This window comes from Dawidia soli, from assembly GCF_018598185.1.
GTDB classification, from domain to species: Bacteria; Bacteroidota; Bacteroidia; order Cytophagales; family Cyclobacteriaceae; genus Ohtaekwangia; species Ohtaekwangia soli.
This window is the reverse complement of record NZ_JAHESC010000057.1, coordinates 1-41,813: the sequence shown is the minus strand read 5'-3', so window position 1 is coordinate 41,813 and position 41,813 is coordinate 1. Positions and strand designations below refer to the sequence as shown.

The 41,813-nt window shown below is 54.7% G+C and carries 33 protein-coding genes and 2 pseudogenes; 11 read left to right on the top strand and 24 right to left on the bottom strand.

Going from position 1 to position 41,813, the window contains the following annotated elements:
- From KK078_RS26705 to KK078_RS26635, 15 genes and pseudogenes are all read right to left on the bottom strand, one after another.
- A partial coding sequence (locus KK078_RS26705; RefSeq protein WP_254093400.1) for a sigma-70 family RNA polymerase sigma factor occupies nucleotides 1-518 on the bottom strand: 518 nt, incomplete at its 3' end.
- Nucleotides 519-852: 334 nt separating this feature from the next.
- Entirely contained in the window at nucleotides 853-4,083 is a 3,231-nt protein-coding gene (locus KK078_RS26700; RefSeq protein ID WP_254093399.1) for an Ig-like domain-containing protein, read from the bottom strand.
- A 76-nt stretch (nucleotides 4,084-4,159) separates the two neighbouring features.
- Nucleotides 4,160-8,368: a glycosyl hydrolase family 18 protein gene (locus tag KK078_RS26695; protein ID WP_254093398.1), complete on the bottom strand. Its 4,209-nt coding sequence runs from the start codon at nucleotides 8,366-8,368 to the stop codon at nucleotides 4,160-4,162.
- Nucleotides 8,369-8,545: 177 nt separating this feature from the next.
- On the bottom strand, nucleotides 8,546-9,295 hold the full coding sequence (locus tag KK078_RS26690; protein ID WP_254093397.1) for a LytR/AlgR family response regulator transcription factor: 750 nt from the start codon (nucleotides 9,293-9,295) through the stop codon (nucleotides 8,546-8,548).
- A gap of 297 nt (nucleotides 9,296-9,592) precedes the next feature.
- Entirely contained in the window at nucleotides 9,593-12,775 is a 3,183-nt protein-coding gene (locus KK078_RS26685; protein WP_254093396.1) for a ligand-binding sensor domain-containing protein, read from the bottom strand.
- A gap of 114 nt (nucleotides 12,776-12,889) precedes the next feature.
- Nucleotides 12,890-13,618 carry an SDR family NAD(P)-dependent oxidoreductase gene (locus KK078_RS26680; protein WP_254093395.1) on the bottom strand — a complete coding sequence of 243 codons (729 nt, stop codon included), beginning with the start codon at nucleotides 13,616-13,618 and terminating at the stop codon, nucleotides 12,890-12,892.
- Nucleotides 13,619-13,646: 28 nt separating this feature from the next.
- Nucleotides 13,647-14,015 carry a tellurite resistance TerB family protein gene (locus tag KK078_RS26675; RefSeq protein WP_254093394.1) on the bottom strand — a complete coding sequence of 123 codons (369 nt, stop codon included), beginning with the start codon at nucleotides 14,013-14,015 and terminating at the stop codon, nucleotides 13,647-13,649.
- Between the two features lie 92 nt (nucleotides 14,016-14,107).
- A complete protein-coding gene (locus KK078_RS30715; protein WP_317196000.1) occupies nucleotides 14,108-14,449 on the bottom strand; it encodes a helix-turn-helix domain-containing protein in 342 nt (113 codons plus the stop codon).
- A 52-nt stretch (nucleotides 14,450-14,501) separates the two neighbouring features.
- Nucleotides 14,502-14,648: pseudogene (locus KK078_RS26665) on the bottom strand (sigma 54-interacting transcriptional regulator); the annotation flags it as partial.
- Nucleotides 14,649-14,710: 62 nt separating this feature from the next.
- A pseudogene (locus tag KK078_RS26660) lies at nucleotides 14,711-14,914 on the bottom strand (response regulator); the annotation flags it as partial.
- Nucleotides 14,915-14,967: 53 nt separating this feature from the next.
- Nucleotides 14,968-15,624 carry a hypothetical protein gene (locus tag KK078_RS26655; protein ID WP_254093393.1) on the bottom strand — a complete coding sequence of 219 codons (657 nt, stop codon included), beginning with the start codon at nucleotides 15,622-15,624 and terminating at the stop codon, nucleotides 14,968-14,970.
- Between the two features lie 3 nt (nucleotides 15,625-15,627).
- Nucleotides 15,628-16,122 carry an RNA polymerase sigma factor gene (locus KK078_RS26650; protein WP_254093392.1) on the bottom strand — a complete coding sequence of 165 codons (495 nt, stop codon included), beginning with the start codon at nucleotides 16,120-16,122 and terminating at the stop codon, nucleotides 15,628-15,630.
- 51 nt (nucleotides 16,123-16,173) lie between these two features.
- On the bottom strand, nucleotides 16,174-17,376 hold the full coding sequence (purT, locus tag KK078_RS26645; RefSeq protein WP_254093391.1) for a formate-dependent phosphoribosylglycinamide formyltransferase: 1,203 nt from the start codon (nucleotides 17,374-17,376) through the stop codon (nucleotides 16,174-16,176).
- A gap of 63 nt (nucleotides 17,377-17,439) precedes the next feature.
- A complete protein-coding gene (locus KK078_RS26640; protein WP_254093390.1) occupies nucleotides 17,440-18,531 on the bottom strand; it encodes a sensor histidine kinase in 1,092 nt (363 codons plus the stop codon).
- Between the two features lie 12 nt (nucleotides 18,532-18,543).
- Nucleotides 18,544-19,221 carry a response regulator gene (locus KK078_RS26635; RefSeq protein WP_254093389.1) on the bottom strand — a complete coding sequence of 226 codons (678 nt, stop codon included), beginning with the start codon at nucleotides 19,219-19,221 and terminating at the stop codon, nucleotides 18,544-18,546.
- A gap of 282 nt (nucleotides 19,222-19,503) precedes the next feature.
- On the opposite strand from KK078_RS26635, the gene KK078_RS26630 reads away from it, so the two are divergent.
- On the top strand, nucleotides 19,504-19,926 hold the full coding sequence (locus KK078_RS26630; protein WP_254093388.1) for a response regulator: 423 nt from the start codon (nucleotides 19,504-19,506) through the stop codon (nucleotides 19,924-19,926).
- Between the two features lie 3 nt (nucleotides 19,927-19,929).
- Here KK078_RS26630 and KK078_RS26625 read toward each other — a convergent pair whose 3' ends face one another.
- Genes KK078_RS26625 through KK078_RS26610 form a run of 4 tightly spaced genes read right to left on the bottom strand, consistent with a single transcriptional unit; the run spans nucleotide 19,930 to nucleotide 24,249 of the window.
- Nucleotides 19,930-20,874 carry a phosphatase domain-containing protein gene (locus KK078_RS26625; protein WP_254093387.1) on the bottom strand — a complete coding sequence of 315 codons (945 nt, stop codon included), beginning with the start codon at nucleotides 20,872-20,874 and terminating at the stop codon, nucleotides 19,930-19,932.
- Entirely contained in the window at nucleotides 20,871-21,746 is an 876-nt protein-coding gene (locus tag KK078_RS26620; protein WP_254093386.1) for a diacylglycerol/lipid kinase family protein, read from the bottom strand. Before KK078_RS26620 ends, KK078_RS26625 begins: the two co-directional genes overlap by 4 nt.
- A gap of 45 nt (nucleotides 21,747-21,791) precedes the next feature.
- Nucleotides 21,792-23,660 (bottom strand): N-6 DNA methylase, encoded by a 1,869-nt coding sequence (locus KK078_RS26615; protein WP_254093385.1) that lies wholly within the window; start codon nucleotides 23,658-23,660, stop codon nucleotides 21,792-21,794.
- Nucleotides 23,644-24,249: a restriction endonuclease subunit S gene (locus KK078_RS26610; protein WP_254093384.1), complete on the bottom strand. Its 606-nt coding sequence runs from the start codon at nucleotides 24,247-24,249 to the stop codon at nucleotides 23,644-23,646. The genes KK078_RS26615 and KK078_RS26610 overlap by 17 nt, the downstream gene beginning before the upstream one ends.
- A gap of 183 nt (nucleotides 24,250-24,432) precedes the next feature.
- Here KK078_RS26610 and KK078_RS26605 point away from each other — a divergent pair, with 183 nt between their 5' ends.
- From KK078_RS26605 to KK078_RS26575, 7 genes are all read left to right on the top strand, one after another.
- A complete protein-coding gene (locus KK078_RS26605; protein WP_254093383.1) occupies nucleotides 24,433-24,912 on the top strand; it encodes a helix-turn-helix domain-containing protein in 480 nt (159 codons plus the stop codon).
- Nucleotides 24,913-25,050: 138 nt separating this feature from the next.
- Entirely contained in the window at nucleotides 25,051-25,533 is a 483-nt protein-coding gene (locus KK078_RS26600; RefSeq protein WP_254093382.1) for a universal stress protein, read from the top strand.
- A gap of 23 nt (nucleotides 25,534-25,556) precedes the next feature.
- A complete protein-coding gene (locus KK078_RS26595) occupies nucleotides 25,557-26,483 on the top strand; it encodes a bestrophin family protein (protein ID WP_254093381.1) in 927 nt (308 codons plus the stop codon).
- Between the two features lie 65 nt (nucleotides 26,484-26,548).
- Nucleotides 26,549-27,241: a response regulator transcription factor gene (locus KK078_RS26590; protein WP_254093380.1), complete on the top strand. Its 693-nt coding sequence runs from the start codon at nucleotides 26,549-26,551 to the stop codon at nucleotides 27,239-27,241.
- Nucleotides 27,225-28,619: a HAMP domain-containing sensor histidine kinase gene (locus KK078_RS26585; RefSeq protein ID WP_254093379.1), complete on the top strand. Its 1,395-nt coding sequence runs from the start codon at nucleotides 27,225-27,227 to the stop codon at nucleotides 28,617-28,619. Before KK078_RS26590 ends, KK078_RS26585 begins: the two co-directional genes overlap by 17 nt.
- A gap of 91 nt (nucleotides 28,620-28,710) precedes the next feature.
- Nucleotides 28,711-29,040 carry a helix-turn-helix transcriptional regulator gene (locus KK078_RS26580; protein ID WP_254093378.1) on the top strand — a complete coding sequence of 110 codons (330 nt, stop codon included), beginning with the start codon at nucleotides 28,711-28,713 and terminating at the stop codon, nucleotides 29,038-29,040.
- Nucleotides 29,037-31,679 (top strand): ABC transporter permease, encoded by a 2,643-nt coding sequence (locus KK078_RS26575; protein WP_254093377.1) that lies wholly within the window; start codon nucleotides 29,037-29,039, stop codon nucleotides 31,677-31,679. Before KK078_RS26580 ends, KK078_RS26575 begins: the two co-directional genes overlap by 4 nt.
- A 7-nt stretch (nucleotides 31,680-31,686) precedes the next feature.
- Here the strand turns inward: KK078_RS26575 and KK078_RS26570 are convergent, their stop codons facing one another.
- The 5 genes from KK078_RS26570 to KK078_RS26550 form a co-directional block, all read right to left on the bottom strand.
- A complete protein-coding gene (locus KK078_RS26570; RefSeq protein WP_254093376.1) occupies nucleotides 31,687-35,364 on the bottom strand; it encodes an ATP-binding protein in 3,678 nt (1,225 codons plus the stop codon).
- Nucleotides 35,342-35,893 carry a condensin complex protein MksE gene (locus KK078_RS26565; protein WP_254093375.1) on the bottom strand — a complete coding sequence of 184 codons (552 nt, stop codon included), beginning with the start codon at nucleotides 35,891-35,893 and terminating at the stop codon, nucleotides 35,342-35,344. Before KK078_RS26565 ends, KK078_RS26570 begins: the two co-directional genes overlap by 23 nt.
- Nucleotides 35,890-37,143, bottom strand: a complete 1,254-nt coding sequence (locus tag KK078_RS26560; RefSeq protein WP_254093374.1) for a hypothetical protein — start codon at nucleotides 37,141-37,143, stop codon at nucleotides 35,890-35,892. The genes KK078_RS26565 and KK078_RS26560 overlap by 4 nt, the downstream gene beginning before the upstream one ends.
- A 180-nt stretch (nucleotides 37,144-37,323) precedes the next feature.
- Entirely contained in the window at nucleotides 37,324-39,300 is a 1,977-nt protein-coding gene (locus tag KK078_RS26555) for a sensor histidine kinase (RefSeq protein WP_254093373.1), read from the bottom strand.
- 184 nt (nucleotides 39,301-39,484) lie between these two features.
- Nucleotides 39,485-39,907: a hypothetical protein gene (locus KK078_RS26550; protein WP_254093372.1), complete on the bottom strand. Its 423-nt coding sequence runs from the start codon at nucleotides 39,905-39,907 to the stop codon at nucleotides 39,485-39,487.
- Between the two features lie 199 nt (nucleotides 39,908-40,106).
- Here KK078_RS26550 and KK078_RS26545 point away from each other — a divergent pair, with 199 nt between their 5' ends.
- From KK078_RS26545 to KK078_RS26535, 3 genes are read left to right on the top strand one after another with little or no spacing between them, the layout of a single operon-like run.
- Entirely contained in the window at nucleotides 40,107-40,679 is a 573-nt protein-coding gene (locus KK078_RS26545) for an RNA polymerase sigma factor (protein ID WP_254093371.1), read from the top strand.
- Entirely contained in the window at nucleotides 40,645-40,911 is a 267-nt protein-coding gene (locus KK078_RS26540) for an anti-sigma factor (RefSeq protein WP_254093370.1), read from the top strand. Before KK078_RS26545 ends, KK078_RS26540 begins: the two co-directional genes overlap by 35 nt.
- A gap of 6 nt (nucleotides 40,912-40,917) precedes the next feature.
- Nucleotides 40,918-41,580 (top strand): ClpP family protease, encoded by a 663-nt coding sequence (locus KK078_RS26535; protein ID WP_254093369.1) that lies wholly within the window; start codon nucleotides 40,918-40,920, stop codon nucleotides 41,578-41,580.
- Nucleotides 41,581-41,813 lie beyond the last annotated feature (233 nt).

The window sequence follows — 41,813 nt, the reverse complement described above, 5'->3', positions numbered from 1 at the left end:
GGGGGGGCCGAAAGCTCTTCCGAGGCGACTTCCCGCACCTCGGCCATATCTTCCGGTGACGGCTCGCGGTGGAACGTCGGCTCCAGATCGGAGAAGGTCTTGGAGATCTTGTTCAGCGATCCCACGCGGTTCAGCGGCAAACGCACGATACGCGACTGCTCCGCCAACGCTTGCATGATCGACTGGCGGATCCACCATACGGCATAGGAAATGAACTTAAAACCACGGGTTTCATCAAAACGCTGTGCGGCTTTGATCAGGCCCAGGTTGCCTTCGTTGATCAGGTCACCCAGGGTCAATCCGTTGTTCTGATATTGTTTGGCTACGGACACCACAAACCGGAGGTTTGCTTTGGTCAGCTTTTCCAGCGCCAACGGATCGCCTTCGCGAATTCTTTTGGCAAGCTCTACCTCCATGTCTGATGTGATCAGATCTACCTTCCCAATTTCCTGTAAATACTTGTCGAGCGACTGGCTTTCGCGGTTCGTGATTTGCTTGCTGATCTTTAATTGTCTCATTGCAGCCTGTGTGGTATGTTATTTTATTTCGTTGAAGTCAATGAAAAATGATTCGTCTCTAAGAACGATGGTTTAATAAAAAGGTTTACTCCGTGGATTGTCGACACTTGTCGAATAGTTCGCGGCCGTAGCGGTAAAGGTGGGCAGTATGACAATGGATAAAATGGCCAAGAAGTTCCGAGTATTGCAAATTTTTCCCAGCAAAGGTACGACTTTTTCTTAACTAATGCACAGCTTGTAAACTTGGTCGGCTGGGTGGATCAAAAATGAAGGCAAACGGCTTGTATCCTTGATAAGGTTACCGCCGTTTGCCCTTTTTCAGGCGCAAAACCTGTTATTCCTTCACCAGATACTTCTTCAGCCAGGTTTTCTGCTCGCCTTGAACACGCACTAGGTACATGCCCGCCGGCAATGCCGGCAGTTCAACGGTTTGCACGGTCTGGCGTACAACGCCCAGGTCGACGTCAGCCACCGCGCGACCATTCATGTCTTTCAGCATTACGCGTGTGCGGCCCGGCGCAGCATCAAAGCTGAGCGTCAACGATTGCCGTTCTCCTTCCGCCACCGGATTCGGTGCCAGCATAAGCCCGGTGGCATCCGCGTCGGAAATAGAGACCGATGTTTCAGGAGAAGCCGCGCGTGCGCTGGCGCCACAGCTCCCCTTCAGGATCCAGGCGTCGCTCCAGTAAGCGCCGGTACCCGGAGCGTAGGCCCAGGCGGCACCGTTACACCATCCGGAGAATGGGTATTCCTTACACTCATACTGCGCACCGGCATTCTTTACTTTGCTGCCAGCAACATAACCACCGTTTTCCGTGTATTGCGCAATGGACGCACAGTTATCCGTACCGCCCGTTACCGTAACGGTGACAGACGACGATGTGCCACTGGCACCACTGTTGTCAAAAGCCCGGGTCGAAAGCGTATACGAACCTGCAGCAACGTTTGTCCACGTAACGCTGTATGGGCTGCTGGTGTCGGCACCCAACAAGGTAGTGCCTTGATAGAATTCCACGCGGTTAATGGTACCGTCGCTGTCCGTAGCGGTGGCCGTGATCGTGATCGATGCCGGGGTGGTGAACGAGGCACCTTGTGCCGGAGCCGTCACGGCCGTCACGGGCGGGGTATTGGTCTGGGTGCCATTGACGGTAATGTTGATAGCTGCCGAGGTCGTTACGCCGCCGGCATTGTCGGTAGCGCGTGCCGTAAGGGCATACGTTCCTGCAGCCACATTTGCCCAGGAGAATGTATAGGGAGCACTGTTGTCCTCGCCCAGCTTTACCGATCCCTGGAAAAACTCTACGTTCGCGACAGTACCGTCCGCATCGCTGGCCGAAGCCGCGATCGAGACGGTGGCCGGCGCGGTAAAGGTAGCGTTGGCTGCCGGCGCGGTAATCGCCACCGTCGGGTTGACGTTGGTCGAGCCACACGGGCCAAGCAGTTTCCATACATCGTCCGGGCCGCTCTTCACCGCCGGGTCCTCCCCTTGTGTCCACCAACGGGCCTGGTACCGGTTGCCGTTACGCGATACCTCGGCGCCGCTGGTGTACGTGCCCGTCGCCGTCCATGCCGGGGCGGTACACGTGTTGACTGCGGAAACCGTGATGGCAACGTCCGTGGAAGTTCCTACTCCCCCCGCGTTATCGTACGCCTTTGCCGTGAGCGTATAGCTTCCGGCGGCGACGTTCGTCCAGGTATACGAATACGGCGCTGTGTCATCTTCACCCAACAACGTCGTGCCGTGGTGGAACGCTACTTTGCTGATCGTGCCGTCGGCGTCCGTCGCCGTGGCGGTGATCGTTACCGATGCCGGCGCGGTAAACGTAGCGTTCGCGGCCGGCGCCGTGATGCTGACAACGGGGTTGGCATTGCCCACACCGATCAGTACTCCGGCCGATGTACCGACACCGCCTTTTTCGTCGGTGGCTTTGGCCGTCAGTGTATACGAACCTTGCGGCACGTTGTTCCAGGTATACGAATACGGCGCCGAGGCATCCTCTCCCAGCAGCGTAGTGCCCTGGAAGAATTGAACCTTTGTGACGGTACCGTTATCAGACGCGGTAGCCGTGATGGTAATGTTCGCGCCGGGAGCAAACGTGGCATTGTTCGCAGGACTTGTCATGCTGACCGTCGGTGCCGGGTCGACCACAACACCCCCCGCATCATTTATGGCTTTCAGCAAGCTTGAGCCGCTGTTGTAGCCGGTGTCTCCCGTGAGCTCCCAGATAATAACTCCCTGGTGACCAAAGCGCTTGGTATATTTGATCTTCTCGGCGGCGCCTTTCGGAGTTTCATAATAGATCTTTTTGCCGTTGGCACCGATGTAGCCACCCAGTTGACGCGAATCCTGCGGATCGAAGCTGGTGGCCGCATTCGGATAAGCCGCTACGATCTCTTTCCACTTCGGTGCCACAAAGCCGTTGGCGTTGTCAGGCTTGCGGGTAGAAAGGTCGTAACCGTAGAAAGGCACGCCGATGCACAGCTTGGCCTTTTGTACATTAAAGCCGCCGTCGTGGTTCCAGGCGGCAGGTGCCATACCCATCCAGTATTCGAGGGCGTCTTCTGCAGAATAGATCGGGTTGTCGGCCGTCTGACCCTGGTATGTTCCCAGGGGCACTTTGTACAGTGCGGCATGCGGACCGACGGGTGATGTATTCCATGAACCGGTGAAGTCGTATGTCATAAGGCCGACCCAGTCAAGGTGTTGGGCCAGTGCATCGTCATAGTTGTTGCCATAGTAGGAAGTGCCGAACACCGCCGCCGACAGCAGTTTGTTCGGCATCTTTTGGCGCAGCTTCTGCGCCAGACGCGTCAGGCCGACAGCCGCCGGGTGTGGTCCCTGGTCGGGGCCTCCCCACTTGTCGCCACGTACACGGCCGCCTTGCTCGGTCGTGCCGGAGATCGTCGCATCGGGCCACCAGCACTCCAGGTCGAGGTCGACTCCGTCGATGCCCTTGGCGTTGACATAGCTGGCAATAAAGCTTGCCATCTCTTCCAGCTTCGCATCGTTGTTATAGTATTGGGTCAGCAGCCACAGAAAGGCAAAGTCGGTAGCGCCACCGATGGCGACGGATACTGTCGTACCTTTTGCATGCGCCCGGGCCAGCACACCGTTGTCGAACAGGATCGAGTCCACCTTGCGGTTGTGAAACGAACCCCATGCAATGGACGCGAAGTTGCTGCTGTTGTAGTTGTTGTTGTTCTGCTGAAACAGGTTAAAGGCAATATTGATGTGATTGACAGTGCCCGGGTCAAAGGTCTTGAAATCAAAGTCGGGCACCCAGTACGGCAGATAGCCGATGATACGTTGCGGACCGGTATAATCACCGCCGATGCCACCGTCGCCACACTTGCTCACTAAAGTCCAATCGCCCGTTGTACCGGGCTCGGTAATGGTTGACCATTTTGCTTCGTAGTTTCCGTTCTTGTACGACACCTTCGTACCGCCGGGATACCCCGCGGCGTTGGGCGTCCACGGTGTCCAGCAGCTCGGGAACGAGTACTGCCCGTAGGCCAGCACCGTCACCAGCAGGCACCAGCATACCAGTAAAAGTTTACGTTTCATAGATGTTATAGGGTTATGTGTTTATAGGAAAAAAAAGAAGAGGGATTGCTCCGCTCTTCTTTTTTTATAGTGAATGTTATTCGATGATGTATTTCTTCGTCCAGACCCGCTGGCTTGTCTTCACGTGGAAGATGTAGAGGCCTCTTGGTAACGGCGGCAACGTCACCGTTACCTGGCTTTTGCCGGTGTCACCAAAGTGCTGGCGGTGCACGTCGGTGCCATTTACATTCTTCAGCGTAACCTGCACGGCGCCGGGAGCCGATTCGAACGTGAACGACGCCGTGGCACTTTCACCCGCTTTGCCCGGGTTCGGATAGAGCGTCACTCCTTTCTCTTCTGTTACCGTCAGGGTTGCTGCAGAAGCTTCTGCGGTGCGGGCTGCCGCGCCACAGCTTCCTTTCAGCACCCATGCATCGGTCCAGTACGTACCGGTGCCCGGAGCATACGCCCACGACGCGCCGTTACACCAGCCCGAGAACGGGTAAGGCTTACATTCATACTGGCTGCCTTGGTTTTGTACAATGCTGCCGGCGACATAACCCCCGTTCTCTACATACTGCGGCACACCGCCGCAACCCGACGTGCCGCCGGTTACGGTGAGGCTAACAGCAGACGAAGTAGTGGAGGCGCCCTGGTTGTCGGTCGCGACGGCCGTCAGTGTATAAGTGCCGGCGGCAATGCCACTCCAGGTATAAGCGTATGGCGACGATGTGTCTTCGCCCAGCTTCGAGCCGTTCTGGAAGAACTCCACTTTAGTAACGGCGACATTGTCCGAAGCAGTGGCTTGGATGGTTACCGTTGCCGGTGCTGCCGCAGAAGTGCCGTTGGCCGGAGCCGTGATGCTGACCGTAGGCGGTGTGTTGCCATTGTTGCCGCCGTTGCGGGCATCGACAACCTGGTCGATCGCCGTCAGCAGGGAGTTGTTGCCGGTCGCGTCTTGCGACAGTTCCCAGATCATGATACCCCCCAGGTTGCGATCGAACGCCAGGTTCGTCTTTTGCTTGATGGTATTGATACCGTTGTAGTAGTCGCCGTTGTAGGTATCCAGGTTCGGGTTTGCACCTTCGTTTACCAGCGTACGGAACGTTTTCCACGAGGGACGTGCGTAGAAAGGAACACCCAGTACCGTCTTCGCGGCAGGCAGGCCTCGACCGGCCCAGTAGTCAAGCGAAGAGACGGCATAGCTGTACGGCGAGTGATCGGCACCGCTGCCACCGTCGTATACCATGATGTTCAGGAAGTCAACCGCCGTGAACACGGCCGGCAGAACACCGTTCGCATAGTATCCCTGGGCCGATACGGCCGCTGTCAGGAATTTACCTTGTGCGTGCAGGGCATTGCCCAACTGGGTCATCAGCGTGGCGAAGTTCGCAGGGTCTTGTCCCTCCACCGGATATTCCCAGTCGAGGTCGACACCGTCCAGTTGATGTGTGTTGAGCAGCGACAACAGGTTGTTGACGAATGTGGTGCGGGTCGAAGCGCTCGCCGCCATCACCTGGAAGTCGGTGTTGTTCAGGTCGCTCCAGCCACCCACCGCAATACCGACTTTTACGCCCGCGGCATGCGCACGCGATACGATCTGTGACAGTTTGCCGGTGTTATCGATGGCGGTCAGGCCACCGCTGGTTGTCGGACGAATGAACGAGTAGTTGATGTGCGTAACTTTATCGTATTGGATATCATCCGGCGTACCTTGCCAGGACGGCATGTAGCCTACCACTTTGAATGAACCGTTGTTGCCGGTACCGCCCGTAACAGTGATAGATACGGTAGACGATGTACCGGTACCACCAGCGTTGTCAGTAGCCTTTGCAGAAAGGGCATACGTGCCGGCGGTAACGTTTGACCAGGTAACGGTATACGGGCTGCTGGTAGCAGTGCCCACCAGGCTGGCGCCGTTATAGAACTCTACTTTGCTGATCGAGCCGTCGCTGTCAGTAGCGGTAGCCGTCAGCGTCACCGATGCAGGCGCGGTATACGCGGCACCGTTGGCCGGAGCCGTCAGCGTTGCCACCGGGTTGGCGTTTGTTGGTCCGCCACCGCAGGGGCCGATCAGTTTCCACACGTCATCCGGGCCGCTCTTCAGCGCAGGATCCTCTCCTTGTGTCCACCAGCGTGCCTGGTATTTGTTGCCGTTGCGCGATACTTCCGCGTTGCCGGTGTATACATCGCTGGCTTTCCATTCCGGTGCCGTGCAGCTCGAACCTGTTACCGTGATGCTTACTGCAGAAGACGTGGTCGAAAGGCCGCTGTTGTCGGTAGCCTTGGCGGTCAGCGAGTAGCTCCCCGCGCCTGCGCCGGCCCAGGTATAGCTGTAAGGCTGTGCCGTCGCTTCGCCCAGCTTGGTCGTACCCTGGAAGAACTCAACGCGGGCGATGGTACCGTCAGCGTCTGTGGCTGAAGCAGTGATCGTTACCGATGCACCGGCTGTATAGCTCGCGCCTGAAGTCGGCGATTGGATCGATACGGTCGGTGCGCTGGCGGTACCGGCAATGACCGATACGGAGGCTGTAGCCGTGTTGCCGCTGTTGTCGGTGGCTTTCGCCTGGATGGCGTGTGTACCCGCCGCCAGGGAGTTGATCGTAAAGCTGTACGGTGAGGAGGCATCCTCGCCTACCTTTGTACCGTCTAACAGGAATTCTACTTTCGCAATGCTGCCGTTCGGGTCGTTGGCCGTAGCGTTTATGACAACCGATGAACCCGGGGCTACCACGGCGTTGTTTGCAGGCGCGGTGATAGAAACCGTCGGCATGCCGGTGTTGCCCAGTGCGAAGACTTCGTTGATCTTGTTGACCAGCGGTGACTTTACAGACGAGTAGCGCACCAGCTTCGGACCAAAGGTCGTTGCCGAGCCGCCGATCTCGAGGTCTTCGTATACGGTCCATACGATCACACCGCTCAGGCCTTTGTCTACTACGTATTGGGCCTTCAGGCCGATAGACTGTTCGTTGTCGTAGCTCAGGAAGTAGTTTCCTTTGGTAAGGTACGGCACCTTGGCGTTGTCGTCCCAGTGCTCTGTCCAGCCGGACTTGTTCTGGCGGATATATTCGTAATACGGTGTGCCTTCGTGTGCTGACCAGTTGGTGAAGTCGGCAGCGGAGCTGATCGGACCGTCAGGGTCAACCGTGCGTTGTACCTTCTGTGTGGGTGCGTTCAGCGCGGCGGTGCCTTGTGTTACCACACCACGGCCATAGAAAGCAGCCCCCATGTTGATCTTGTTCGCGGGTACACCCAGATTCACCAGGGCACGGTAGCAGGCATCCCAGCTGAAGTTGGCAAACTCCTGGTTAGGGTAATCATACAACGGCGAGTTGTGACCGGCTTTTCCCGACCAGCCCCCGTTGTAGTCGTACGTCATCATGTTGAAGTAGCTCATCACGTTCGCCAGCGTAGACCACTGAAGGCCTGCCAGCTTTGCGGGGTCGGCCGTAAAGGCTGCCGTGATCAGCTTGTCCGGGCCGATGGCTGCGCGGATCTGCTGCACGAGCGTGGTGAAGTTGGCGAAGTCGGCCTGGCTTCCGGTAAAGTTCATGCCGGCATACGGACCCGGGTATTCCCAGTCCAGGTCGATACCGTCAAAGCCTAACCCGATCAGGCGCTGACAGTCTGCTACAAAGCGCGCGCGCTTCGTGGCATCGGCCGCCATTTCCGGGAAGTGCTTACACATGCTCCAGCCACCGATAGACGCGACAACTTTTACGTTGCGTTCGTGCGCCATCTCGAGAATGCCTTTCGCACCGCCTTCTTTCTTCAGCGGCACCGGCATCGGACCGGTCAGCGTGGTTTTGGTATTTCTCCAGCCGGCACCGTCTGCCACAAAACCGGCGGCTTGTACACGGGCGTCGGCGAAGTCGTATTTATACTCCAGCTCACCGAACATCAGGTGCATGTCCCAGCTGTCGTACACACCACCGTGCAGGATGGGCGCGGGTTCCTGAACGGAGCCTGGCTGGTAGATAAGCTTGTTGCGGTAGTCGCCGCTGTGCAGCGAGCCGTCTTTGGCCACACCGAAGAACGAAAAATTCAGAATGGTGTACTTGGAATAGTCAATGTTGAGGTGGGTGTAGGCACCCGCGCCCGGCACACCGTGCGCCGAGCTTTTCCAGGCATCCCAGTTGGTGATGTACCCCACAATCTGCTTTTGGTGATTTGCCGTCGTAGCACTGCCTCCGGTATTGACCTGACCGAAGAGCGCCGCTACGTTAGCCAGCAACAACAGCAGCAGGATATACACCCGCCGGCACGTGTTGCCGAGGCTAATGCTAGTTAGCGTAAAAGTTGACATAGTAATTGGTTATTGGTTTTGAACATTTGCCGCAGTCATGCCATTGGAACTACGGCTGACTGCATCGCGGGATAAATGTTGGGATAACCGGTAGGAAAAAGAAAAGTAGTTATTGAATGGCCGGGTGCACTTATTAAAAGGTGCAGGAACGTGGCGTGTGCCTGTGTGCGCGCAGGATCAGGAATGCACGGCCGTAGATCGAACGGAAAGCTTGCTGACGACTTCTTCCTTGCGGCGCCGCGAGATCGGTACCGACGAGCTGTCTTTCAATACCAACAGCCCTTCGCTTTTGAATTTCAATACATAGTCCAGGTTTACCAGGTGCGAACGGTGTATGCGTACAAAGTTGTTGTGCACCGTTAACAGGTCCTCGTATTCTTTCAGTGTTTTCGACGACACAAACGTTTTATTGTCCGTTAATACAAAGCGGGTATAATTCAGATCGGCTTCACAGCGAATGATAGTATCGACTTCCAGGAACACCACCCCGTCGTACGTCGTGATGGCGAGATTGCGTTCTTTGTGTTCGAAGAAGTTTTCGATCTGGCGACTGTAGGTTTCTTTTCGGCCCCGGTGCGATTGATACCGGTCGATTGCTTCCTTCAACTCGATGGGATTGATCGGTTTGAGCAGATAGTCCAGTGCGTTGTAGCGGATCGCGCGGATGGCATACTGATCGTGCGCCGTAGTAAAGATCACCTTGCAATCCACTTCCGGTATCGCGGCCAGAAAATCGAAGCCATTCATCATCGGCATCTCGATATCGAGAAATAGCAGGTCGGGTTTGAAGTAATGGATCTTTAGCAATCCGTCTTCACTGTCGTCGGCTGTCTCCAGCACAAACTGACCGGGAAAGATCCGCTCCATCGTTACCTTGAGTAGGTTCCGGGCTTTACTTTCATCATCGATAATCAACGCTCTAATCATTGTTAAAACTTCGGTGAACCAGTATTAACGCTTCTGCTAATGGTGCATGACTATGAGAGAGGTTGGTAGCGGGAATACCTTATTTTTAAGGTATTAGCGTTGCCTGCATCTATAGCAGCACGCGTTCAAGGTATAACAAAGTACAAAAAATAAATCTACTAATTGGTCCAACCCGCTGATTAATATGATAACCTGTTCTTTTACCCGCCTTGCTACCAACGCCGCTTTTACACATCAATTTTGAATGAAAGATGCACGGCAAACACGATACAAAAGGGAACGTTAAAAGTTACACTTCTAACGTTCTACTGTTCGTTGCGTATACGTCATACCTGTTTTTTCCGGTATGAATTCTGTCTTTCCCAAGGGTACACGAACGACCACCGTCGTGCCGGCTGCGGTGCCATCCGGGTGCAGGCGATCAACAATGCGCAGATCGAAGACATCGTTCTGTTTTTTCATCAATGCCATGCGCTCACGAATGATCTTCATGCCCATGGAACGATATGTTTTTTTGATGCTGCTCTGGCGTATCAGTGTCCCCTGCTTGCGGCCAATGCCGTCGTCGGCAATGCTGCACAGCAATACATCTTCCGACTCCAGGTTAAACGTAATACGCAGGTTGCGTTCGCCCTTCTTGTGCATCAATCCGTGCCATAGAGCATTCTCTACAAAAGGCTGTAATAAGAAGGAAGGAATGATGACTTCCTCCGGGTCGATGTCGCTGTCTACCTGGATCTCGTAGTGAAATTGTTTATCAAAGCGCATCGACTCCAGCTCGAGATAAAGCTCCAGTAGCGTGAGCTCCTGGTCCAGGGAGATGAAGTTCTTTTCCGAGCTTTGCAGCACCGTGCGAAGCAGCTTGGAGAACTGATGCAGATAATGCATCGCCTCGTCTTGTTTATGCACAATGATCAGTTCCTGAATGGACGTCAGGCAGTTGAAGATAAAGTGTGGGTTCATTTGGGCGATCAGTGCCTTGAGCTCAAGCTCGGCAATGAGCTTGTGTATCCTGATCTTCTCGCGGAAGCGGTTGCGCACAATGTTAATGAGCAAGGCGATAAACAACATGCCGGCTACTACCAGCGTCGCGGTGAACCACCATGTCTGCCAGAACGGGGGCATGATGATAATTGTCAGCGCGACGCCCTGATCGTTCCATACACCGTCGTTGTTCGAGGCCTTCACCTGAAAGGTATACTCTCCCGGCTCCAGGTTGGTATACGTGGCCGAGCGCTTGCCATTCACCACGTTCCACTCGTCTTCAAATCCCGCCAGCCGGTAAGCATACTGGTTCTTCTCCGGCTGAATGAAATTCAACGCGGCGAACTCCAGGGTTACGACCGACTGATCATACGACAGCATGACCGCCTTCGTCTCGTTCAGCTGCGCTTTGAGCAGCGCGTTTCGCGGATGCGGCAACACCTCCTTGTTCAGGATCTTCAGACTGGTGAAGGCGATCGGTGGCGGGAACTGATTGTTCTTCACCTCGCGTATCACGTCGGGCATGAACGAGGTAAAGCCGTTGGTACCGCCAAACAGGAACTCCCCGCGTCGCGTCTCGTAGCACGCGTTGATGTTGAACTGATAGTCTTGCAGACCATCCTGCGTCGAATAACTTTTGAAGATGCGATCCTGGAGACCCAGGTACCCCAGGCCCCGGCCCGTACTCATCCACACGTGCCCTTGCTTGTCTGACAGAATGCCGGAGATGATGTTGTCGGGCAGGCCGTCTGATTCGTGAAAGGATGTAAATGTACCGGAGGCCTCGTTGTACAGGTTAAGGCCGCCCGCGAATGTGCCGATCCACAGGTTGCCCTCATGGTCCTGGTTGATGCAGCGGATCCAGTGGTTGCTCAGGCTGTTTTTGTTTTGCTGGTCGCTCTTGATTACGGTAAAATGTGTATACGGCTCTTCCAGCAGGTTGAGCCCCTCCTGCGTGCCGATCCAGAGTCGTCGCCGGGTGTCTTCGTACAGGCACCGGATCATGTTGTTGCTGAGGTTCGAGTTGTTGATGTTGATGCAAGCAAACGTATTGGTACCGGCTTCGTACCGGTTGATGCCGTTGTTGGTTCCCACCCAGATCCGTCGCTGGCTGTCTTCCAGCAGCACCCACACCACGTTGTCGCTCAGGCCTGAGCCGTCGCCATGCGCATACCGCGTGAACTTCCTGCGCGCGGGATCGTAGCGGCAGAGTCCGCCCAGGTACGTACCGATCCACAACTTTCCCTGGTGGTCGAGCATCAGCGAAAGGATGCGGTTGTCGCTGATGCTGTTGGTGTTCCGCTCGTCGTAGTAAAAGTTCGAAAACTGGCCCGTCGTCCTGTCGAAGTAACACAGGCCCCCGCCATCAGTACCGATCCACAAGTTGCCGTTCTTCTCTTCAGCAAACGACGTCACCGAGCTGTTGCCATTGAGCGTTGGCACTTTGTAATGGAAAAACGATTCCGCATTCTGGTTAAAGAAGTTCACGCCGCCGTTATAGGTCCCTACCCAGATGCCTCCGCGCTGATCGCTGCTGATCGACCGCACAACGTTGTTGTTAAGGCTCTTGGAGTTATAGGGCGAGTGTACGATGTGCTGAAATTCGTTGGTCTCCGGATTAAAAATGTCGAGGCCCCGTCCGTCCGTGCCGATCCAGATCTTGCCGTTGTCCTGTACCCAGAGCGTCGGTAACAGATCGCTCGAGATTCCTGCCGCACTGCCGGATGTATGGCGAAAGTGTTTGAAGGTTCGGTCCGTCGGCTGGTACAAATTGAGTCCGCTGCCATATGTCGCAATCCAGATCCGTCCCGAAGGGTCTTCCACGATCTTCCGCACATTGTTACCGCTTAACGAGCCCACCTGATTTTTCCGGTATACGAAGTGCAAAAAGTTACCTGTGCTGCTTTCGATTACATGAATGCCGTTGGAGGTACCCACCCACAGGTTGCCATGACGGTCTTCCATAATCGAGGGGATCGTGTTGTATACCATCTCGTGCACGTCAAAAATGCGCGCATACGGCTTGATGAACGTGCCGCTTGCTTCCTGGTATAGGTACAGCCCCTGGTCGCTGCCTACCCACAGACGTCCCTTGCGATCCTGATAGATCGCGCGTACGGGAATGCCCTGGAAAAAGTGCTTGTCGAATCGGTCCAGCGCACGGTTGTAAAGGTCCAGTCCTTTCTCAGAGCCGATCCAAAGACGCTGCCGGGTATCTTCCAGTAGTGTATAGGTGATGTTGCTGCTGATACTGGTCGTGTCGTTTTCCCGGGCGCGGAAGCTGACAAAAGTATAGGCATCATAACGGGCCACCCCGTTCTCGGTGGCGATCCAGATAAAACCGCGGCTGTCGCGGATCACGGCATTGACCGTGTTGCTGGGCAGGCCTTCTTCCGCTGTTAAGTGATGAAATTTAACATCTCGTTCCTGCGCCCCGCACCAGTTCGTGCCGGCCAGACAGCAGAGCAGAAAGAATACACGGATAACACGCAACATAGCTTGGCTCAGGGTTTATACCCTTAAGATACAGCGTTTACACGCCGGTTCCATCCTGCAGAAGCCAGGATGCCCGGGAATACGAAAAGCGGAAGAACTTCTCGACGGTTAATGTCAGGGAAGCCTGGCCACGAATTGTTCGGGCAGCAATCGGAGGATGTGGTAGATCACTTTCCACTTGAGCCCCGGCACCACGATGAAGGCGCGGCGCACGCCCACCACTGCCCGCGCGATGAATGAAGGCTCGAGCATCAGCGACTCGGGAAGGTCCAGGCCTGCGGTCATTTTACTGCGAATGTATCCGGCCACCACCACGTGTACGCGTATGCCGCGGTCGAAAAGATACTGGCGCATACCGGCCAGGTATTGCGTAAAGGCCGACTTCGTACTGCCATAGATAAAATTGCTTTTCCGGCCGCGTACACCCGAGAGCGATGAGAGCCCGATGATGCGTTCCAGGGCTTTGTTGCTGGTATCCATCACGATGATGTTGAGGATCGACACTGCACCGCAGTAATGAACGTTCATCATCTGATAGGCTCCTTCCCAGTCGCGCAGCGCTTCTTCGTTGTTCTTTAAAAAGCCGGCGGCATATACCACGATCGCCGGTTTCACAGGCAGCGACTCGTAAAAGGCTCGGTGCGTGGCAAACGCGGTGGCATCGAAGTACATCACTTTTACCTGCTGTGCGGGGATGCTGCGTACACGTAGAAAATCTTGCAGGGCAGTCGTGTTGCGCGAGGCCGCCACTACATCATACTGTTGCTGAACATACAATGCGATCATCTCCTTGGCGACATCCGAGTTTGCGCCCAGGATGAGAACTGTCTTTTTATCGGACATCTGACTATACGATGATTGTTGCCTGCACTTACTGACCGTTTGCTTGCCGGTACGCTGCCGTCACGGTGTCGATCAGCTTGTCGAGGGCTTCTTTGGAAACGCCCAGCTTCTCCCCGACGATGTTGATCAGCTCGCGTTCGGCCGGGGCAAACTCGCCGTCCACCAGCGCCAGTTCGATCATGTCTGCCAACTGCTTTTCTTTTTCAGAGTCGTCAAGCGGGATCAGGAATTTATACTCGTCCGCACGATCGAGCATGAGATTAAGCCTGTCGAGGGGGATGCCTTTTTCATACGCGATCTTCGCCAGAGCGACACGCTCCAGTTCCTCGATCTTTCCATCTGCTGCACTCAACGAAATGAGGTTCCGGAAATGCGCCAGTTTGATGTGCTCTAACATAGGTTTTAGGGGTCGAACAGAAAAACAAGTGTTTTAAATATACCCAGAATCACCAAAAAACGGGATTAAAAACACTTGTTAATAGAAACATTTTATGGTGTACCGTCTGTCGGGTCGGCTTGCAGGGCGTAGTCCTTTACCTTCTGATACAACGTCGTCAACCCGATACCTAACAGTTTTGCCGCCTGTGTTTTATTTCCCCCGGCAAACGCCAGCACCTGGCGAATGTGCTTCTTCTCCGCCGCGGCCAGCGTCCATGCACCTTCTTCCTGGCTGGAGCCAGCAGGGTAAGCGTTAAAGTCATAGGGCAGCATGTCGGCTTCCAGCACGTCCAGGTCGTTCAGGATGACACAGCGCTCTACGACATTCTTCAGCTCGCGGATGTTCCCTTTCCAGGGATGCACACGCAGGGCTTGCGAATAGCCTGGTGACACGCACGTTCACACGTCGCGCCCGGCTCTCGCCCACCCGGTAGAACTCACCGGGTTCCAGTACACGTAACAGTTTGGCCTTCAGATCGATAGGCATCTCACCCACCTCGTCAAGAAAGAGCGTTCCCTCCTGGGCTTCCTCCAGGTAACCTTTCTTGGCTTTGGTCGCCCCGGTAAACGCCCCTTCGGCGTGGCCGAACAGCTCGCTCTCGAGCAGCCCTTGGTAAGGTAGTCAAATGCTCCGTTCTTGATCGCCGTCACGCCGTCCTGGATCGTACCGTATGCGGTCAGTACGATCACTTCCACCGCCGGGTATTGCTTCTTCAGTGTCGCTGTCAGGTCTATACCGTTCCCATCGGGCAGCTTGACGTCCGATATCACCACGTTGATGGGTTCGCGCTCCAGCAGCGCCAACCCATGTTTTATTGTGGCCGCCTGGTGTACGGTATATCCTTCCAGGCTGATCACGCGCGCAAGAAGCCTGCGCAGATTTTCCTCGTCGTCAATGATTAGTACGCTGCTCACAGATATGTGCCATAGATCCAGGCAAATGTACTAACGATTAGCACAATGCCGCACACCGGCGCCTGCCGGTATTCCTGGAGATAGTGCTTTAGTTCGGCAATCTTGGCCTGGTAACGCTTGCGGACCAACATCAGCATGGCGCCGGTAAAGACAATGCTCAAAGCCAACCCGACCAATACATCTGGTGCCTGGATCCCTGACAAGCCTTTACCATAAAAGAACCGTCCGACAAATACCACCCCCAGCAGCAGCGCCACGATAAAGATGACCTCGGTCCTCAAGCCGCGGCGGAACATCGTTAGCAATTGCTCGAGCCTTTCGGGAATGCTGTCGCTTAACGTAAGGTCGCTGACCGTACGAAGCTTGACCCAATAGAACAAGAGAATCAGTTGGTAAAAGAAGATCATTTTTACAAACCCCTGCGGTGACCCCGGATAGGTAAAGCCGTCGGTCAGCACCGGCATGGCCAGCGTGGCCACCACCATGCTTCCCAGTAACACCGTAATGACACGTTCGTATTGCCGCTTCGTAGCGGTGATCATATCCACCGTCTTGCTTTGCAGCAAGGCGGGCAGGCGATCAAAATAGGACTGCTCGTCCGCCGAAAGACCGCTGTTGTGTTTCCATCCGGCTTTTAATGCATCTATGTCCATAATCTAAGGTGTTAAAAGTTCTTTGAGTTTGGTTCGGATACGGTTCAGTTTGACGCCGATATAGTTCTCCGAGATTTCCAGGATCTGGGCCATTTCGCTATAGCTTTTCTCCTCCAGGTAAAGCATCAGCAGCGCCCGGTCGAACTTGTCCAGCGCCTGGATGGCCCGTTGCAGCTCCTGCGCATAGATCCGGTCGATGCGGTCGTCGGCGGCTTCCGCCTGGTTGTGATGAAAGACCTGTAAGGGATGTTGATCCGGACGGCGCTTTCGCTTCCGCAAGCTGGTAATGGCCGTGTTTAACGCTACGCGATAGATCCACGTGCTGACCAATGACTCGCCCCGGAAAGACGAATACGATTTCCAGAGTTGCAGTACGATCTCCTGAAACAGGTCGTCGAAGTCATCGCGATCGTCGCTGTAGATCCGGCACACCTTCAGGATCGCGCCGCGATGGTCCTGGATGCTTTGTATAAAGGCCCTTTCTAAACCGTTCCCCATGATCGTGATTAGTCAGGAAGGCAGGCAATTTCTTACAACGAAGGGAATCTTTTATAAACTGTAATGCACTTTTCCGGCCATGGCATTGGCCTTTGCGCGGGCGGCCTCGATGCTGTCGGCTTTGGCCAGGCAGACGCCCATGCGGCGCTCGCCGTGCACATCGGGTTTCCCGAACAGCCGCAATTGCGTATCGGGTTCCACCAGCGCCTCGGCAACGCCCGTGAACACGACGTTCGTGGATTCGCCCTGCACCAGCAACACCCGCGACGCCGACGGCCCCAGCTGGCGGATCACCGGGATCGGCAACCCGAGGATGGCCCGTACGTGCAGCGCAAACTCCGACAGGTCCTGTGAGATCATCGTCACCATGCCTGTATCGTGCGGACGTGGCGACACCTCGCTGAAGTAGACTGTGTCCCCTTTAATAAAGAACTCGACGCCAAACAATCCATATCCCCCTAACGCGTCGACAACCTGGCGTGCGATATGTTGCGATTGTTCCAGTGCCCGGGCCGACATCGGGTGTGGTTGCCACGACTCCTGGTAATCGCCGTGCTCCTGCCGGTGGCCGATCGGCGCGCAAAACGAAACGCCATCCTTGTGCCGGATCGTGAGCAGTGTGATCTCGTAGTCAAAATCAATAAAGCCTTCGACGATCACTTTGCCCTTGCCGGCACGGCCGCCCTCCTGCGCATATTGCCAGGCTTTCTCCACCTGGTCTGCCTGTCGCACGGTGCTTTGCCCTTTGCCCGACGAGCTCATGATCGGTTTCACCACGCACGGAAAGCCCAACGATTGTACCGCCGCGAGGAATTCCTCTTTTGTCACGGCAAAAACATAGGGTGAAGTTTTAACCTGCAAGGTCCTGGCGGCCAGGGTACGAATGCCCTCGCGGTTCATGGTCAGACGGGCCGCCTGCGCCGTCGGCACGACATTAAAGCCCTCACGTTCAAGCTCAACCAGGGTCTCTGTGGCGATCGCTTCTACCTCGGGCACTATAAAGGTGGGTTTTTCCTGCTCGATGATCGTGCGTAGCGCCGGGCCGTCCAGCATAGAAATGACGTATGCACGGTGGGCTACCGGCATGGCCGGTGCATGTTCGTACCGGTCTACGGCAACGACCTCAACGCCATAGCGTTGCAGCTCGATGACCACTTCTTTTCCCAGCTCACCGGAGCCGAGCAACATGACTTTAACTGCAGACGTTGTAAGCGGTGTTCCGAAACGAACGGGGTGAATGGGCGTGATGTGCATACGGGTGCAATTATCGCATACCCGCCCGTAAGGCGCAAATCCGCAATTCGAAAGCCGTCGGTGTTACTCCTTGGGAAGCCGGATAAAGAATGAAGACCCGCGGTTTTCAACACTTTCAAACCACAGCTCGCCGTTCATCAGCTCGATAAGCTTTTTGGTCACCGGCAGGCCCATTCCAACCGATTTCTCCCCTTTCAGGCCCAGCCGGCCTTTACCGTTATTTTTTTGGAATAAGAATGCCTTCAGGTGGTCTGGTATGCCGATGCCATTGTCTTTCACCGTAATCGTAAAGTCGCTGTCGAGCTCTTCCACCATGATATCGATCTGGCCGCCCTCCGGCGTAAACTTGATGGAATTCGAGATCAGGTTGTGCAGCGCCTGGAAAAATTTCACCCCGTCTACATTGATGTACAGGTTCTCGAGCTTGGTGATCAGGCGAAATTGCTTGTCTTTGTTGGTTTCGACAAGTTTCTCCAACGTGGAGCCAACCTTCTCCAGGATGTCGAAGCGGCCCTTCTTGACAAAAATGTGCTCCGACTCCAGGTGTTCTTCCCGCAGCAGGTTGTTGATGATCTCGATGCACTCGCGTGTAATGTCCTGGATCATACGCAGGTGCATGTGGATGGCCTCGTACTGCTCGCCCTGGTATGACTTCTGCGCATGCTGAATGATATTCTCCGACAGGCTCAATGGGCCTTGCAGGTTGTGCGTGATCATATCCAGCAGCGTGTCCTTCTTGGCCCCGTAGTTGATCATGTAGTTCTCGTGCTCTTTCACACGACTCACGTCCTTGACAAAGCCGACGGCGTATTCGGCTCCATCCCACAGATAGGCATCACAGGATATATGTTTCACCACGCCGCTGGATAGCCGGATCCGGAACTCGGTATTGGTGATGCTGCCGGTGGCGAGCAGGTCGGCAAAACGCTGTTGCAGGTAGTGCCGGTCTTCCGACATAACAAAGTCCAGCAGCAGCCGCGACTGCGCCATGACGTTGTCGCGGGTTACACCAAAAATCCCCGTGAATGCGGCGTTGAGGTAGTCAAACGATCCTTCTGACAACTTGTAGACAAAAACGCCATCCTGCGAAAGACCGCCAATGCGTTTGATGTCATAAAACGGCTCTGCCTGCTGTGTCTCCGGTGATAGCTGCATAAGAACAGAATATTACACTTTCAAAAATCCACGGGCGGATGCATAAGCAATGAGTTCCGCCGTATTCTTTACTTTGGCTTTCAGCACCATATTCTTCCGGTGCGACTCCACTGTCTTCTCCGTAATGAATAACTGTTCGGCAATTCGCCGCGACGAAAGCCCCTTTGCCATGAGCTCCAGCACCTCGCGCTCGCGCTTGGAAAAGAACTCATCCTCGCCCCGCAGGGTGTCTTCAATGCCGGCAAGGAATTTATTAATATTTTTGAGTTTGCGTGAGGTCTCCACGCAAATATATTTCTTGTCGGCATGCACGGCTTTGATCGCCTTGATCAGTTCTTCGTACCCGGCTTTCTTTGATACAAAGCCCATCGCGCCGGCCTTCATGATCCGTGCCACGCGGTCGGCATCGTCGTACACCGAGTGTGCTACGACCTTTATCTTCGGATACTTCTTGCTCACGATCTCGCAGATTTCGAATCCGTCGATGGTCCGCACCTCTTGCATTCCGTCCAGATAGATATCCAGAAGCAGAATGTCCATGTCTTGCTCGTCAATTACTTTAAGAAGCTCCTCTCCTTGCTTGGCTTCTCCCACTACCTCCAACTCGCTATCTTGGTTTAACAAAAACCGGACACCATCCCGGATAATCTTATAATCTTCTAAATGGAATACTTTAATCTTTTCGGGCATCGTACTGTTTATTACAACCTTAAAGGTAGAATCGTAGAGATAATTCGATCAAGCGATAGAACAAATAGTTGTAAAAATCAGGGAAATCCCTGATAGAATGTCAGAGGGCAACCATCTAATATTGAAACTGTTTACCGACGACTTTACACCATACATAAATTGTCCGTGCATTGAACTATAGAATAGTAGCGTTGTCGTATTTATATCTAAAAATTTGTGCCATCGATCGTGTTGCCCGAATCACCACTACATCTCTCGCCGTCATCTTCAACATTACGCGCCATGAAATCGTTCTATAGTATTAAGCACGTGTACTATGCAGACGATGACCCCGATGATCGTTTCCTCTTTCAAGAAGTGCTTAGTGAGATCGATGCTTCCCTGCAACTGACGCTCGTCGATAGTGGGCATGCATTGCTCGACACGTTATGCACAAAGTCGACATTACCCGATGTTGTTTTTCTCGATTGGAACATGCCCGTTAAGAATGGGCTCCAATGTTTATTGGAAATCAAGCAAAATCAGCGTCTAAAAACCATACCCGTTGTTATTATCTCCACATCGTCAGAAAACAGCATCAGTCGGGAAACACTCGAGGGTGGCGCTTTTCGCTATATCCAGAAGCCTGTGTACGTTGCCCAGTTGAAGACACTTATTCAGGAATGCCTGCAGAATATCGTCGCCTTACGCCAGGGAGAGTGCTGAGTGTTACCACCGCAACGAGGTAGGTAAATTTTCCTCATAATAGAGGGTGATGTTTTGCTTCCGTAGCCGGGCTTCCGTCTTTTCTATCAACGCCTGGGCCGAGGAGGACCGCCGCACCTTCCGGATCAGGATGTACCGGATGTTGTCCGGGTATTTTTCCGAGGCGGTCAGATAGATCGATAGATCCAGTTGTGTATTGTCGCCGACCAGTGCAAATTGTTTATCCGGAAACAACGACAGGATCTGGTCCAGCATCTTTAGCTTGTGAACCCCCGGCGCGCCTACCTTCCGGTATAAAAACACATCCCGGAGCTTACGTAGCTGTTTTAGAAACAATGGCCCTGCCGGGAACTTGTTGTGGAGCAGGAAGCGGTATATCAGGGGGTATAGGTTCTGCTCGCTGTTCGAGAGGTATAGCACCGTGGCGCCCCGCTGTGCGGCGTCTGACATCAGCTCGCGCATGTTTTTAACCGCCCCGCGCTTTTCCATGGGCGTAAAGAGCAGGGTCCGCAGCTTTCTCAGTTTGTTCCGGATGAACGAGTGCAGCAGCGTGTCGTCGATGTCGGACACCAGCACCATCGGGCTGACGACATGATGCACGGTGCGCAGGTATAAGCCTTCCAGCAGCGTTACCTCGCCGCCCGCGGCCAGCGTCACGCGTTGCAACGTGCTGGGCACATGTTCGACAGGATGTTTGAAGAAAAACGCACCCGTGGCATCGGTCTTTGCCGGGATCGTTCCTTCGCCGAAATGCAAGGTCACGGCGAGATGCGCTACGGGGCGTGTGCGGTACAAAGCGAACAACGTGCGGAACGTACGCCGGCGGCTGTATTCCGTAAAGCTCAGGTCGTTCAGCCGCGTGGTGGCGATCTGGCCAAAGATCAGGGCTTCCCTTCCGTTTGAAAGGGCATAGAAGCTCAGCAGCACCGGTATCTTTTTGCTGCTCATGAGGGGATCAGCAAAGGAATGGCCGAGGCCAGTACGCGAACGGTCAGATGGTCCGTCATACCCATATACTCGCCGTCGATCTGAAAATGGGCTTTCTCGCTGATGCTGATCTCGGCCTCGCGGCAGGAGATGACATCGGCGAACATATTCTTGTCGATAAAGACGTTCAATGCCGTAAGCCCGGCTTTGATCGCAGCGTCCAGCGCGATCCGTTCTACGTTGCATATCTCGAATTTTCCATCTGATACAGACCCTTCGGAAATGTGAATGCCGGTGCCGTATTTGTGTGCGTTGGCAAATGCCAGCATGTAACCTTCTTTGCTATATTCCTGCTCGGGTGTTTTGATGGTATAGTGCAGCAGCGGCGTGGCCTGCATGGAAGCGATCAGGTGCCTGGCATAACCCAGCATTCCGCGCGATTCATCTTCGGAAAATTCTTTTACCATCAGCGCGTTGATGCCGATATCACCTAAATGTATACATAAATGTTCGTCGTTGAACTTCAACAGGTCCAGCGGATGTGTGCGTTCCGCGCGGATCACTGCCTCGACGGCATCGAGCGGGTTCGCCGGGATGCCGACGGCCGTGGCAAAGCCGTTGGCCGAGCCAAACGGCAACACACCAAACGGGATATTCAGATCGAGTATATTGCGTGCCACCATTTGGAGTGTGCCGTCCCCGCCGCCGGCAATGATCCGGTCCGGTTTATAGGCGTAGAGCTGTTCCTGGAGGGCGTCGTCGTCTTCTACGCCCGTGGTATACATAAACTTAAAGTCGAATCCCAGCTCGACCGCCAACGTATGGATGCGCAAAATGGCTTTGTCGGTATTTTTATTTCCGGAGGCGGGATTGATCACAAAAAGTATTTTCATGGATTTTCAGGGACAGTCGATTGACGAATGGGTATCGATAAAAAACTATGCCCGGTGCCGTCGTCCTAAAAAACGTGTCGCAATTTCCCGGCACGCGGTCCGGATGGCATCGCGCGCGGCGGCTGTCAGCGGCAGACCCTCATCCAGTGCGTGCGTATATAACAGATGCTCGATGGCGCCGTCCGTCTCGCGTTGCCAGTCGGCATTGGTCTCCCAGTCCCGTATAATGCGCCGGTGGTACACGCCCCGTACTCCCTCGCCCACGGCCGATACCATGCGGTCGGAAGCCTGTGGCACCACGCGCCGGATGGCGCGGGCAAAACGATCGGCACTCATGCCGCCATACGGCAGATGTGTGTCTTCGATCTCTTCGCTCTCCGGCGGATACGCATAGGGCACGGTTGGTATAGGGGTATTGTCGCAGTCATCGCAAAGCCCGGTCAGCAATGCATCCAGTGCATGGCGTGTCTGGAGTAATTCCCGGTCCAGGCGGTGAAGCTCTTGCTGTAACAATGCGACGCCGCCCGTCGCCGTCGGCACTTCGGGATGCATATAAGGCGCTATGGTCAGATTGAAGTTGTTCCGGGCGATCTTTTCCGGCGGAACACACACCGCTACATCTTGCTCGTCTTTATAGCGTACATACGCCGCGGTGATACGCGTAATATCTTCCGGCTGCAATACGGATTGTTTGCGGCCCGGTTGGTAGTGTTGACGGGCATCGATAAAGAGGATCCCGTGCCGTCTGCGCGACGGCCGGAGGATCAGTACTGCGGTCGATACCGGCGTGTCGGGAAACAAGTTGGCCGGCAGCGCCACGACGGCGTCGATCACGTTCGCTTCCACCAGCGCCCGGCGGATCCCGGCCTCTGCCCCAGCGCGCGATAGCATTTGCTGCGCGACGAGGATCACGGCGCGGCCGCCCGGTGCCAGTGTGGCCAGGATATGCTGTACGTATGCATAATCGCCCTTGCTTTTGGGGGGAAGCCCGTGCCGGAACCGTTGGTGCGGGTCGGTTCGTGCTTCGGTATGTCCCCAGTGTTCCAACGGCAGCATCAGGTTGGCAACGACCACGTCGAATTTTGTCAGCGCACCGTCTTCCTGAAAACGTGGATCGGTAATACTGCTCGCCGGCTCCAGCCGCACACCGGCCAGGCCGTAAAGATGTGTGTGCATACGCGCCAGCCGGAAGCCGCTGTCATGGTGTTCCTGGCCGTAGGCTGCAAAGTCGGGCGACGGGCGGCCCTGCGCGGTGCGTGTATGCAGCACGGTCGGGATCAGCAGCGCGCCATAACCGCATACCGGGTCGCAGATACGCTCGCCTGCGCGTGGGGCGGCCAACAGCGCCACCAGGTGGGCGACCGCCGGCGGTACAAACAACGCTTTATGCAGGTTCTCACGCGCGGGCGCCAGTTTCTCGAACAGGTATTGACAGGCTGTACCGGCCTCGGTATCAAACACAGGACGAGACAGGTATAGCAGGATGGGCCGCACGGTCTCTGCGGCGGTGCCCGTGGCCCCGGGCTTGAGATCGTCGAAGTCCACATCCCGGAATATACCGTGCAGTGTCTCGGGGTTACTGGCATCGGCTTGTCGCAGGGCCGCCGTTACCCGCGTGGCGATGTCGTCGTCGCCGCGGTGTCGCAGCAAGTATTCGAATGAACATTCCTCCGGCAGTTGAAACCGGTAGAGTGCCATCATGCGTGCCACCTGGGCGCTGTCCGCGCCATACTGTCGTCTGTATATTTCCCGTTGTGTGTGCCAGCCCGCGCTGATCGTTCGCAGCAGCAGGAGCGCTACGGTATACTGTAAGCTGAGGGGAAAGGTATAGGCTTGCGCCATTCGTTTATAGACGCGCCAGAGCACGCGGTGGCGCGCAGCGCCGTCGGGCGTCCGGTCACGGGCGAGGTCCATCGGCGGCGGGGGTTGACACAGCGGTTAATAATTGCCGGGCGATCAGCTCGGCGCGTCGCGCCTGGATCGTGCGAAGCAAAAGCATTTCTTCCCGGCGAAGCCTGTCGATGGCGGCGATGGTTTGCTGGCGTGCCAGGGGCGGCACCGGCAAGGTGATCCGAGCCAGCACATCTTTGTTGATGTTGGGTGTATGTTTGCCCACGGCGTGGGCTTTGAGGTATTGTTGTACCGGGGCTTGGTTGATATACCAGGCCAGGTAGCCCGGGTCGACCTTTTGTAGGTTCGGGCGAAGAATAAAAAATGCCGAAGCCGGTATCACGCGCGGCAAGACCGGTGTATAGGCAAGGGCATAGTTGTTGGCGCCTTTTGCCAGGAAGAGCACGTCGCCGGCGTGCAGCAGGAACTTGTCAGGCACCGTGTCTGTGCGGATGCAGGTAAGCGATGTGCCGACGCGGGAGTAGTGATCTTCGAGGTCTTTCATCTGCAGTACGTGCGCATTGCCGCCAGGGGTGTGTGACAGTTTGCTTCGAAAGGAATAGCCGGCCCATATACCGGATAAAACAGAGGGTAGGTTTTCTTCAGGACGCATGCCGATGACGATTAACGGTTCAACAATGTACTTGCATAATCGTTACGATGCAAGTTTCCCGGAAATGTATTTTACTGTATTCTATTGACGCTCACGTGGGTATACTATATTCTGGGCAAGTGTTGTGAGACTGATAAAAACGATACATTTTTACCATCACTGTTAGCAATTAATGTATAATTTATGGCGTTCAGGATTGAGGAAGACGACGAACCGATTCATCACGGCAGGAATTTAAAGCGCTTTCGCGAAATGGTTGGGGTCAAGCAAGAGTCCCTGGCAAATCAGCTCGGCCCGGGCTGGTCCCAAAAAAGAGTATCTCTGTTAGAAGGAAAAGAAATCATTGACGATGCTTCGCTGGTAGAAGTATGCCGCGTGCTCAGGATCAAGCCCGATATCATCCGGCAGTTTAGCGAGCAGGTTGCCCGCAGTTGTGTGATACAATGCTATGAACAGTCGCCTGACGAGCGGCCCGTGCCGTCTGTATCAGCCGCCTCTCCGGCGCCCGCCGGTGCCCCTGGTGATACCGTAATAAACAACACATTGCAAACCTTCCTGGATCAATGCCTGGCACTGTTCCAGGAGCAAAAACGGCTTTATGACGAGCTCCTGCACAGGCACTCCGTTGTCTTAGAGAAGCTCCACAACGGTACGAACGACTGAGGCACGGGATGGCCGTCGGCAGTTAGTAGTCGCTCTAATGGCATTTTAATCCTCTTCTTAAACTGTTTTAATCGGCCCGCCCCAGTTTTGGGGCAGACAACGAGGTCGAAGTAATTTTTCACTTTAACAGAAAAGAAGATGATCAAGCATGTTCTCATCCCCACCGACTTTACAGTAAAGTCCTTACAGGTAGTCCGCTACGCATTGGAAGATGCCGGCACTGCCAGGTTGAACATCCTGTTGTTCCACATGGTCGACATTCCGCATTCGATTACGGACCTGCTATTCTTTTCCAAAGAACAGCTTCGGAAAAAACTCATCAACCAGGATTTCAAAGACGCTTGCGCGGTACTGCGGAATAAATACGCGTCATCCGTTGCCGACTTGCAATGCGAGATATTTTATGGCTGCACGGCGCCCGTCTTTGAAAACTATGTCGATGCCCGCAACATCGATCTGATCATGTATAATAAGTCGCTGGCATTGAAAAGGATCGATGCCCGCAGCGTAGAGCCGTATGCGCTGATCCGCCACTGCCGCAAGCCGCTGCTGGACATCAGCCAGACCGCCACCCGGCACGAGGGGCAGGTCGATCTGTTCTCCATTTTATCGGGCACGTAGCCCAGACACGCATAAAGTATCATATGTTGCTTAAAAATAAAATACCGCTAACGTATGCCCTGGGGAAGATCCGCAAAGAGATCATTCTCGTCACGGCATATGCTATACTCATCGCATTGGTATACGACAGGTTCCACTTCACGCGCATCTCCATACCGCTGTCGGTGCCGATGGTCATGGTTACGGTGTTGTCGCTGCTGCTGGCCTTTAAATCCAACCAGGCGTATGATCGCTGGTGGGAAGCCCGTACCATCTGGGGGGCCATCGTAAACGACTCGCGCACGCTGGCACGACAGATCGCCACCATGACATTTACCGAGTATGACAGCGACGCGCTCGACATCTTTCGCGAACGCTTTATCAAACGGCAGATCGCCTGGGGGTACGTATTGGGACAATCCCTGCGGGGCGCCCGTACCTTTAAAGGACTGGAAGACGTGCTCGTGGAGTCGGAACGCAGCTACATCGACCGCTATGACAACAAGCCGTTTGCTTTATTGGAGCTGCACGGCCGAGACCTGAACTTTGCCATGCGCAAGAAATGGCTCAACAAATACCAACAAGTTGAGATCGACAATACCATCACGCGCCTGTGTAATGCCATGGGCCAGTGCGAACGGATCAAAAACACGGTATTCCCTTCTACGTACAGTTTGTACATACGCTTTGCGATGTACTTTTTCATTATATTGCTTCCGTTTGCCTTGATCGAGATGTTCGGCCTGATGGAGATCCCCATGGTTGTGGCGATAGCCTCTTCGTATCTGCTGATCGAAAAGATGGCCATCCACCTGCAGGATCCGTTCGAGAACCGGCCGACCGACACCCCTGTTACCGCGATAGCGGCCACCATCGAACGGGACCTGCGGCAGGCATTGAACGACCTGCACACCGACCACCATAAATCCCTGGCGACAAAGGGCAAGGAGCACGACTATTACATTATGTAGCCCCTGCCCCGCCCCGAGCAAACGCTCGATTGAACTGTCCGTAGAAGGTGACTAACTTTGCAGGTATGAAGATTCTGTTGGTTGAGGATGAGCTGAACGTGGTGTCATTCATCAAACGTGGATTGGAAGAAGAGAATCACGTGGTCAGCGTGGCGATGGATGGCCTGTCGGCTTCCGAGATGCTCCGACAGGGTGCCTTTGACCTGGTGCTGCTCGACATCATGCTGCCCGGCAAAAGCGGTATAGAGATCTGTAAAGAGCTGCGCCAGGAAGGCAAGACCATGCCGGTGATCATGCTCACGGCGCTGGGCTCAGCCGAAAACACCGTCACCGGTCTGGACAGCGGTGCCGACGACTACATCGTCAAGCCCTTTAACTTCAACGAGCTCATGGCGCGTATCCGGTCCGTTTCACGACGGGCCCATCCGCGTGTGTCCGACAGCCAGATCCTCTCGCTGGCAGATCTCTCCGTTGATGTCGAAAGCAAGACCGTTACACGCCAGGGCGTTCCCATTCAGCTCACCGCCACCGAGTTCCGCCTGCTGGAATACCTGCTGCGCAACCGCCGGCGGGTATTGTCGCGTGTCGATATCCTCGAAAACGTGTGGGACATTACCTTCAACCTGGGCACCAACGTCGTGGATGTATACGTCAACTACCTGCGAAAAAAGATCGATAAAGAATTTGAGCCCAAGCTGATCCATACCGTCATCGGCATGGGCTATGTATTGAAAGAGGTGCATGAAAATACAAACTAAGATCGCCCTGCTGTTCAGCTTGCTGACGGCATCGTTTATTGCATTGCTCAGCTTGCTGGCCTATTACTTTGCCAGTCAGCACGCATTCCAGGACTTTTACCGACGGCTCGACATCCGCGCGATCATAGCTGCCAAAGCCGCCTTTGAAGAAGGCGAATCAGACACCCGTACCTACGAAGAAATCCGGCAAAGACACCTGGAGAAACTCCCCACCGAAGAGGAATACTTTCTGCGGGTAGACGACGAAGGCATGGTCATCCCCAATCCGAGCTATAGCCTGCCCCTGTCCGACAACTTTTACCGCGAGGTTATCAGCGAGCGTTACGGCACCTACCGGCACGGCAACCGTTTCTATACGGGAATACTTTATACCGGTCACGCCGGCCGATATGTAGTCATCGTCTCGGCTACGAATGAATACAGCGACGCGTATACACACAACCTGCGCAACATCTTTTTTGTCGGTACCTCGCTGTCGGTACTGGTGGCCTTTACCGTCGGCATGTTGTTCTCGAAACAGGTGTTGGCCCCGATCCGCCGCATCACCACCAAGGTACAGAACATCAGCTCCACTAATCTTCACCTGCGTCTCGACACCCACGACGGCACCGATGAAATCGGTCAGCTGGCAAGTACCTTTAATAACATGCTGGACCGCCTCGAAACATCGTTCGAGTCGCAGAAGAACTTTATCAGCAATGCGTCGCACGAGTTGGGCACTCCCCTGACCGCGATCATTGGCGAAGCCGAATACGCGCTGCGTAAATCGCGCGACGAAGAGGCCTATCGGCAGTCCATCAAGGTCATGCTTGACGAAGCCAACCGGCTTAAACATATTACCGTCAGCCTGCTGAGCCTGGCGCAGACCGGCTTTGATGGCAAGAAGCTTAACTGGGAGCGTATCCGCATTGACGAGCTTCTCTTCGCGGTGTTCAATACCATTCACAACATCCACGCCGAGAGTCAGATCCACATAGACCATAAACTGTTTCCGGAAGACGAGTCCCTGCTGACCATCGAGGGCAATCAACAACTGTTGCACATGGCGTTCGGCAACATCATTCTGAACGCCTGCAAATACTCCGACAACCGCCCGGTGTCGGTGGCCGTCGGGGCCAGTGACCGCGAAGTGATCGTGTCGGTGGCTGACCAGGGCATCGGTATTCCGGAAAACGAATTGAAGTATATCTACGATCCCTTCTTCCGCGCGTCGAACACACGCAGCTATAAAGGATATGGTATCGGCCTGCCGCTGTCGCGCAACATCATCCGCCTGCACGACGGTCAGCTCACCGTGAGCGCACAGGAAGGCAAAGGCACACAGGTACAGATCCGGTTACCCATCGCCAAAGAGCATACACCCCAGTCGATCCTGTGATCGGGCCCGGTCATGCCCGACAAATATAATCCTTTTATTATTTCTTCTTAAAAATAGAAACATATCTTTGCTCCCATACGTACAACCGCTTATGAAAGGTTACCTGGGAGAATTTGAGGAGCTGGTCCTGTTGACCATCGCCGCTTTACAAGCGGGCGCTTACGGCGTCGGCATTAAAGAAGATATCGAGCAGCGCACGGACCGTGAGATCAGCATTGGGGCGTTGCACGCCACCATCACGCGGCTGGAAGAGAAAGGTTTTATCGAATCCTGGCTGGGTGATCCCACGCTCGAGCGCGGCGGCCGGCGCAAGCGTTTCTTCCGGCTGACGCAAGAAGGCAAGATGGCGTTGCACCACGTCAAGGCCCTGCGCGATGAGCTGTGGCGTATTTCCAAGATCAACCTGGCCCTTCCCCAATGAGTGCTGTCCCACGACCCCCGCGTTTGCCGGAGCGGATCTTCCGGTGGTATTGTTCCAGCGCCCAGGTCGAAGACCTGATGGGTGATCTGGAAGAAATATACCGGCAAGACCTGACGCGCATGTCCGCACAACAGGCCCGGCGTCGGTATTGGCGCAATGCCACGGTATTGTTGGTCTCCTACGCCGTTAAACGACGCAAACAACACGCAGCCCATCATCCCCTATCCTCCAATACGCATCCCTTTATGATGTTACGAAGCTACTTTACCATCGCCGCCCGCAGCCTGGCGCAGCAGCGGTTCTTTACACTGTTGAACATTGCCGGTCTGTCGATCGGTATGTCCATCAGCTTGCTGTTCATCGCCATGGTGACCTATATCAGCCAGTATGATACCTTCCACGTGCAGCGCGACCGGATCTACCGCGTTACCACACAGGTGCTGGATGGCGACAATAACCGCGAGTATGCGTCCGCTCCCCTGCCGCTGTTCGAAAAGTTGCAACAGGAGTGTGCCGCGGCCGGTACGGTGGTCCGTATTCAAAATCAGCTGGCCAGCAATGCCCGCTATAAAGAAAACGACGTGCCCCTGGCCGGATACTTTGCCGACCCCGCGTTCCTCGACGTGTTTACCTTTCCGTTGGTAAGAGGCAACCCGGCCACGGCGTTGCAAAAACTGAACAGCCTGCTGATCACCGAAAAAGCAGCACGAAAGCTATTTCGCGACGAAGACCCGCTCGGCAAGATCATTACACTAAAAGAATATGGCGAATTCGAGATCACAGGTGTCTTACGGGATCACCCCAAGAACTCGCACATGCAGTTTGAGGTCATCACGTCGTACGAGACGTTGCTCGCCTGGCAAAAGATCCAGCCGAAATCCCTCGTGGGCGATTCGTGGTCGTATTTTCACGGCAACTATATATACTTCCGGTTGGCAGACCAGGCTCAGCTCGCCGATGTCGGGCACTACCTGCAAAAAGCCGCGCAGTCTGTCTATGCCCGGCCCGATCAATATCGGGCAGAGTTCCACATCCAGTCGCTGAACGATATTGTGCCCGGCCCCGAGCTCTACAACAGCATCGGCCCCGAATGGGGGTACCTGTCGCTTTATATCTTTGCCGCGCTGTGTTTGCTGATCCTGCTGCCTGCGTGCTTCAACTATACGAACCTGTCTATCTCCCGGGCGTTGAAACGCGCCAAGGAGATCGGGCTTCGTAAAACCATGGGCGGCCAGCGCTCCCAGATCTTCCAGCAGTTCCTGACGGAAACGGTGCTCATCACACTGCTGGCACTGGTGGGGGCATTCGGACTCTTCCTGGTCATGCGCCAGGAGTTCCTGTCGATGCTGGTAGCGTCCAATGCCCTCGAGCTCAATGCCGACCTGCCGACGATCATATGTTTTATACTCTTTGCAACCGCTGTGGGGTTTGTCGCCGGCATCGTGCCCGCGGCGTACTTCTCCAAGCTCAATCCGGTACAAGCTATCCGCAACATTGTGCCCAGCGGAGCCTGGGGTAGCATGTTCCTGCGCAAGTGTCTGATGGTATTCCAGTTCGCGTTGTCGCTGGGCTTTATTATGAGTGTGGCCATCGTGCTCAAACAATACCGGACTTCCCTTACGTTCGACCTGGGGTTCGACAAAGCGAACATTGTCGATGTACAGCTGCAGGGTGTCGACCCCGGGCGCTTTCGGAACGAATTCTCCAAGCTGGCGGCGGTACAAACTATATCCCTGTCAGGCAGTGTGCTGGGTACGTCCTTTCCGGAAACGGAGTATGTTGTTCAACCGGACCAGTCCGATTCAACATTTGCGTATAGCATGCGGATCGACCAACACTACCTGGGCAACTTCGGGTTGCAGCTCGTCGCCGGCACCAACTTTGGCGACGCGCCGGGCGAACAAAAAAACCAGATCCTGGTGAATGAAGAATTTTTGCGGGTGCTTAAACTCGGTACCGCCATCGAAGCGGTTGGCAAGACCGTGACCTTACCGGATAACAAAGAAATACTGACCATACGCGGTGTGGTGAAAGACTTTTACTACCTGTTGTTGAACGAAAGGATCCAAAGCTTTTTCTTTCGCTACGACGCGGAGCATGCGCAGGTTGCCAACGTCAGGATCGTTTCGAATGATATCTTTCAAACTTTCACCGACATGGAGAATACCTGGAAGCAACTGGGCGCCGAGGCCCCGTTCGAAGCGCGGTTCTTTGAGGATGAGATCGCAGACAGCTACGTGGGATATTTCTCCATGGTCAAGATCTGCTCGGCCCTGGGCGTACTGGCCATCTCCATCTCGTGTTTAGGCCTGTTGGGCATGGTCGTCTATGCCACAGAAAACCGGATCAAAGAAGTGGGCATCCGCAAGATCATGGGCGCGTCGACGGCACAGCTCGTCATGCTGTTGTCGAAGTCGTACTTCCGGCTGCTGGCCCTGGCGGTCATGATTGCGGTGCCGTGCACATACCTGCTGTTTGACAAAGTGCTCTTACGCATTCAATATTACCGCATCGACATCGGCGTGGCCGAGATCGTGGTCAGCATCGGACTGTTGCTGCTGCTGGGCCTGGTCACCACCCTTTCACAAACCTGGCGCGCCGCGCGTGCCAACCCCGCCGACACCGTGCGTCACGAATAAACGTGGCTCACGGCTCGATCGTCATCGTCAGCAGCGGTATGACTTTTACATACCCGTGCTGGTCCTTGCGGAATTTATAGGTGTAGTTGTAGTGCGTCTCCAGCTTGCTTTCGTTGGGCAGGCCGTTGATCAGGCAGATGTTGCGCTCTTCGGCAAAGTTGATCAGCTCCTTGAGGTACGCCGCGGAGATCTGCCCTACTTCGTCGATGATACAGTGTACAAAGAAGTTGCGCGCTGTCTTTTCGGTCGACTCCTTGATGAATACATTTAACAGCGTAATATAGATCACTGCCTTTACCAGCATATCCGTACCGGTAGAGCCCACCTTGTCGATCTTTTCGATCCATCCCGTGTCGTTCTTACCTTCTTTGATCCGGAAGCGCAGCTCGAACAGATCCTGTACCCGAATCTCTTCGTACTTCTCTTCGCTGATGGTCCGTTGCAGGTCGTTCAGGAGCTCCACCGAGCGCTTATCGATCTCTGCCTTGGCTTTGTTGGACTGATTGAACAGGTTGACCTCGCCGTACAGGAATGGGTTCTGCTCGCGGAACTCGGCGATCTTCTGCAACTTGCGCAGCACCTTGTTTTCGCTGTCTTCCGATTTGAGCTTGATGTATTCAATCAGCTTGGAGCTTTCGAACGACGCACGCCCAAAGTCGGCTTCCATCTTGCTGATCATTTTGGTGATCCGGCCTTTGTGCTCCGTCAATGCCTTCATCTTGCTGGAGATGGCATCGATCAGCATGCCGTGGCTCTTGGCCACCTCGGCAATGGACGTCTGGATCTTATTCTCGTTATAGAACTCCTGCAGGTATGCCGCAAAACGCTCGTACTCACCCTCACCCGCCTGCGGGTTGATCTTAAAGTTCATATGGTTATCCGGGCGGAAACGGCCCGCAAACTCCGTGACATTGTTCCGGAACTTCTCGAACTGGTTGTGGTATTCGGTATCGTTGGCCAGCAGTTGTGAACATAGTCCCACAATTCCGGCATCCGAGTGTATCGCCAGCGTGGGCTCGATGATATGACGTAGCCTGTCGAAGAGTGCACGTTCGCGGAAATGGCGTTCGAAGTGCTCCAGTCCTTCGGTATACCGTTTGAGATCTTCCGCCAGCGAGCGGATATCCTGTTCGAGCTGGCTCTTCTTCTTTGCAAAGGCTTGCTTGATTGCAGCGAAATCTTTTTCCGATTGCTGCACGCGATCTTCCAAGCGTTCCTTCTCGCGCTTGAACTCGTCCACTTTGTCAAACAGCTCGCGTTTATCCTTGCGATAGTCGTTGATCAGCTCGGCGTGTTTGTCAATGGTTTGTACCGCTTTGCGTGCCGCCTCGATCTCATCCTTAAGTTTTTTAATGCGGCTGTCGTCAATGCCTTTGTTCTTCAGCACCTTGCTCTTCTCTTTCTGCAGCGCCGCTTTATGATCGGCATACGCCGAAAGCTTCTCATCGCGCACGTCCTTGAGGCGTGACGACTCCTGTTCGAACGCAGCGGTAAGCGCCGCGAGACGTTCGTTAAAACGCCCCTCCAGCTTTTTCCGGTTCTTGGTAAACACCTCATCCAGGTTGGCCAGGCTCTCCGTCAGCGTGGCGATATCTTTCTTGATAACATCCTGTAGCTGGTAGCTTTCCAGCAGGTCTTTCTCGCGCAGCGCTTCGCCTTTTGCTTTCCACTCGCTCAGATCGAGGGTATATTGCTTCTCTTTGTGCTCGTCCTGGCCGGCTTCATACTCCAGTTGCGTCAGCTCATTCTTCAAATGCGCCGACTTCTTGCTGATCGACGCCAGCTTGCCCTGTTCCTCGTGCGCTTGTGTCTCCCGGAATTCCAGGAAGGCCAGGTTCAGCGCGGCGATCCTGTCGATATAGCCTTGCTTTTCCAGCGCGTATTGCTCCAGGGTTTTGGAGAACACCTGCACCTGGCCGAGGTCGAGCTGGATGCCGTAGAGCGTGTCCAGGTTCTTCTTGATAACCTTTGGGTTGAGCTCCCTGTTAAAGAGGATCTCTTCGTTACATACTTTGCCGATGGTGCTATACCAGTCGGGGTAGTTGTCCTGCAGGAAGCCGAACAAGGTATGCTGGTGTACCGACAGCTTCTGTTCGATTGCCTTGATCTTCTCTTCCAGCCCGGCCACCTCTTCGTTGTTGCGCGCGATGTATTGCTCCGATGTCAGCTTGTTCTTTTCGCGAATATGGTCGCCTTCCTTCTTCAGTGAATCGATCTGGTTGTTCTTCACGGTAAAGGCCGACGACCGCTCCAGCTTCCGCCGGCTGATCTCCTCCAGGTTGGCACGCAGTTGCGCCGACTCTTTTTCGAAGTAGCGCTTGCCGTGTATTTCTTTTTCGCGGAACGCTTCGTCTTTCTTTTCCAGCTCCTTTTGGTTGAGCGCCTGTCGCAGCCGGCTGACCTCAGCCTGGTGCTGTTCTTTCAGGTCGCTTTCCTCCCTGCGGAAATCATCACGCAGCACGTTCCGGTCGTCCTGGTATTTACGGTCGAGCTGCAGGCCTTCGGCACGCAATACGTTTTCAAACTCACGCCGCTCGTTCTCCAGGCCGTCAAACAATGTCTTGAACTGCAATTCCACATCGCTGAAGCCTGCCGTGAGGGTGGCGTATTCATTTTCGCGGGCTTGCACTTCCAGCGCCAGCTGGGCACGCTCGTCCATTTGCCTGAGGGCATCGGCAATGCCCCGCTCGTCATACTCCCGCTGTTTTTTGTCGGCCTCGCGGATCTTCGACTTGAAGGCCCCGATCTCCTGGTTGATCTCGCGGTTGGCTTCCTGCTGCTCCTGCTCCTGCTTGCGGAACTCGGCCTCCTGCCATTCGATCTCTTCGCGGTGGCGGGCCACTTCCTGTCCCAGAACCTGCTGCTGCTCGGCGGCGTACTTCAGGGCGCCACCCAGCTCGGTGGCTAAGGAACGCTGTTTGAGCTTCAGGTTCTTGATCTGTGTAAAATTGTCTTTGATCAGATCACCCCGCGTCGAATTCTCCTTGCGAAAGAACGTCTCGATGTCCTGGTACCGTTCGCTGAACTGGCGCAACTGGCGCTCTACGGTTTTGAGCTCGATGTTGGTATGCTTGGTGCCGATCGAGTTCGCGATACACTCTTTCACAAACTCGGCGCGGATCACCGACTCCGAGCTGAGGAAGATCGATGTAATGGCCAGGGGAATGTTGTGGTAGCTCGCGTTCCCCTTCATCAGGGCAAACTTCTTGTACCGTTTGTCGGGGTCGGCGCCGTAGATGATGTTCCGGTACCGCTCGAAGGTCTCGATCTGATCGCTGTAGTTAACCTTGTGCTCGTTCAGCCGTGTCAGGAGTGCCTTCGGCAGCAATGCCTCGCTGTCGACGATATAGTGGTCCTGGTCAAAGGCAGAATCCACAAACCGGTAGAAGATCTTCTCCCGGCGGTAGAGCATCACGTGAAAATATCCTTCCTCCGTCGCGATCTCATACACGATGTACGAGTTGGGGTATTGAAAGTAATAGTCTTCAAACGACTTCTGCGAGCTGGAGATGCCCAGGCCCCGCGTGTTGGCGCTGTAAAAGAAAAGGATCGCGCGCTGCAGCGTGGTCTTGCCCATGTTGTTGGTGCCCACAAAGCAGGTATTGCCCGCAATCTCGATGCTGGCATAATCGGTGTTACCGATATTGATAAATATAATCCGGTTAAGAATCCGCCTGTTCTCCATCTTCTTCCTCGATTGTTATGAGTGAGATCACCTGCTCCAGGTAATGGATCGCGTCCATTACCTTGTATGTGTCCTCATCCTCTTGTTCAAAAAATCCGCCCGCCGTCAGGTCGTTGGCGATCTCTCCTACCTTGTCCACCATCTTCTCCCGGCGCGACAACGCAAAGAGCTTTTGCTTCAAACGCTCGTTGGCGTAACACTCTTCGGCGATCTGCGTGACGCGATACCGCGTGCCGACCACCGGCTTTACATCCATCGAAGAAAAGAAGTCCATCACGTCGATGTAATACGCAAACTGCTCCAGCTTCTTTTCCATGATGGTGTTGGTCTCCTCCTGCTGGCTGAAGTAAAAGTAGTTGTGCCCTTTCTCCAGGTGGTAGCCGGTGTGGGCAAAAAACTCTTTCAGGATCTGAAAGTTGTCTTCAAAGTTGATGACATCGAACAACTTGCCCCGGCTGCCGTTCGAGCTGATAAAGTTGCCCTTGCTCAGGATGCTGAAGATCTCCGGTGTCTGCTTGGGTATGTTCATGATGCTGTTGCCTCCTGGGTGGGTTCCTTTGCCACGCGTTTTTTGGTGTTAGCCTTTACGATCGCATAGCCTACCCGCTGCTTCTGTTTCTTTTCGTTGATGAACTCCATCGACCCGAACTTGCCCGAGAAGGTCAGCTGCGCGTCGTAGTCGATGGTAATACCCACATAAAGCGATATCCGCTTCTCGAACGTAAGGTTGCCGGCTTTTTCCGGAAACTTATAGTCCAGCACGAACCGGAAGAGATCGGTCTGGCTCTCCATAAACTTCTCTACCAACCCGGCAATGTTCAGGCTCGAAGACTCCTCCTGGTTGAGGTCGTCAAAGCCCGCCACCATGCGGCCCGCCGGCTTGCGGTGGGCGCCGCGCAGCAGGTGAAGCTTGGCCGCTACCTTCTGCGTCAACTGGTAGCCGTGGTCGGTGTACAGAAAATCCAGTGACAACCGCGACTTGAGCGGGATACGCTTGTGGAAGAACATCGCCTGGATATCGGCCACCACGTCCACGAAGTTCGTTTTATACTTCAGCTCTTCGTAGTCCTTCAATTCCTTGAGGCGCTGGATCTTTTTATAGATCGCCGACTGGTGCTGAATGCGGTTGATGTAATCGATGATCTGCGACTGGATCTCGTTGAGGTAGTCACGGTTGCGCACCAGCGTATACCGCAGCTCCAGCACGATCGAGCTCAGCTCGGCGTCGATGATGGTATTGAAGAATCCTTGCGCGTCGCCGATGATCTGCTCCGATTCTTTGATCAGGTTGATGATGTCGTCGCGCTTGCGTTTGTACTTCTCGAGCTCCTGCAGCTTGATGACATAGTTGTCCTGGTTCTTGTACGTATCGTCGATGTTCTTGTGCAGCTTCATCACCTCGCGCGAGGTGGTGGAGTTGATCTTCTTCAACGACCGCTTGATGTTCCGTAAGAACTTGACGTTGTTGTCGATGCGGTAATAACGCAACCCCTCGTTCAACGCCTGGATGTTGTCGTTGATGAAGCTCGTCGTTACCTCGCCGATCTCCAGGAACTCTTCAATGAAGGTGACGATGCGGTCGTCGAGGCTGATGATGTTGTTGTTCTCGTGGATCAGCTCGTTGACCACCAGCTTTTCCAGCTTGTCGTCCGTCATGTCCTCGCGGGCGAGGATCTCCGACTTGTTGACGGAATCCTTGTTGCCAAAAAGCATCTCGACCACCTCCTTGTTCTGATACAAGAGGTTGACGAGGTCTTTGATGCTTAGCGGGTTCTTCACGGATCTCTATTCGGTGCTTGGCGGTCGATGCCAGGGACAAAAAACAGGGTCTTGCTGTCGTTTTGTTCCAGGACGTCGCGGGCCGGTTGAAAAATCGTGCAAGATAGGAAATTCAACCGGAAGGATAAGGTACCGGCCAAAACCTAAATCACTGGCAGTGAGTTTGGTATAAGATTTTCGCTAAACGACACCTCCGAGTGGCTGTGGCAGCGTAAAAACAAAAACCGACCCCTTGCCCGGCTCGCTTTCTACCCAGATGCGGCCGCCGTTCTTCTCGATAAAGTCTTTGCAAAGGATCAGGCCCAGGCCTGTGCCCTTTTCGTTGGCCGTGCCTTTTGTCGAATGCTTCGTGTCGATGCGGAAGAGCTTTTGCACCACTTCCGGGCTCATACCCACTCCATTGTCGGCAATAGCCACCTGCATCTGGCCCTGCCGCGATTCGGCCGTCAGCCAGATGCTGCCCCCTTCGGGCGTAAATTTGATGGCATTGGACAGCAGGTTGCGCACCACGGTCGTCACCGAGTTCTTGTGCGCCTGCACGATGCGTGTGCCTTCGCTCTTGTAGGCAAGCTCGATCTTCTTCGTCTGTGCCTGCGCGGTCAGCAGCGCCTTGTTCTCTTCCATGACCGTGGCAAGGTCAAACACCTCGGGCCGGAACTCGATGTTGCCCGTCTGCGAGCGGGACCACTCCAGCAGGTTCTCCAGCAAGGCAAACAGGTTCTTCACCGATTTGTCGAGGTCCTGCGCCAGCATGCGGATCTCGTCCTTGCTCAGGCTGTCCGTATGGTTGATCAGCAGCCCCGAGAACGAGGTCAGCGAATTGAGCGGCCCTTTCAGGTCGTGGCTGATGATCGAAAAGAATTTGTCCTTGGTTGCGTTCAGGTCTTGCAGCGCCAGGTTCTGTTGCTGAATGGTGGCGTTGGTCTGCTCCAGCATGCGGTTGGTGCGCTGCTTCATCATGTACTGGTATAGCACCAGCAGAAGGATGACCACGGCCAGCGCGATGAAGGCATAGAGGTATAGTTGGCGCTCTTCCTGGCGCCGGATCTCTTTCTCGCGTTCAAGCGCTTTGTCCTCCAGCGTACCGATCTCCGCTAATCGAAATTGCATCTCGGTCTCTGCGGTTTGGCGATCGTTCCGTTCGGCTTGAATCAGGTCGCTGATGGCGATTTGGGAGTTCCCATATTCCAGGGCCTTCTGATAATCTCCCAGCTCACTGAAGCAATACTTCAGGTATTCATAGCTTTTGGCGATCTCGTGCTGGGCCTGGGCTTCCTGCGCAGCGTCCAGACCGGGCAACAGGTTCGCAACAGCCTTTTCATATTGCTTCTCCCGATAATAGAACGCCCCGATGTTATTGTACGACTGGGCTATCCCGCTTTTATCTTTGAGCCTGTTTCGGATCTCAAGCGCTGCAACATGATTTGCCAGGGTGCGGTCGTCCTTTTTTTGCAACGTATACAGTTCACCGATCGCATTTAACGAGATCGCTTCGTTCTTTCGATCGCCGAGTGTCCGCCACACCGACAGGGCCTCCTTGTGGCGTTTCAGTGCCTCTGCATAGTTATGTTTTGCGGTATAAAGATTTCCTAAATTAAACAACGCCCTGGCAACCTCTGGCGATCCCGCTAATTCGTCGCGACGGTGGAGGACCTGCTCATAGTTCTGCGCGGCAGTCAACAAGTGCAATGAATCCTTGCTATTACTGGTGCCGCTGGCTGCATAGGCCTTTCCCAGCTCGTTGCGAATTTTGGCAAGGAGTTGCTCGCTTTTAAAATGTGTGCTTAACTGCAGCGCCAGGGTCAGGCGCTGAATACTGTTCCGATAATCGCCCGTCATTTCCGATGCCCGGGCCAACGCCATACAGGTAAAGATCTTCGGCCCGTACAAATGCAGTGAATCCTCCAGGATCAGTGCCTGGCGGAAATACGCAATAGCCTCAAACTGGTAAACGGACAAATAGATCGCTCCCGTCTCCGTCAGCGCCTTCGCCTGGCCGGCGGCATCGCCGGCGTGTTGGGCTTGTCGGTATCGCGTGTCGGCTTCTCGGAGCAGCCGTTCGATCTGTGCTTTCTTTCCCGCTTCCGGAAAGCTGTCGTACCAGGTCAGGTCGGCGTTGATATCCTCCTGGCTATAGGCCCCGGTGAAGCAGAACAACAAAAAAATGGATACGATAAAAAAATATTCTCTCCGGAATGGCATCCCTTAAATTTCCTCAAAAGTGGAGAAAAACCAGTGGAATATTCAATGGAAGTTTGCCGTAAAACTTACGTAGTCGGCCAATGCTCGTCGCACCCGACCAACGATGCCCGGTCATGCCGTTGCAAATGATCACCCGACCTTAACGCGCTGCCGGCGCCTCGACTAAAAAACTGTCGAGCCAGGCAATCGCCTCCTGCCGTTTGTTGAACAGTTTGGTCTGTATAGGAAACTTATTGACAGCGGAAAGGATCAGGTTGATGTAGTAAAGCTTGAAGGCGTTGCCGTTGGTCACAATGGCTCCGCGCTTGAGCCCCGCCGCCACGGCCAGCGGCATCATGTCCTTCTCGAACCACTTCCGGTTGTCGGGGTTGATCACCCCCTGATTGGAGATGTCTGACAGCATACCGTCGACCGGAAACTTACGGCCAAATTCCAGCATGGCGAGAAATGGTTTTTTGTATTCATCGGTGGTAGGGCTTCCGTTCCAGATCAGGATCATGGAACGCTTTTCCGGAAAATAGGTCACCGTAGCATAGGGGGCGTCAAAGACGGTCGTATTCATGGGGGGTAAATTCGCTTGGATAAGATACGGAAAAACCAGGCGCGCAGCGCAATCCATTGTCGCTTTTTACGGGCACAGAGGCATTTTTAACCTAGGTGTAACATGCGACCGACCGCGTGGTGGCACCCTGGATAAAAAAATTCCGTTAAAAAGGGTGATCTTATGCCGGCAAGAGACACATACTGCTAAACAACACTGTATGATCACGATGGAATCCGTCTTGTGTTTACCCGACACGACCACCGATGAGGTGTTCTTCGAAGAGATGTACCGGCAGGCCTTCCCGGTCGTGGCCGGCTTTGTAAGCCGTACGCAGGGCACCTTTCAGGATGCGAAGGATATCTTTCACGATGCCCTGGTCATCTACCTCGAAAAGCGCGCTGCCGGCACGTTGCAGCTCGCGCGTACACCCGAGGCCTATGTGGTGGGCATTGCCAAGCATCTCTGGCTGCGCGCCGTCAGACACGATCGGCACGCGCTGTCGCTCGACGCATTCGAGGCCGGTCTGTCCATCGCCGAGCATGCTGCCGACGTACCCGACGGCAAACGCCTGCTGCGCTTCCTGGAAGTGACGGGTAAAAAATGCATGGACCTGCTGCGCGCATGGTACTACGACGGCCTCCACGGCAAGCGCCTGGCCGAAACGCTGGGCTATGCCAACGAGCACACCGCGGCTGTGCAGAAGTATAAATGCCTGGAAAAGGTACGGAACGTGGTCAAGCAAAAATCAATGGACTATGATGACTTCCTGCACGGACACACAGCAAATTGAGCAGTATATAAAAGGGCAGCTGTCTACCGGCGAGCGGCTGTTGTTTGAAGCGCGCCTGCTGACCAGCGCCACGCTCCGCGCCAACGTGCGGGCCCAGCAACGGGTGTACGAGCTGCTGCGGCTCTACCAGCGCAAGCAGGTGCTGCAACAGGCCGAGGCGGTGCACCGGCAACTGTTCACCGATCCGGCACACGCCGACTTTCAACGATCCATCCATCAACTTTTTCACTAGCCGTATATGGTACAAGCAAATCTCATCCCCATGGTCATCGACGGCCGTGGCGAACGCGCCTATGATATCTATAGCCTTCTGCTCAAAGAGCGCATCGTCTTCCTGGGCACGGGCATCAACGACGCCGTGGCCAACGTGATCGTGGCGCAGCTGTTATACCTCAATAGCCTCGACCAACGGCAGCCCATCAGCCTATATATCAACAGCCCCGGCGGCAGTGTATATGCCGGCCTGGCCATTTACGACGCCATGCAGATGATCCAGGCGCCCGTGTCGACGGTCGCCGTGGGGGTTTCGGCCAGCATGGGAACGGCGCTGCTGACCTCGGGCGCCAAAGGCAAACGTTATGCCCTGCCCCACGCCACCATCCACATGCACCCCACCAGCGCCGGTTCGCAGGGATATACCGAAGACGTACGCATCGCCACCCGCGAGCAGGAGCGCATCCAGACACAGCTCTTTCACCTGATCGGGAAACATTCCGGCCACACGTGGCAGGAGATCGAAGAGTACTTTTTACGTGACCGGTATTTAAGCGCTCCGGAGGCACGGGATTTTGGTTTGATCGACGAAGTGCTCGGCGATACCAGCGACGTCGTACAGCTGGACGCCCCCTCTTTTGGCATGCGCCTGCTCGGCGATCAGCTCAAACAAACCGCGCTAACATAAGTGTGGAAACCAATCGGTGTCTAATATTTTCACGGAGGTTTTTAGCAATTATTCGATCGATGGCTTTATTTGCAGAAAAAATCGCCCGTGAAGATATTGGTCGTCGACGATGAACAACTGGACCTGTTCGTAACCAAAAAGCTGCTAGGTCTTGAAAGCGACGCCGAGGGTTTTACTTCCGAGGAAGAGGCGCGGCGGTGCGCCAAAGACTATCACTTCGACGGTGTATTGAT

Excerpts from the sequence above, each read along its gene's own strand:
- KK078_RS26700 (WP_254093399.1), bottom strand. The coding sequence starts at position 4,083 with ATGAAACGTAAACTTTTACTGGTATGCTGGTGCCTGCTGGTGACGGTG.
- KK078_RS26695 (WP_254093398.1), bottom strand. The coding sequence starts at position 8,368 with ATGTCAACTTTTACGCTAACTAGCATTAGCCTCGGCAACACGTGCCGG.
- KK078_RS26690 (WP_254093397.1), bottom strand. The coding sequence starts at position 9,295 with ATGATTAGAGCGTTGATTATCGATGATGAAAGTAAAGCCCGGAACCTA.
- KK078_RS26685 (WP_254093396.1), bottom strand. The coding sequence starts at position 12,775 with ATGTTGCGTGTTATCCGTGTATTCTTTCTGCTCTGCTGTCTGGCCGGC.
- KK078_RS26680 (WP_254093395.1), bottom strand. The coding sequence starts at position 13,618 with ATGTCCGATAAAAAGACAGTTCTCATCCTGGGCGCAAACTCGGATGTC.
- KK078_RS26675 (WP_254093394.1), bottom strand. The coding sequence starts at position 14,015 with ATGTTAGAGCACATCAAACTGGCGCATTTCCGGAACCTCATTTCGTTG.
- KK078_RS26655 (WP_254093393.1), bottom strand. The coding sequence starts at position 15,624 with ATGGACATAGATGCATTAAAAGCCGGATGGAAACACAACAGCGGTCTT.
- KK078_RS26650 (WP_254093392.1), bottom strand. The coding sequence starts at position 16,122 with ATGGGGAACGGTTTAGAAAGGGCCTTTATACAAAGCATCCAGGACCAT.
- purT (WP_254093391.1), bottom strand. The coding sequence starts at position 17,376 with ATGCACATCACGCCCATTCACCCCGTTCGTTTCGGAACACCGCTTACA.
- KK078_RS26640 (WP_254093390.1), bottom strand. The coding sequence starts at position 18,531 with ATGCAGCTATCACCGGAGACACAGCAGGCAGAGCCGTTTTATGACATC.
- KK078_RS26635 (WP_254093389.1), bottom strand. The coding sequence starts at position 19,221 with ATGCCCGAAAAGATTAAAGTATTCCATTTAGAAGATTATAAGATTATC.
- KK078_RS26630 (WP_254093388.1), top strand. The coding sequence starts at position 19,504 with ATGAAATCGTTCTATAGTATTAAGCACGTGTACTATGCAGACGATGAC.
- KK078_RS26625 (WP_254093387.1), bottom strand. The coding sequence starts at position 20,874 with ATGAGCAGCAAAAAGATACCGGTGCTGCTGAGCTTCTATGCCCTTTCA.
- KK078_RS26620 (WP_254093386.1), bottom strand. The coding sequence starts at position 21,746 with ATGAAAATACTTTTTGTGATCAATCCCGCCTCCGGAAATAAAAATACC.
- KK078_RS26615 (WP_254093385.1), bottom strand. The coding sequence starts at position 23,660 with ATGGACCTCGCCCGTGACCGGACGCCCGACGGCGCTGCGCGCCACCGC.
- KK078_RS26610 (WP_254093384.1), bottom strand. The coding sequence starts at position 24,249 with ATGCGTCCTGAAGAAAACCTACCCTCTGTTTTATCCGGTATATGGGCC.
- KK078_RS26605 (WP_254093383.1), top strand. The coding sequence starts at position 24,433 with ATGGCGTTCAGGATTGAGGAAGACGACGAACCGATTCATCACGGCAGG.
- KK078_RS26600 (WP_254093382.1), top strand. The coding sequence starts at position 25,051 with ATGATCAAGCATGTTCTCATCCCCACCGACTTTACAGTAAAGTCCTTA.
- KK078_RS26595 (WP_254093381.1), top strand. The coding sequence starts at position 25,557 with ATGTTGCTTAAAAATAAAATACCGCTAACGTATGCCCTGGGGAAGATC.
- KK078_RS26590 (WP_254093380.1), top strand. The coding sequence starts at position 26,549 with ATGAAGATTCTGTTGGTTGAGGATGAGCTGAACGTGGTGTCATTCATC.
- KK078_RS26585 (WP_254093379.1), top strand. The coding sequence starts at position 27,225 with ATGAAAATACAAACTAAGATCGCCCTGCTGTTCAGCTTGCTGACGGCA.
- KK078_RS26580 (WP_254093378.1), top strand. The coding sequence starts at position 28,711 with ATGAAAGGTTACCTGGGAGAATTTGAGGAGCTGGTCCTGTTGACCATC.
- KK078_RS26575 (WP_254093377.1), top strand. The coding sequence starts at position 29,037 with ATGAGTGCTGTCCCACGACCCCCGCGTTTGCCGGAGCGGATCTTCCGG.
- KK078_RS26570 (WP_254093376.1), bottom strand. The coding sequence starts at position 35,364 with ATGGAGAACAGGCGGATTCTTAACCGGATTATATTTATCAATATCGGT.
- KK078_RS26565 (WP_254093375.1), bottom strand. The coding sequence starts at position 35,893 with ATGAACATACCCAAGCAGACACCGGAGATCTTCAGCATCCTGAGCAAG.
- KK078_RS26550 (WP_254093372.1), bottom strand. The coding sequence starts at position 39,907 with ATGAATACGACCGTCTTTGACGCCCCCTATGCTACGGTGACCTATTTT.
- KK078_RS26545 (WP_254093371.1), top strand. The coding sequence starts at position 40,107 with ATGATCACGATGGAATCCGTCTTGTGTTTACCCGACACGACCACCGAT.
- KK078_RS26540 (WP_254093370.1), top strand. The coding sequence starts at position 40,645 with ATGATGACTTCCTGCACGGACACACAGCAAATTGAGCAGTATATAAAA.
- KK078_RS26535 (WP_254093369.1), top strand. The coding sequence starts at position 40,918 with ATGGTACAAGCAAATCTCATCCCCATGGTCATCGACGGCCGTGGCGAA.